We start from the raw sequence: 57671 nt of genomic DNA, 5'->3' as shown, positions 1-57671 counted from the left end.
AAGCAGCAATGCCGTGCACATACGTATGTGATTAGTGTTTATTTTGCTTTGCCAGATTGGGAGCCGGAGCAGGTTATCGTTTGCCCGGATGGGTATCACACACCTGTATATGTATACCGCTGTGGACATCGAAGTTATCTTGCGTAAGCGAGAGATTGGATATATATCAGCACAACACCAATACAGCTCTACATCATATATGCTTACTTCATAAGCCTATGTCATAAGCCTGCATCGAAGAAGCACTCGCTCTGCCCCAAATAGTAGCTCTACAAATGATGAGTGACAAAGTGCAGGCGATGATCCGCGATTAGTTCTAGCCCAAGCAATCGCTCTGCTCCAAGTAGTAGCATAGGCGCCATATTTACTGCACCGCATTCTTCACTGCACTACAGTTTCACAGTTTGCACGACACTACGATGTGCAAGCTCATCAGCAAGCTAAAGTCGGCTACAGGGTAGCTGGCTTATTTTTCCGTTGACACTGCATATTTATTCATGCTAAATTCATTGCAATATTTTAATTCGCATCGGAATTATATGAATTGGAATATCCTGTGTTTTTGCCATCATTATCCTATCTGAGGAGGCGTTCCATTGAAAAAGATGACCCGTTTCACACTCGCAGCACTTGTTGCTGCACCTGCTGTATTAGGAGGAGGGTTGCTGCCAACTACGTCTACATTTGCGGCTGTCGCCCAGACACCTGTAAAGGCAACGACGACGAAGGCACCAGTATCTACAACGGTTCCAGCGAAGACACCAACGGCAACTCCAACAAAGTCACCAGCTTTAACTCCAGCAAAGGCTAACAGCATCACTGCACATCAGGAAACGGCAGCCGATTATGCGCAATTTTTGCAAGCGAAATACAATATTCAGCTTCCAGCGCAGGTGAAACGGGGCGACTTTTTACGTGCACTTGCTGCTATTGTAAAGTCTCCAACTGCATCAACCGAAGCAGCACAGACACCGACATTTACCGATCTCAAATCGGGCGATGCAGCCTATGATGCGGCAGTGACATTATCACAGCAAGGCATTCTGTCGGACAAAACGATTCATGCCAATGATGCACTCACCGTATATGCAGCTGTATTTGTCGCGGTGAAGGCAGCAGGCTTTAAGGAACTGGCGTATACATATCCGCAGTCGAAGGTCGATGCGGCACTGGCGAAAGCAGGGATTGCGGCTAATCGTGTACAGGGACAGGCAGCACAGGAACTGGCGGCAGCAATTGATACCGGGTTAGTACCGGAGCAACTGTACCCTGTACTACGTAAAAGCGGAACGATCGATCGCAATACCGCCAACATACTGCTCGGTCAAACGCTGACCAGTCTCGGCAAATACAAAAATGAGATCGGACGCACCAGTGATAGCGACATTTACGAGAAGCTATATAGCGCTTACCGTACTGCCGATCTGATCGAAGCCCCGGAGCTGCGTACAATTGTCGATGAGGCACTGCGCAGCAATCTAGTTACCGGCTACAACTTGAAAGATAGCCGCTATAACTCTAATTTTATCGATAGCCTGACGCTCACGTATGGACATGATGATATTAAGCATGCGGTGCAATTAATCGGCTTGCTGCGCAGTGAAGGGATCGATGCAGACGTACAATTCCAGCCGAAAACGTCAGCATTTATTTACTTGAAGGAATGGGGCACACCGAAGGAAACACCGGATTATAAAGTGACTCAGATTGAAAATGGTAACTATATCGCTTATGCAAAAGAGTACGATATTCAGTTTGAGTTTAATAACACCAAAGATAAACAACGGTTTAACAACATCATTTCCACCTATGCGAAAAAGAACAGCGATACTCAAACACCGCTGATCTATAACTCCTGGTGGCAGCCACTCTACTATTCGCCAACCGAGCTGTCCGGCTATCCTGTTATCTCTAACACAAAGATCACACTCGGTAACTATTATGCACAGTCCTTCTCCTTGAAGGACAAAGCCCAGGCGATCCGCGACGGTTTCCGCAAGCTGGCACCGGATGCGACGATTAGCGGCTACGATTTCTGGGTGGATCAGCCGTTCTTTAATTATTTGAATGGCGAGTCGGAGTAAGGTTGAATAGAGTTCAAGTAAGTCCATTTAAGTAAGCAATATAGGCAATCATCATAAACAACTCGCATTTTTAGCAAATAAGAATGCGAGTTGTTTAATTTTTCTACGTATTCCCTAGATATTATTGGATGGAATAGATGGTAATTATTTGATTTTGATACTTTTTTATAGTAGTATGTAAAACTGTTGACAACTTAACTAAATGAGCGGCCTCTCAAATTTCAACCATTAAGGAAGAGGAATATGAAAAAATTAAATATTTCTATAGTAATTATTTTAGCTTTTTCGATATTAGTATCATTGCCCGTCTCTGCTTCTGAAATTGAAAATGGTTCATTGAATATTGAAGAGATTCAAAAGATGAAAAGCTTTGGATTCAGTGAAGAAGAATTAAGTACTTATACAGTTGAAGATTATAATTCTTTTAATCATGCCGTTGGTGATGATGTATATGGAGAAGTTATTAATGAGACTACTACTTACTATAAAATAACAAAAGACAATACTATTGTAGTGGATGAAAAAGAAGCAGTTGAAGGGGCTGAGCAGGCCAAGCTAAATGACGCTTTAGACAGTTTTCGTGTGCAAGCTTTTCAACCAGATAGTACTGATTCAGGTTGGTTAAAAATGACACTTTCTGTTTCCAAAGTTCTTGATTCTAATGGTAAATGGCATGGTATTTATAAGCTGAAAAACTCTTGGAAATGGCTTAGTTTTCCTACTTTTAAATTACACGATGTAGTGGGCATAACTTTTAATCCTAATTTGACTTATATTCAAAATAGTGAATTTGCACAGTATCGTTATCGGGATGGAAGTGTTGGTCATACATGGGCTTCCAAAAATTATGACAAGGCTCCGCATAAGTCAGCCAGCGCAGGAATAGCTTTTGAAATAGATATGCAACTTTATGGAGCAGATGGCGGATCTACAGATCAACACGAAGGTTACATGATGATCAATGTTAAGCCTAACAGTACTAGCGCAACTTCTACAAATGCATTTGGGCATTACGCTCATGTAGCTATCAATGCATCTTACAGTGTTAGCATCACGAGTGCTTCTATAAGTATATCTGGAGTAGCAAAAAAGTATTATGCAAAAGATACATCAATATCTTGGAATCTATAATAAAAAGAGGCCGTTCAATTGAACGGTCTCTTTTTAAAAGGTTTGTTTTAACAATGTCTTTTTGTGTGTATTTAAAAACTCAATTGTCACCTGCGGAACTGGATTCCATATTCTATTGTCTTGCACAACTACATATCTGTCACGATTGTAATCGTAAGTTTTGCTCTCCCCATCAATAATTAATTTATAATAGCTTGCATTTTGAAGAATATCATTGTTGCGAATAATCAAGCCAAAAGAACCTACTTCTCTTCCTCCGAAAATGATCCCATCCCTAGGAACACCAGGACTAGTATGTGAATTTCCATTTCCTTCATACACATATATTGTATCCGTTTCATCAGAAAATAAGTAATATTTCGAATCACTAACACGTATGATATTAGGGTTTTGTATGCTCTGTTTTTCAATGAAAGTATTTAAATTTTCTGGTTGTACAGGTTTAGTAGGAGTGTCAAAGTCATTGAATAAAAGAATTACTCCTAGAATAATTACGCCCGCAATTGTTGTGGTTTTCAAAATCATATAAAGCCTCCTTGCTATTCTCATTCCAACATTTTAACCTAAATTATCCATAATGAACAGATATATGCTAAATTTTTGCATAGTTTAAATCATATAATCAGAATAGGCAATTTATAAAACGCTTACAGGAAAAGCTTTACATTCCTAAATGAGAGTAGTAAGATAAAAATCAAAGTTTTAAAGTTGTATACAAGTACACAATAAACGCATCATGTCGTACACATTGATCTGCTAACGCGGTCGTTATCCTTTTATAAATACAAAACCAGGACGCCGCACACATACGATTCCATCTTGCAGCATAAAGGAGGCGTTACAGCGCAACTAGCGATAAGCTGAATGCAGTGCACCAGGGTAGCCTGATGCAGCTTCCAGATACAACCGATCATTGAAAACGTTATATTCCGATTGCCGGATTGTGCTAAAATCGAACTATATGGCAAGCAGTATGGCTGTACGATATGACAGCTCGCAAGGGGGAGAGAAGTGGACGCTTTTCTAGTGTTATCTTACCTATGCGAACCTATTCTATCCAAGCATGTCCAACATTTGCCTGTTCATCAGCGATTATGCACAAAAGGGGACGTTAACGATGCAATATCCATCTGCCTGGCTACAGGGGGCTTCTCGCGGAGAAGCGATTGCCTGTGAGCTAAGACTGCAAATTATAAATGAAACGATCAAGCCCGGCGAGATCATTTCCGAGAATCGGATCGCTGCTGATTTTGGCAGCAGCCGTTCACCTGTACGCGATGCACTCAAAGCATTAGCTAGCGAAGGCTTGATCCGGCTGGAACGGATGGGCGCGGTCGTGTTAGGGCTGAATTTGGAAGATGTGAAAGAGCTATACGATGTACGCTATTTGATCGAAAGCTTTGTCCAGCACCGACTGGCAGACGGCGAGCATGAAGCACTGCTGATTCAACTTGATCGAACGATCGACAAAATGAAGCTGGCTGTTAAGCATGGTGATTATGTCGATTTTGCTTATCAGGATTTTATGTTCCACGAAATGATCGTCATGCACGCCCAACATAAGCGCATGATCCACCTCTGGAACAGCATCCGCCAGATCGTGATGACCGTTATCCTGATCACCACTGAAAAAGGCTTCCAAACCGGAGAAGAACGAATGAACTGGGTCGCCGATAAACACTACAAAATCCTAAATGGTCTCCGTTCCCAGAATGCCGAAACGATCCGCCGCGCGGTCGACGACTATTTCACCGACTCCGCTCAAACGTTGAGTCGCACCCTGCCTTAATTAGAAGGCAGGGCAGGATATGTATCGTTCACCTTAACTTGTCGACAAGTATACAATAAACTGGATGATGCGGAGCAAGCTATAACATAGCTCACGGCAAAAAGACCTGCATCTCCTAGCCCGTTACGATTGCAGTGATTGAAGCAGTCATCAAAGCAAAACACAAAACCATTATTGTAAGCGCTCTATTCATTTGCGGAAAATATTTCAAATTTGCATAAAAAGTCTTTGGAAATTTTCATAGGGAGGTTATTTCCTTGAATCAACTGTTTGGACTTAGTCATAATGCCACACTGCTCGTGTGGACGCTCATCGCGATCGTGTTCCTTATCGTACTGATCGCCAAATTCAAATGGAACCCGTTTGTTACGCTGCTGCTGTCCGCGTTAATGCTCGGTTTGCTAGCGGGTATGAATCCGCAGGACCTGATCAAATCGGTGACTGGCGGACTGGGCGGAACGCTAGGTACGATCGCGATCGTTATCGGTCTCGGTACGATGCTCGGTAAAATGATGGCAGAATCCGGCGGTGCCGAGCGCATTGCAACGACGCTGATTGATCGTTTTGGTGAAAAACGGGTGCACTGGGCGATGATGCTTGTCGGGTTTATCGTCGGGATTCCCGTCTTTTTTGAAGTCGGTTTGATTTTGCTTATTCCGATCATCTTCCTCGTGGCACGTAAAACAGGCTTATCCTTGCTCAAAATCGGGATTCCCATTCTGGCAGGTCTATCGACTGTACATGGTCTGGTGCCACCGCATCCGGCGCCGATGATTGCGATTGATGCGTACAATGCCAATCTGGGACGTACGATTTTGTACTCGCTGATCGTTGGCTTACCAACAGCGATTATCGCCGGCCCGATCTTCGGTAAATTTATCGGTAGCCGCATTGAAGTACAGCCGCCAAAAGAACTTGCCGAGCAATTTGCCTCCAGCGGAGAGCGCCAGTTACCAGGCTTCGGCATTACACTGTTTACGATTTTATTGCCCGTTATTTTGATGCTGACAGGCTCAATTGCTTCTATCGTTGATCCGCAAGCTGTACACGGGTTTACCCATGTGGCTGAATTTATCGGTCATGAAATTATTGCATTGCTGATTTCGGCGGTATTTGCCTTCTTCTCACTCGGCTTTGCACGTGGCTTCAGCAAGGAAGATATTTCGAAGTTTACGAGTGATTGTCTGGCGCCAACGGCTGGTATTATTTTGATCATTGGTGGTGGCGGTGCATTCAAGCAGGTGCTAATCGACAGCGGTGTCGGTAAAGCGATTGCGGACATTGCCAGCCACAGTCATATTAATATCATTTTATTCGCATGGCTCGTAGCAGCGCTGATCCGTGTAGCGACAGGCTCGGCTACGGTGGCCATGACGACTGCTGCTGGTATCGTCGCTCCGGTGCTCGCGGTGAGTACAGGGGTGAATGTAGAGCTGGTCGTACTGGCAACAGGTGCCGGATCGCTGATCCTATCCCATGTGAATGACGCTGGCTTCTGGATGATCAAAGAATTTTTCGGGATGACGGTAGGGCAGACGCTCAAGTCCTGGACGGCTATGGAAACGATTTTGTCGGTTGTCGGCTTGATCTTTATTATGATTTTGAGCGTGTTTGTATAAAAGCGAATAAGCAGAGCGGGAAGGTGCTTCTTTCCCGTTCTGCTTTACTTTGTTTAGCCCGTTAGTTGTGTATAAAGTAAATGTTGTTCGGATGCATCAACCACTACAGGAAGGAATAAGGGGACGGACTCTCGTCTCGCACAGGAATGTACGGAGTAAAAGTGAAATGTAGATTCCCGTGTTAGGAGAGCACTAACACTAGAAGTCATCCTTTCCCCTTATTTCCTTCCATGTTGTGCGGATTACCTTCATACCAGTTGGTGAATCTACGCTAGTACCTTGATGGCTTCAAATATTCGTTTTTATGGTGTACTCATACTACGTCGCTTGAGCGCGCGCGATGTTTCGATAGAGAATTAGCTTTATTTCGATAGAGAATTAGCTTTATACAGTAACGATACTCGTGCAAAAACGATGTTTATTTTACGAAAGAAGGGTTATGAAGATGAATCATACAGCGAATGAGAATGGATCATTACCAAACGTAGAGCCACAGCACCGCGCTATGCGCATGATCGGAGTCGATATCGGTACGACGAGCACGAAGGCTGTCTTATTTCAGGAAAATGGCACGGTCATGACGACATCGAATATAGGTTATCCGCTGTATACGCCAACACCGTCGACTGCGGAGCAGGACCCGGATGAAATTTGGCGTGCGGTAACCGACACGATTGCCGGTGTGATGAAGGATAGTGGTACGTCGCCGGAGCAAGTTCTATTCGTATCATTTAGCTCGGCGATGCATAGCTTGATCGCGGTGGATGAGCAGGGCAAGCCGCTCACACGCTGTATCACATGGGCGGACAATCGCAGTGCGGCGTATGCGCGTAAGCTTAAAGGTGAGCTGAATGGACAGGAAATCTATATGCGCACAGGTACGCCGATTCATCCGATGTCCCCTTTAACAAAGCTGATGTGGCTAAGCGCTGAGCAGCCGGATCTGGTAGCGCGGACGCATAAGTTTATCTCGATTAAAGAATATGTATTTGCCCGTCTATTTGGCGAGTATGTGGTCGATCATTCGATTGCTTCCTGTACCGGATTGTTCAATCTGCGAGAGCTGAACTGGGATGCCGAGGCGCTAACCATTGCCGGCATATCGGCAGCCCAATTGTCCCGTCCTGTACCGACCACCTACCAGCTGGCAGGGATGAATGCCGAAGCGGCGCGATTGATGGGACTATCCCCCAACACTCCGTTTATCATCGGCGCAAGCGATGGCGTATTATCCAATCTGGGCGTAGGCGCGATTGAGCCTGGTGTCGTAGCGGTCACGATTGGCACGAGCGGAGCGATTCGCACGGTCGTTAACGAACCGGTCACCGATCCGAAAGGACGCATCTTCTGTTATGCGCTCACCGAGGATAAATGGGTGATCGGTGGGCCTGTAAATAATGGAGGGATGTTATTCCGCTGGGTACGCGATGAATTTGCCGCATCGGAGGTAGAAACAGCGAAACGGCTTGGCATCGATTCCTATGATGTGCTGACCCGAATCGCTGAGCAGGTGCCTGCGGGCTCGGAAGGGCTACTGTTCCATCCTTACCTGACCGGTGAGCGTGCACCGCTATGGAACCCGGATGCACGGGGTTCGTTTATCGGACTGACGATGAAGCATCGTAAGGAGCATATGATCCGCTCGGTGCTGGAAGGAGTTATTTTCAACTTGTATACGGTTATGCTGGCGATGAAGGAGCAGATCGGCCATCCTGCCAAAATTCATGCGACAGGCGGCTTTGCTCGTTCATCGTTATGGCGGCAAATGATGGCGGATATTTTCGATCAGGAAGTGATCGTGCCAGAAAGTATCGAAAGCTCCTGCCTGGGTGCAGTTGTGCTCGGTTTATATAGTATGGGTCGTATCGAGTCACTGGATATTGTATCCAGTATGATCGGTTCTACACATGCCCATGAGCCGAAGCCGGAGCACACGCATGTGTATCATCAGCTACTGCCGATCTATGTATCGATCTTCCGTAGTCTGGAGCAGCAATATACAGCGCTCGCCCAGTTCCAAAATCGGGAGCACTTTTCATAAAATTTTTATAGAAGTATGACTGTAACTGTGCGCTTTGCCGTTGATAAAGATGGTATACTGAGTCCACAGTCATCCATTTAGGCTGGCAAGTACGTATTGCTGCGCCTGCTCAATGTTTTAAGCTTGAGGCGCCGTGCAAAACACGGAGTTGTGAGATCAACTATGATGTTTAATCTGGATATGAAGACGATTTTCATATCGCTTGTCTTTGGTCATATTTTTACGGTTATTCTGATTAGTGCGTACCGCAAGCATACGGTGCAAAATCGCTCGTTTAATGCCTTTTTTTTAGCTAAACTTATTCAGGCGATCGCCTGGGCATTGCTCATTGTGCGTGGAGCGATTCCAGAGCTATTATCGATTGTGCTGGCGAATACGCTACTCTTTGTGGGAGCGGTATTAGAAACAGGTGCGTTGCTCATTTTGCAAAAGGTTTTTTGTGAAAAGCTCAAACGGCTGTATATTATCGGTACACTGCTGTGCATTACAGGCTTTACGACGATCTATGCACTCGGTGTATCAGAGGCAACCAGAATTGTCTATGCCTCGGTCGGTACGTCGCTATTCCTGTTTTATCCGGTCTATTACATGGTTACCGATCGTAACGCCTCTACGCTCAAGCGATTAATGGGCATCTTATACGGCATTGTAGCGCTCAGTCTGCTTTTACGTGCTGGAGCAGCGTTACAGCTAGGCAATCAGGTGGGCTTGTTCACACAGGGTATGTATCAGAGCTTTTCGTTTATCGCCTTGTATATGATTATGATTTTGGGCAATACCGGCTATGTGCTGCTGTCTAAGGAGCAAGCGGATGCAGAACTGCTTCATATCGCTAGCTATGATGAAATGACCGGCGTGTTGAATCGGCGTACATTTATGGTGGAAAGCCGCAATATGATTCACCAGCTGGCGATGCGGCAAAGTCAGGTGTCGTTTATTTTGTTCGATGTGGATTCGTATAAAATGATCAATGACACCTATGGACATTTTACCGGGGATCGTGTGCTTCAAGATATGGCGGATCGGCTGAAACAACGGCTGACCGAGCTAACAGGTGAACATTATATTTTTGGGCGTTATGGTGGAGATGAATTTGCGATACTGTTGCCGGATACGGATGAAGTGAAGGCAGGAAGGTTGGCAGAGCAGCTTCGATTAACGGTCGCACATCATGAATCGCATGTTTTACCGGTGCCGTATACGATTAGTCTTGGTGTCGTTTCGGTGCCTGCACAGCGAAATATCCAGCTCAATACGCTGTATGAACTTAGCGATCATGCGCTGTATAATGCCAAACGAGCAGGGAAAAATCAGGTGGCTATTTACAATCAGGAGCAAGCTGAAGCGATGCTCAAATAACTATGTGTTCAGGTTAGCCAGCTTTGATCTTGCAATATATTCCCTTCGTTATCGGCGCTGCTGCTGAGACGAAGGGTTATTTTTATACAACAAAATGTATTGTGGCTATTTCCAGTGAGCAGACATATGCGATAAGCTAGAACAAACAACGAGTTTGAATAGCGATGATATGCTGGATATATTTTATCGTCAGTCGGCTCGATCTTCATTTGGCTAAGGAGAGAAGACAACTATGGACTATAAATTTGCAGCACGGATGACGGCGATGAAGCCATCGATCATCCGTGAAATTTTAAAATCAAGTGCTGGCGGTTCTGTGATCCCATTGGCAGCAGGCAATCCGGCGGCAGAGACATTTCCACTGGAAGCGATTCGCTCGTTTACCGAGTCGATTCTGCTTGAAAATCCGGTTGCTGCGCTCCAGTATGGTGTAACGGAAGGATATGAGCCACTACGTGAGCGCCTGATGGCGCATTTGCAACAGCGTTTTAATGTGGATACGACGGATAACGCGTTGATGGTCGTCTCCGGTGCACAGCAGGGAATTGAGCTGGCCTGTAAAGTGTTTTGCAGTGAAGGGGATACGATCATTTGCGAAAGTCCGAGCTTTATCGGTTCACTGAACACATTCCGCTCTGCTGGTATTCGTCTGGCTGGCGTGCCGATGGAGGCGGACGGTATCGATCTGGAGCAGCTTGAGGCTGCGCTCAAGCGTGAACCGAATGTAAAGCTCATCTACCTCATTCCAAGCTTTCAAAATCCGACTGGCATCACCACATCGCTGGAGAAGCGTAAGGGCATCTATGCACTGGCACGCCAGTATGATGTGATGATTCTGGAAGATAACCCATACGGGGAGCTGCGTTTTCAGGGTAAAGATGTGCCTGCACTGAAATCGATCGATACCGATCAGCGTGTAATCTATGTCGGCTCCTTCTCTAAAGTGCTGTCTGCCGGATTGCGTGTAGGTTATGTACTGGCACCGGATGCTGTGATTCAGAAGATGGCTGTAGCCAAACAGGGTGAGGACGTACATACGGCTACACTGCCGCAAATGATCGCCCACCGTTTTATGACCGAATACGATTATGACAGCCATATCGCGCTAGTACGTAATGTGTATCGTCGCAAAAGCGAGTTGATGCTTCAAGCGTTGGAGCAACATATGGATGCTACGGTCACTTTTACCCGTCCGGATGGGGGACTGTTCCTCTGGTGCGAACTGCCAGCGTCTGTACCGATGCTCGATTACTGCAAACAAGCCGCAGCGAGCGGAGTCGCTGTTGTACCGGGTAACGCGTTCCTCGTAGATGAGTCTGAGCCATGTCAGGCACTGCGCCTGAACTTCTCCACTCCATCAGATGAGCAGATCGTGCGCGGAGTAGAGATGCTAGCACAGGTATTTGCGCAACAAAAAGCGCGTAGGTAACCGATCATCGATCGCTGATCACGAATGACTACTATCGATCATCAAATCATCAACACCAAAACCGCCATCGATATACAGAACAATACGGAAGCATCTGAACAAGCAGGCGAGCAACACACATATCCTGTTTGTTCATACAAGCTTACGAATTGTACTGTATACGATGGCGGTTTTTGATCGTTCATGTGGTGATTATAAACGTTAGCGCAGTGCTAATTGATCCTGATTCGTCTAAAAATCAGGATAAAAATGTAGCTGAGTTGTTTGCATATAAAGTAGTAGATGGCTCAAAACCATCTATACGTAGACAGCTGTATTATTTATTTTTGTTAGGCAGGGAGTTGTAATAGTACATATTATCCGAAATATCCTGCATCGATGCGCTAGCACTTTGCAGACGATCGATCACATCGGTAAACGAGCTGACCAGCAGCGCCTGTTCTTTGGACGACGAAGTAATCTGTTCGATTTCACGTTCCATTTTGCGAATCGAATCCTGTACATCACGCAGTGCACTTTCAATATCGCCGGTTGCCTGTTTGGCATTGACGGACAGTTTACGCACTTCGGTAGCCACGACGCCAAAACCAGCACCCAGTTCACCGACACGCGCTGCTTCAATCGCTGCATTCAGACCAAGCAAGTTCGTTTGTTCGGAAATTTCTTTGATTAATGTAGCAACTTCATTAATTTTGGAAGACTTTTCAACGGTAATGCGGCTGTTATCCAAAATTTGTTCACTTGTTGCTTGCAGCTGCTGGGCATGAGAAGCGATATGCTGTACCATGTCGACCAGATTTTGCGAGATGGAGTGGCTATCGGAAACGAGTTGATTCAAGTTTTGCTCATTGGTTTGCTCATAATAAATACCGAATACAGCGACCAATTCACCATTTTCATGAACAGGCACAACGATTCCTACAAGTGGCGTACCAAACATTTCGGCAGGGAGGTCAATACTGGATGGGTTGCGTTTGTCAGCGACCATAGCAAAGTTTTCAAAGCCCGGTGCGACAGGGTCACCTGTTTTAAAACCAAGATCAAAATTACCGATCTGTTGATAAAAAATAATATGCGACTTATCATACAGCGAAATTGTTACGGATTCACGCAAAGCTTTCGTAAAAAAAGGAATCGTTTGAATCAATGCTTCAATCATACTCATATCGTTATCCACCCTTATGTTGAAATTACAGTACCTTGTATATGTATCGGGCAGTGCAGAATAAAAGTGTAGCAGCATCATAATAGTGAATATTTTGGAAAAAAGTTATTTTTATGAATATTATGCAATAAAAGTGTTTTTATATGGGATATATATACATAATTAGCAGTGAAAGTAGTGAAAACAGAACATGATTCCACTACTGAATCATTTGAATCAGATGAAAAAATATTTAATTTTTTTTCAAATTGATTAAGGAGAGGGAGTATTTGGGGTAGTTAGACGTTCCAATTCCTCCAGATAGGCAAATGCATGCTGATCTGTCGTTCCACACATATCCAGCGAAGCGGGCAATTCGCCACAGACAGCAGGTCGTTCCGGCTGACCGAATAGGCTACAGCGACGTTCGGCAGTCAGGTGAGGACAGGGCATTCCAGCAGGCTTACCGTGCGGTAAACCAGGTAGTGGAGAAGAGATTGAAATAACGATACAGCAGGCAGCGCAACCAGCGCGACATTCCATAGATGAATCCTCCTTACGAGTCAACCGTTTACCCCTGCCATAGCCTGAATACGTTAGTCGCTATGTATGGCGGAAAATGATTACCAGTATAGCGATTACAATGGCTGGACGAGTAGGTATCGGGTCGACGTTTAGCATACCGTTAATCGATCGGTGTGTCCAGCTACAGATTGCCCCTGTCGTCGCTAGCGCATATGCCAGAAGCAGGAAGTCAGTTGTAAAGCAACCTGTCCATTTTCCAGACGAACGATCAGATCAAGCTACAAGTCGGCTGCATACATCATGAGGTCTAATTGTAAAACTAAAAAAGTAGCCAGTCGTACATTCCTGCTCAGGAAAAATACCGACTGGCTACCGCTATACGATTGATCGATCGATTATGACCATACCTCGTCTGCGATCTCGATCACATGACGGAGCTTATCCCATTGCTGTTCTTCGGTTAGCAGATTGCCTTCTTCTGTAGAAGCAAAGCCGCATTGCGGACTGAGACATAGCTGATCCAGACTGACAACACGTGCTGCTTCATCGATCCGGCGTTTAATCTCATCTTTGCTTTCCAGTTCACCTGTTTTGGATGTGACCAGGCCGAGTACGATTTGCAGATCTTTACGCTTCACATGCTTCAATACGTCCAGCGAACCGGAGCGCTCATCATCAAATTCCATAAACAATCCGTTCAAGTTCAGTTGATCCAAAATCGCATCGGCTGCACCATCATAGCCGCCGGATGCCGTCCAGGTGGAACGGAAATTACCACGGCAAATGTGCATTGTAATAATCATATCGTCCGGACGATCCGCGATCGACAGATTGAGCAGTTTCACCGCATCGGCAACCATACGATCCGGGTCTTTACCGTCAGCACGCAGCTTTTGCTTCGCTTCGTCGGAGAAGAACGATGCCCATGACGTATCATCGAGCTGCAAATAACGGCAGCCTGCATCGTAAAATGCACGCAATGCTTTTTGATAGGCCAGACCGAGATCATGCAACAATGCGTCGCTGTCGCCATAAAGATCGTTAGCGATTTTACCGCGGAATTGCAGCATATTCGGGCTTGGAATCGTCATTTTCGGTGTACGATCCGCGCTCACGATGCTGTGCAGGAATTTGTAATCGTCCAGATGCGGATGACTCGTAAAATCGATCCGGTCGGTAACCTGAATGCCACGTGGCTTCGTTGTCACACCGTGGAACTGGATGCCCTGCTCGGCTTCGAACGCTTCTACACCGTCCAGACCTTCAAGGAAGTCGAAATGCCACCAGGCACGGCGAAATTCACCATCAGTGATCGATTGCAAGCCAATTTCTTCTTGCTTCGCGACGATGCGGCGAATTTCTTCATTTTCCAGCTCGCGCAGTTGCTCGGCTGTCATCACACCAGCTGTATGTTGCAAACGGGCTTTTTTGATCTTTTCAGTACGAAGCAGACTGCCTACATGATCGGCACGAAAAGGTGCAGTGGTACGCAGCAAAGAGGATGAAGATGGCATAAACGATAACCTACTTTCTTTATAGGAGTAAACTGTTATGTTGCATCGTAGCAAAGATTACTTTCTTTGTAAATCAGATCATGCCTGCTGTTCAAACAATCTAGCGATCTCAACGATGACTTTGGTCGCTTGGACCATCGTATCGACCGATGCATATTCATACTTGCCGTGGAAGTTCTCGCCACCTGTGAAAATGTTCGGTGTCGGCAATCCCATATACGACAGCTGCGCACCGTCTGTGCCCCCACGTACAGGTGTAATATGCGGCTCGATATCCAGGTTCTTCATCGCCTGACCTGCAATATCGACGATATGCATCACCGGCTCGATCTTTTCACGCATATTGTAATACTGATCACGCAGTTCCAGCTCGATCTGATCCTCGCCGTAGGTTTGGCGGAATTCGTTCACGATGCTCGTCATCGTATTTTTGCGATGCTCGAATGCTTCACGGTTGAAGTCGCGAATAATGTAGGACAGTTCTGCACGCTCCACATCGCCGCGGAATGAGCCTAGATGATAAAACCCTTCATATCCGTCTGTAAATTCAGGCGCTTCATCGACAGGTAGACGACGATGTAATTCCATCGCAATTTTGGAGGCATTGATCATTTTGCCTTTGGCTGTACCAGGATGCACATTCGTACCTTTGCATACGATACGAGCAGCGGCAGCGTTAAATGTCTCATATTCCAGCTCGCCCAGTGGTCCGCCATCTACCGTATACGCATACTGCGCACCATAAGCGGCTACATCGAACAGATGTGGTCCACGACCGATCTCTTCATCCGGTGTAAAGGCAACGCGAATTTTGCCATGTTTGATTTCAGGATGATCGAGCAAATAGTGCATCGCGGTCATAATTTCCGCAATGCCTGCTTTATTGTCAGCGCCGAGCAATGTCGTACCATCGGTTGTGATTAGCGTATGGCCGTGGTAGCGCTCCAGTTCCGGGAAGTCCGCTGGCGACAGGATAATACGCTGCGCTTCATTTAGCACGATATCCCCACCGGTATAGTCCACGATCTGTGGCTTTACACCTTTGCCTGTAAAATCGGTTGCTGTATCCACATGCGCCATAAAGCCGATCACAGGCACATCCTTATCGGTGTTTGCAGGCAGTGTAGCCATCAGGTAGCCATTGTCATTTAGCGTGATTTCTTGCAGACCGAGTGCGTGCAGTTCCTGCTCTAGTTGGCGCAGCAAATCCCATTGCCCAGGAGTAGAAGGGCATGTGTCGCTTTCCTCATTGGACTGGGTGTCGATCTGTACGTAGGAAGTCAAGCGTTCAATCAGTTCTTGTTTCATCGGGTCAGACTCCTTTCTCTATACGGGGAGCGTATCGTAGCCGCTCCAGCTCATGCTGTTATTGTAGCATAAAAAATAACGCTGCTAAAAATGAACTCATGCTGCGTAAAGGCCAGATCAATCGCACAAAAAAAGCCCGGGTGACGCGCAATAGCGCATCATCCGGGACGGTGAGACGAAACGGTGGAAGAGCTGGAACCGGGCTGATTTCGCTGATCACGAGCAATCCACCGCAGTAAATGACGACGGAACGCATGCATCACGATCAGATGGACTTTGGCCTGCGTGTATTTGTATAGGAACCAGGGCAAGGACGGCATATAGTCATGAATCGCGATGACGCATTCCTGTGTGCCGGGAATTTGCTGGAACTCCAGTCTGCCTTCATGTGTTTCTTTAATACGTGCGAATGCACCGCCGGTAATATGGTAGACTGCACTTTCGTCATCGCTGCGTTCAGGGGAAAACGTCAGTTCCAGCAACGGTTTCTCGATAAAGCGCAGAAACACCTGATACCGATCCTCGCCGATACGCTTAGTGCGTACAAGCGCTGGCATAAAGCGCCCCAGCCACTCCATATAATAATCACCAGCCCAGCGTGCATTTTTCCCTTCTGGCAGTAAAACGCGCTGGATCGAGCGTACATCCGATACTTTCGGATCGGTCGAATCGGAAGCACGACTGCTCTGGTTGGAGGAGCTTTTTTTCTGCGCTTCCTGTTCGAGTGCGGTACGTGCCGCCGCTTCAAACGGAATTTTGCCATCGCTAATGCCTTTGACGATCCGATCTTCATGAGCGACCATCGGATGTTCCAAACTTTCCACCAGCGGATAGACCATTTCGCGTGGCATACGGGTCACAAGCGTTACCCATAAGCGTGACAGATGGATCGTCAGCAGTGGTAGATCGATGAATACGCGTCGTTTGCCCATCACTTCGGCGGTCTTTTCCATCATCTGCTTATACGTCATAATATCCGGTCCGCCCACATCGATGGCGCGTCCATACAATTGCGGCGAGCCGATGCTATGTTGCAGCGCATGCAGTACGTCAGAGAGTGCAATCGGATGCGTCAAGGTGCGTGTCCATTCTGGCAATGTCATCACAGGCAGACGCTGCACGAGACGCGCCAAAATCGGGAACGAAGAGCCTTCAGGTCCAACGATCAATCCGGCGCGAATGGTCGTGACCGGAATGCCGCAGGAGCCAAGCACCTGCTCTACCTCTAAACGGCTGCGCAGATGGCGAGATAGCTGTTCGCGTGGAACATTTTCCGGAATGATACCGCTCAAGTATACAATCTGTTTAATCCCATGCTTACAGGCAGCACGGGTAAAATGATCCGCCAAAATAATATCCATATCTTCGAACTTCGCCTGAGTGAGCTTAGCGGTCGGCATCATCGAATGAACGAGATAAATCGCATAATCGGCGCCTTCCATCGCCTTTTCCGCAGCTGACATCGAAAATAAATCACAGGCGCGCCATTCTACATGCTCATTGTTATGCTCGGAACGATCATGACGCGACAGGGCGATAATGTCATAATCACGTACAAGCTGGCGCAGTAGGTTTTTACCAATATAGCCGGTCGCGCCGGTTAGGACGATGCGCGGACGGCGTGTTGTAAATTCAGAACGCTCGCTGGCTTCGTCAGACGTAGACGTTTGCTCCGGCGTGCTAGTGTGAGCTATAACATCATTCGCTGATGTTGCCGCATCATGCTGGGCTGGCAGGCTCTCTGACTGGGAAGTTGTATGTTCAATATTCGCATTGCTGGATGTTTCGTTCATCGTTTCACCTCATCCAATCTTTCCATATTCGTTTTGTTCGTTGCCTATTCTGTTCCATATCGTGACGACAACTACGATAGAAGTACATAGAATTCCATAGAACTAAGCAGAAGCACATCAATGACGGAAAATTACGAAATAAAGCTCATTCATGTTCAAGTTTGTAGATGGACATGTCCAAGTTTGTAGACGGAGCAAAAGGTAATTGGGTAAAACTTCTCTGTTGAGCTGGGTAATGACTACGGTATCAGGCTACGTACAATAGGAAGTGTATGTTTTTCCAATACCCTGTTTGCGGCTGTTTCAACCTTTTCTGGATCGCTAATCAAATAGAATGAACAGCTTTGTTGTCCTATTGGGGAGAGTTCTATACGAATGGGATCAATACGAATCGCTGGCAACTACATTGTTACCGGATTGTGATATGACGGTAACTTACATGCTAAGACATAGCAGTATACTTATAACTAATTACGATGATGTGCAGGTCTTCCAGTGAAGAACGTATAGCTGTTAAAGAATGAATAATAGGTGGACAAGGTACAATGGCTGACTAAGGTGAAATTTTTACTCAGGCATGACTGTTGTTGAGGTATACCTGCTTACATGCTTAATAGAAGAGTTGATGTGATGTAAGGTATAACGGACAGTCGAACTGGAGTGTGGCTGGAGTAGGAAACAAAGGAAATACAGGAGGAATCAATATGAACACATGGACAGAACACATACGTAAAGTGGCGATTGCAACGACACTGACAGGCGTCGCATTAGCAGGCACGATAGGTGTGAGCACCGCTTTTACTACACAGGCGGCAGCTTCAGCGAGCAGTGATGCCGCTTATCAGCATCAGCTTGCGGTGGAGACATTGAACGGCTTTTACAAACCAGCATTACAAGGGAAGTTTCCCGGTGACGTGAACAGCTTTACAATCGGTAAAACGAAGCGCAGCGAGGTGCTGAACCGCTTCGGCCCAGCAGAGATGCCACGATCAAGCGCGAGCGGCTATGATAACTACACAGCAAATATGGGCCATCCTGGGTATGCGTTTCACTATAATAAAAATAATGTGCTAGACGAGATGCGCTATTTCGGTACCAATGTGGAGCGGCAGACGAATATCGGTGGTATCACGATGAAACTGCTACGGGAAAAATGGTATGCTCCATCTTCGGTAGCGACGATTGGCAAAGGTAAATCGAAGCAAACTAAAGTGACTTACATGCGCGGCAAATATAAACTGGAATTCATCTTCAACAGCAGCACCGATCTGGATCATATTAATTTGCTCAAAGCGTAAGCTAGTACCTGAATCGCGTTAAATTATGAAATTTGATGCTATACTACACATATGAATGCATACCATGATGAAGATATATTTTTCATAAAGCGAAGTAGAGTAGACTTTGAATTTCGTCTAGTCCAGATACAAAGGCGTTTACGAAAACTCGTATTCCTTGCCGGAGTGGTGTCTGCTTCAGCAGAAACAGTTTGCTTACACGACCTAGCTCAGAGAACAAGAACATGCCGAAGGCGTCTATCGCCCTCGGCATTTTTTAATGGGTATCATTGAATATCAATGGATATCCGCTGAATTTCATTTTGGATCAGTCGGTGCTTTATTTAATGCCCAATCGCATTCGGTAACCGAACAACACATTGATCATGCCACCGCGGAAGAAGTCATCCGCCATCGCTTTAAGCACACCAATCTCTGATTCCAGATGCGCCGCAGGGGCGCCTAGCTTGAGTGCTGCCTGAATGCCGCCCTGACTGAGCAAAAGACCAGTATAGCGCTCGGCACTGCATGGCTCGGTATGCTGGAACACAATTTCACGCACAAAGCGAAAATGTCCACTATTTTGTAGCGTCTGCAAATGCGTCGATTTGTCTCGTTTAACCGCCCTCTGTTCCGGATCGCCATACTGCTCCAATAATCGCTCGGACAGGTCGATCAGATGCTCATACTCACGCTCTAACTGCCAGTTTAATACAGGCGGCCAGTCGCAATCATAGGCGGCAAAGATTCCACCTGCTCTCAGCACGCGCTGTACCTCTTGCAGCGTACTCACCGGCTCCATCCAGTGAAACGATTGCGAGCAAGTCACCACATCTACTGTAGCAGAGTCGGCAGGCAGCTCATTAGAATAGCCATGCTGGAATGAGATGCCGGATACGGGTTGCTGCTCCAGCTTGATCCGGGCGCGCCCCAGCATATCATAGTTGGCATCGATGCCGATAATGTCGGCTGCCTTGCCTGACCAGATCATCGTGGACAGTCCGGTGCCACAGCCAACATCCAGTACTAGCTTCGGGCGCTTTTGCAAATAATTCACTAGCAAGTCTGCCACAAGTAATGGGGGCTGCGGTCGATTCTGATCATACAGCTCATCAAATCCATTAAAACGGGTAATGTTAGACACCGAATTGTTTTCAGGAATATTCATATGGACATTCTCCCTTCGATGGATACGATAACACAGTTCTACTCTGGTATGCTGTTGTGCTTGAACTCTGTACTTTCAATCTGTACTTTCAATCTGTACTTTCCAGCTGTTCTTTAATTTGTTCTTCCGATCTGTTCTGTGCAAAAGTATAGCATATTTCTATTCGCACATCGTCAGCGCAACGTTGGAATTGTAGATTATGTAAGGTGGGGCTAGGATAAAGCAGGAATGGGGCGTGTAAGCAAACTATTGTTGCCCTAGCAACTACAGTTTACTTACATACGCTGGTGAACGTTATTCTGTTAAGAAAAAAATATAAAAATCCAGATTTTTCATTTCAGACAAAATAAGATAGGTTAACTCCTCTAAAAGAGCAATTTAGTGAATAGTATCCGTGTATAAAGCGGTTACAGTTGCTCTCCATTATGCCTAACGCACAAATTGTAATACGATCTATTCTATTTTGCTGTTTTCGCAAAAGGGTTAAAAGTGATATGATTTAATGAAATCATAATTAATTAGGATTATCCGTAAGGAGACATGGCGATGAGTATCGAGATTAAGATCGAAAAGACAACCACACCGAAAGAGAAGCCTGCTACACAAGGACTTGTATTCGGCAGCAAATTTACGGATCATATGTTCATTTTGGATTATGAGCAGGGCAAAGGCTGGCACGATGCACGTATCGTTCCTTACCAGAACATTAGCCTCGATCCAGCAGCAAAAGTATTCCACTACGGTCAGACGATTTTCGAAGGTCTGAAAGCATATCTTGCCGCAGACGGACGTATTCTCATGTTCCGTCCAACGAAAAATATTGAGCGTCTGAATCTGTCCAATGAGCGTCTGAGTATTCCTGAGCTTGATCCAGAGGTAGCGCTGGAAGCGCTGCGTCAGCTGATTTTGCTCGACAAGGACTGGATTCCAGAAGGAGAAGGCACGTCTCTGTATGTACGCCCATTCGTGATTGCGACTGAGCCTGCGCTGGGTGTTGCTCCATCGCTGAAATACAAATTTATGATCATCCTATCGCCGGTTGCTGCGTACTATGCAGAAGGCATCAACCCGGTCAAAATCTATGTGGAATCCAAGTATGTCCGTGCGGTTCCAGGTGGTGTAGGAATGGCGAAAACCGCGGGTAACTACGCAGCCGGTCTGAAAGCACAGGAAGGCGCAACCGAGCTAGGCTATTCTCAAGTGCTCTGGCTGGATGGCGTGCACCGCAAATATATCGAAGAAGTCGGCAGCATGAACGTCTTCTTCAAAATCGACGGTACGGTCGTAACGCCTGCGCTGAACGGCAGTATCCTGAACGGGATTACACGTGATTCGATCATTCAACTGCTCAAGCACTGGGATATTCCAGTAGAAGAGCGCCTGCTGTCGATCGACGAGCTGGAAGAAGCGCACAAAGCGGGTACACTGGAAGAAGCATTTGGTACAGGTACCGCAGCCGTTATTTCCCCAATGGGCGAGCTGAACTGGCAGGGTGAGAAAATGCTGATCAACGAAGGCAAAACTGGCGAATTGTCGGCGAAGCTGTATGAGACATTGACCGGCATTCAGAAGGGCGTAGAGGAAGATCCGTTTGGTTGGACGCTGGAAGTGAAGTAAAGCTCATTTTTTGAGCATGGATATCGCATAGATTAAAAAGTTAAATAGCTAACATGAGAACCTATCGCATGGATAAATGGATTGCAGTCAACTTCTAGTTTCAAGAGGAGGGCATTCCGTTTAGGCGATGGGTTCTTTTGTATAGTATTGAAACCAAATGTGTAGAACTCGGATTGCGGAGTAAAGGAGGAATTACAGCATTTTGAGGAACGTGATCCAGCGCAAAAGATTTATATTTAGGATGAACGAACGATGAGATACTGTTGATGTGTATAGTATAGTTTATCTAATCTAATGAAAGGAGAGTCTTGCTGCACACGAAAAACTTGAATCTGTACATAACAGCAGCAGGCATACATTGTATATGCGAGGACAAAAAGAAGCCATCCGAAAGCAATTCTATGCTCAGTTGGAAATATTGATTGCGGAGTACGACTACACTCCATTCAAAACACATTCAACTACAGATTACACTTTTATGAAAAAGGCTCAGCCTGATGTGGATTGGTACTTGCATAGTCATCTTAGTCATGCTCAGCCGCCTTACACTGTTTTTACCGTAGCGGCATGTCGTTATATAGCGGCAACGAAGCGTTTGAATGCGTTTCTGGATAAACACCAGATTACATCGGTATCTCATCCTGCGGTTGGTTTTGGTGAATGGGTGGATAAGCATGCCCAGATCGAGAAAGTGGCAAACCTTTCAGCCGACAAGAAACTAGTGAACGTTACAGCGGACAATATCGAAGAAGCTGCCAGACAAGCGTGCGAGCGAATTATGGCGGCGGAAAGCGCGTGTTTGCTACCGCGTGTGGAACAGAGCAAAGTAGTGGAAGAATATCTAACTAAACGACCGCATCAGTGGCCGACTAGTGATCTATTTAACTGCTGTGCAATCATTGTAAGTTATGGATTGCTTACGGATGATCCGGTATTGATCAAAAGAGGGATTGAGCGTACATTTGAGATTTTGAATAAACCGAATTATAGTCAGCGGAATCGAGAGTTTTTTGAAGCGGTACGAGATGCGGTACATAAGGAGTTTGGTTAAGTGAAAGAGCCGGTATATTTGCGATAGAGTAGAGATGAGCACGGCTGTATACCTTTATACATGCTGGACCTATTCGCTACAGAAGAAAAGAAAAAGAGTCAGTCGCTATGTAAACTGTACCCTACAGGATGTCTTTTTTCAAAGTGTCCATCTTGTTAGGGTACAGTTTAATGGGCGGCTAACTCTTTTCTATATGCAAAACGATAACTATATAGTGCAGGGTAGTGCATGCACAGTCGTAACTATACAGCGATAAACTATGCTCTTGCTTTATAGGCGGCTATCCAATTTCCATTATGTCCGAATAGGATTAGCGATGAAGCAGCGGCATCAAGGTTAACTTATTTGTTAGGTGTGTTCGGTGTATACTCTTTGTTTTGCAGAATTTGATCAACGATGTACGTCAAGTCGTCATCGCCGACTTTATCGTCTGCCGTCTGGTCAGCATCATGCAGGTCTTTGTTTGTATCGGCAGCGTTCATACCGAAGTAGAATGCATCCAGCGATAGATCCAGTAGCGTGTACTGACCAGATCTATCTACGTCCAAAAAACGAGGTTTCTCGATCAGGATCGTGTCTTCCAATACGTTGGCTGTTTCCAGATCATATTCTTTGTTTGTATCGGCAACACGTGCTTTCAGAGCGTCAATCTTGGCGCTACCCGGAGCAATCGCTTTGAATTTCAGTTTGACGATTGTCGTATCGCTGTTGATGGCGAATGATTTACCCTGGCTCGCAATGATGAAACGAAGTGCGCCTGGTGTGTCTTTGGTTTCGTTGTACACTTTATAGCCGGTTACGGATTCATAGCCAACGTATTCAACGAGTGTTGGGTCGTAGCTAAGAGAGAAGTCTTCTGCATAGATGTCTGTTACATTTTTCAGTGCGATATCAGCAGTGAATGTTTCACCGACTTTGATCGTTTCTGGTTTGATGATGACATCCAGGGAAGAACGTGGAGCTTCAAATGTTACGCTTGCTATGTTAGAAGCTACGCTTGTTGCAGATTCATTTACGGCTTGGACAATGTAGTAGTAAGTATTTCCTGCTTTAACGGAGGTATCTGTAAACGTTACATCTTTAATGTTTTTTGCAATTTCTGTAAATGGCCCATTTGCATATACCGAACGGGATACTGTATAGCTGGTTGCTGTGTTGGAAGCGTCCCAAGTTAAAATCGTTGTATTATTTTTTCCAGTTGCTGCTAGATTATTCGGTACTGGTGGAGCAGTAATATCATTAATGCGAACATAATCGATGCTTGCAGTTGAATTTCTTACGATATTGTCCATATCAAACGATTTACCATTGGCTACCTGTGTAGAGATTGTATTGACACCACTATTTACCCGTACACCATCTTTATAGATTTCAAAGCTTTTATCTGCTTTATAGATGACTCGCCATTCATGATCACCTTTAGTTTCAACATTAATTTGTTGCCATGAATTACCGTCCCTGATGGAGATCCCTTTTTTAATCCAAGTCTCTATATTTGCTGGCACATAGCCGATTTTGACTAATCCTAGATCCAATTGAGCGGCACTATTGGAAGCAGTGGCACTGATATTGTAACGTGCGATAAATTCGTAATCTTTTGTGTTATCATATGTCCATTTCGTCCATTTTGCGGTGCTAGCTCCTGAGTAAGCTTCCGTTGACTTTGTATCGTTATTGGTATCACTCCAAATGCTGTTAGAAACATCGCCTCTGTCAAATGGATTTTTATCCATTTCATTGCTGATAATCGATTTCGCCGATGCCGTATGAAAAGCAAGCGTCAGACTAACGAGCAGCATACTGAACAAGCCTAAAATAAACTTCATCTTCATGCTAAATAAAACCCCTTTTATTTATATTTGAGCCATGTTGGACATGGATACTCATAAGGATAGAAGATTACCTAAACAATTTGTGTTAATTCATAGCGGACATTGTAAATCAGTTGTTAGTACAATTCGATATCGTATTTTAATGAGCCGATGATTCGATAAACATCTATCTACAATTGAAAAATACAGCTATTCTGCTCAAATTATATGTACTTTGTTCTTGCTAAGTCGCTTCCCTTTTCTTTTATCGGATGCAAGATTCCATATGTTAATACTAGATGATGTTTTATATTTCATTTTTATGATCGTTTGGGTTTTTATTGATCGATTTGAAGGAAAAGGAATAACTAGTAGGAACAAAGGAGATGCATAGAGCTAACGTACCAAACCGCTCAGTTTCCCTACGCTGTAAGCTTTATCTTCCAATCTCAACGGTTCATGTCCATCTCCCTACGATCATCCTCAACAAAGCACCACATGCACTATCTGTATAAACATTTGGTATAAATATCATCCATCAATTGCGAGGGGTCTTCGATCTGTGCTATAAAGGATGTAGCTTCAAAGCTGGAGCTAACTGTGTCCGTACATTCGGTTATGGCCTAGCGGTCATACGGTTGAATAGAGCACACCGCTCCGAGCAGGATGCGGTGATATCATAATGAAAAAGGAGCTGTCATCTACATATGTCGACTGAGATGAACACGCATGAAATTATTAACCTGATCAAAACGAGCAAAAAGAAAACCCCGGTGAAAGTACACTTGAAAGGCGACCTGGCAGGTCTGACATTCCCTGAGAACGTAAAAACTTTCATTAACGGCAACACAGGCGTGATCTTTGGCGACTGGGCAGACATTCAAGGCGTACTGGCTGAAAACAGTGCCAAAATTGAAGACCATGTGGTCGAAAGCGACCGTCGCAACTCGGCGATTCCGCTGCTGGATATGAAAAACATCAATGCACGCATCGAGCCAGGCGCATTTATCCGTGACATGGTATCGATCGGCGACAACGCGGTCATTATGATGGGCGCGGTGATCAACATCGGTGTCGTCATCGGTGAAGGTACGATGATCGATATGGGCGCTGTACTGGGCGGTCGTGTACAGGTCGGTAAAATGTGTCATATCGGCGCAGGCTCCGTACTGGCAGGCGTCATCGAGCCACCAAGTGCACAGCCGGTTGTCGTTGAAGACGATGTATTGATCGGTGCGAATGTTGTTGTACTGGAAGGCGTGCGTATCGGTGAAGGCGCGGTAGTTGCCGCAGGCGCAGTCGTAACACAGGATGTGCCTCCATTTTCCGTTGTTGCAGGTACACCTGCACGCGTAATCAAACAAGTGGACGACAAAACAAAGTCCAAAACCGAAATCCTGCAAGATCTGCGTACACTGTAAGCAAAAGCATAATGTTCCTAATAAAGAAGGCTGTCACAGTAAAACGGTGACAGCCTTCTTATGATCTAAATGAAGCGTTCTGGTAGGATGCTTGGCTTGATAGATCGTTGGATACATGGCATGAGAGCGTTACATGAGAGGAAAGTGAACGGGGAATTGATCCTTGATTTGCTATATGGTAGCTTTAGGCTGCTTACATCGTCGTACTCATCGCGCTATCTTAACTACAGCGTAATTTATATCTTGGAGACGCTCATCCTTTAATTTCACTATATCCGAGTCGATTAGCTTAGTCTTTGTTCCTTAGATGGTTACGCTCATATTCCCAGCTAAAATGATGTAGCAGCTCATCTAGCGAATCTTGCCGATCATGAATCATTACGGAGTCGAGAATGGATTCAATGCGCGCCACCACATGCTCCCATGCGTAGTCATCCAATACGATGATCCGATCATGAATAACCGACTGGAACGAGCTACGTCTTTGCCGAGCTTCAGCTAGTCCAGCTGGAGTAGCGATGATGACAAAGTACAGATCAGCCCTTTGTTCATCCTGCAAGCCAATCGCCATTTCCAGATGATAATAGACGTTATCGTTGTTAGGTACCCATTGCTCAATATGATCGATATCGGGTGAGTGATAATGTTGAACCTGGAGTTTTAGCGGTGTCGATTTCTTTTTCTTCATCTTAAAGCCTCCGTGTCATAGAATAAGTCTGTATCTGTATCTGTATCTGTATCTGTATCTGTATCTGTATCTGTATCTGTATCTGTATCTGTATCTGTATCTGTATTCGCTGACGCATCCGTGACAGTTTGTTCATATGATTTACCTGCGGTTATTGTTGTTTATTTTACCAGACTTAAAGGAGTACATGTGATGACTAACCTTAATCTGATCGATATTCGTCGTGATCTACACCGCATTCCAGAAGCGGGATTTCAGGAGTTTAAAACACAGCGTTATTTGCTGGACTATATTGCGAGTTTGCCGCAGGAGCACATCGAAGTTCGGACGTGGAAAACAGGTATTCTCGTTTATGTGCATGGCACCGCACCGAAACGTCGTTTTGGTTACCGTGCCGATATGGATGGGCTGCCGATTGTGGAAGAAACCGGTTATGATTTTAAAAGTCAGCATCCCGGCTATATGCATGCCTGTGGACATGATCTGCATATGACGATTGGTCTTGGTGTGCTGACAGCGATCGTGCAGCAGCGGATGGAGGACGATCTGGTCGTTATTTTCCAACCGGCAGAGGAAGGGCCTGGTGGTGCGCAGCCGATGCTAGCAAGTGAGGAGCTGGCCGATTGGATGCCAGAGCAGATGATCGGATTACATGTTGCACCAGAGTATCCGGTGGGCACGATTGCAGTCAGACAAGGGATTCTGTTTGCCAACACATCCGAGCTGTTTATCGATCTGATCGGTACAGGCGGACATGCTGCCTATCCGCATCGTGCCAATGATATGGTCGTGGCTGGCTGTCAGCTAGTCGGGCAATTGCAAAGCATTGTCGCACGTAATGTGAATCCGCTCGATTCGGCGGTCATTACGATCGGCAAAATCGAAGGCGGCACAAAGCAAAATATTATCGCCGAGCGTGCCCGTCTGGAAGGCACAATTCGCACATTGTCCGCAGAGACGATGGTGTTGATCAAGTCCCGTATTGAAGCGCTTGTGAAGGGGATCGAGGCTGGATTTGACTGCCGTGCTGAGATCGACTGGGGTGCTAACTATATGCAGGTGTATAATGAAGAGAAGCTGACGGCTGAGTTTATGGACTGGTTAGCGCAGCGCGACGATGTAACGTTATTTGAATGCACCGAAGCGATGACGGGTGAAGATTTTGGTTATTTTCTGGAACACATTCCAGGCTTTATGTTCTGGCTCGGTGTGGATACGCCGTATGGATTGCATCATGCGAAGCTGGAGCCAAATGAAGGTGCAATTGATGTGGCGGTGCGGACGGTGACCGATTATTTACGCTGGCAAAGCGGAGTTTAATCCATCATTGTCTGTCCTTGCACGAAGCATATAGGGATTCGCAGAACGTATATGGATTTATAAAATATGTATGGATTCACAGAACGTATAGGGATTCACAGAACATGTATAGATTTATCAAACGTATATAGATTCATAAAAGAGGGTATAAGGTTGGCTGTGTCGTAGTGAAGCTACGCTACTGTGGCAGGATACCAGCTGTAAATGATGCTAACTTTAATAGAAATAATTATCGAATAAATAACGCCATAGCCGATGAACGTTGTACGAATAGCGCAATCTTGTATAAGCGTTGAGAGCATTTTGTACTGTTGAGAGTATTTTGCAATGCTTTGTAATTTATAATAGGGTAACTATATGATCCCTTTGATCGAAAAGGTGCTTGTGCATGCTTCTGACCATGCAACAAGTTCCTTTTCAGATCAAAGGTTTTTTCTGTTCAGGCAAAATAGGGTCAATGGGCGCTACAGCGAGTCGAAAAGGAACGCAGACTCATATTCATGAAACGAGCTGCATGTTCATGTAACAGCGTGCTTTTTTACGTTAATCTGGCAACGAAATGAATAGGCAAAGGATAGGAAAAAAGCTTTGACTTGCTGCAAGGCGGGGCTTAAAATACTCATTTGGCGGGTAAGGATGGAAATGGGGCGATTTTGCTGCATTTCTTGCCGAATTCGCTGATTTTTGGCGTGTAGTGTTATTTTTTCGCGCTTTACAATCGGTTCATTCTCTCGTGATATAACGCAGGCATACTAAATCCATTACTGCATATATGCTGTATGACAGTCATTCGTACATGCTGTGATTATATACGAAATGAAAACTAGCTGAAAGTCATCTGAAAACGATCGTCGTATAGATGAAATAGCGGTCATACTCGGTCATATTAAAGGTATGATCCATAACTGTAATGTTAGCGATTTCCGAACACGGGGTTCCATGAGAACATGATTTTTGCGAAGCAAAATATTTTACTTCTATATACAAGCAACGCGATACTATGCAAAAAATGATGTCTAACAAACAACAACGAGTTCCAAACAACACTCCCATCGGGAAGGTAACTATAAAAGGAGTATGGGCGAATGAAAAAACGTATTTACGATATGATATTGCTAACTGTGGGCGCCTTCTTATTCGCGCTGGCAGTGAATCTATTTATTATTCCGAACAATCTCGGTGAAGGTGGAGTGACCGGGGTTACGATTATTTTGTATTATGTATTCCAGTGGTCACCGGGTCTCGTCAATCTGGTCATTAACTCGTTCCTGATTCTGGTCGGGTACAAATTTCTGGATAAAACGAGTATCGTATACACAATTATCGCGGTAGCCCTGAACTCGCTATTTTTGCATCTGACGGAAAGCTGGCGAATCGATTCCCACGAAATTGTCGTAAATGCGATATTCGCTGGTGTACTTGTAGGTGTTGGTCTCGGTCTGATCATCCGCGCAGGTGGTACAACCGCAGGTACAGCCATTTTGGCACGTATTACGCATAAATATTTGGACTGGAACATCAGCTATGGACTGCTATTCTTCGACCTGATCGTAGCATTCTCCTCCCTGTTCATTATCGGCCCGGAGCGCCTGATGCTGACCATTATCGCACTTTACATCGGTACGAAAGTGATGGACTTTATTATCGAAGGCCTGAATCCGAAAAAAGCAGTGACGATTATCTCCTCCCATCAGGATGCGATCGCTGAAAAAGTTATCACCGTTATGGATCGCGGTGTTACGGTACTGTCCGGTCATGGCTATTACACCAAAACACCAAAAGAAGTGCTGTATATCGTTATCAGCAAACAGGAAGTATCGGTGCTGAAAAAGATCGTGCGCAAAGAAGATCCAAATGCATTTATTACGATCCACGATGTACGCGACGTATTTGGCGAAGGGTTTTTGGAGCTGTCGAAGTAACGTAGCTGTATGGTATGCAATATGCGCATGTATGAACTGACAAAAGCCGGGTCGCTCTAATGAAGCGATCCGGCTTTTTCTATACGTTTAAAACAAGGTGTAACTATATCTTTAAGAAATCAAGACTTACTCTTAATTAGCTCCAACGCTGTATCCGCTTTTTCCAGATCATGCTTCACCTGTTCTTCAATATTGTAAGCATGGTACATTTCATTTTCGATCATATACGTAGCGATTTTCTCATGCAGATCAATCGCCTTTTGCAATTGGGCTTTCAACGCACGGCGCACTCCGGGTGTAGCCGTCTCAGTTAGTGCCACCGCATAGTTACGCACGCCTGCTTTGGCAGACATGAGCAGATCGGTAGCGATTGCCAGATCATCTAGCGGAGCTGTTGCATTAACGAGCATTTCCTTTGTCATGTTGTTTGCAGCCATCGTGAATCCCTCCTTATTGTTGTTTTTCCAAAATAGAGCGCAAATCTTCGATCGCTTTGGTCGATTCCTGAATATCCTCATCGATAATTTTTCGCAGATCGTCATCTTTGACTAGTTCGCGCATTGCCATTGCTTTGGTCACACATGATGTTTTGAAAATAAGTAGTTCGTGAACTTCCAGCATTTCGTGAGTCGCTAACGCTTTTGCCATGATGTTCGCTCCTTTGTAACGAGTATTTAATAGCTTTCGTTGTGTATATAACCGCAAAACTTGTTGCTGCAACAGATAGTGAGTTACCGGAGACGAACGGACAGCGTTGCATAAATAAAGGGATAAATCCTCCATATGCTGGTCTCGTCATAAACGGTTTCCGCTGACATGTCATTGACAAGGAGCATAAAAAATAGCCTTTCTGGCAACCGTGAATAGGGCAGCACAGAAAGGCTAAAAATTTTTTGTTAACGATGCTTGGTAGCGATGTATCTGACAGATCGCAGTTGAACGTATGCCGGACGATATCCATCTTGAGAACCTAGTAATCATATGATGTATGAAAAAAGGTGCAACTGCATACAGCATGAAAAAAGTCCAGTCGATTTCATCCAGCTAATCGGTGATCAGGGTATACCTGTAACGTTGTATGCTCGCCATCATTTTGCTATGGAGTTGCCAGTAGAGTAGCACATAATGCTGTCCATTTGATCGGCTAACCTACTTCATTCATCGTGCTGGAAGCGGAAGGAGAAAGTTCAGACTGTTGGTTAGCGTAGAATTGAGACCGCTGGCGTATACATGAGATCACTGGCATATCGTTAAGATCGTCAGCATATACATGAGATCACTGGCATATCGTTAAGATCGTCAGCATATACATGAGATCACTGGCATATCGTTAAGATCGTCAGCATATACATGAGATCACTGGCATATCGTTAAGATCGTCAGCATATACATGAGATCACTGGCATATCGTTAAGATCGTCAGCATATACATGAGATCACTGGCATATCGTTAAGATCGTCAGCGTATACATGAGATCACTGGCATATCGTTAAGATCGTTAGCGTATACATGAGATCACTGGCATATCGTTAAGATCGTCAGCATATACATGAGATCACTGGCATATCATTAAGATCGTTAGCATATTGTGTTTTACTCTCCGATCTTGAAATGCTCGATCTCTTTCTGTAAATCTTCTGCCAGCTTGGACAGCGATTGGGCGGACGAACTGATTTCTTCCATCGAAGCGAGCTGTTCCTCAGCTGATGCGGCAATATCGTGCATATTACCGGCATTTGTGCCAGCGATATCGCTCACTTCGGCTACGGATTGTGCCACATCGTCCGCATTGTTGCTCACATCGCTAATCAGTGTATTCATTTCTTGCAGACTGGATGAGATATGGTGAGCGTTCGACTTGAGCTGCTGGAACTGATCTGCCGATTGCTGCACGCCGCTCAGACCTTCGCCTACCGATTGGTGAATCCGATCAAACGTCGAGATCGATTCGTTAATTTCGCTAATAATATCTTGCAGCAAACCTTCGATATGGCCAGCGGATTGATGCGATTGCTCTGCCAGCTTTTTCACTTCGCCAGCGACAACGCTAAAGCCTTTGCCAGCTTCCCCGGCACGGGCGGCTTCGATGGCAGCGTTCAAGGATAGCAGATTCGTCTGCTCGGCGATCGTATTGATCGTTTTCAAAATATCGCTAATTTGCGACGATTTATGAGACAGTCCATTCACCACGCCATACGCTTCGTTGACGGCATGATCGATCTGTTCGATCTGGGAGACGGTATGACGGACGAGCTGATCGCCGCTGTCTGCCATCTGTGTCGACGTTTGAGACAGATCGAGCAAAGAACCGGAATGTTGCTGCACCTGATTCAGGAAACCAGCTACTTCGTTCAATTGTTGTGCACTCTGGCTAATGTGTACATTTTGACGATCACTACCGCCGGAAAACTGCTCAATCGCCTCGGTAATCTGTTCGGTAGCGCGGCTGGTCTGCTCAGAGCTGGCAGTCAGTTGTTCCGAACTGGCTACAACGTCGCTGACGGTATCTTGAATGGAACCGACAAGCGAACCGAGCGAACGATTCATATCGTTAAACGCAACCGACAGTTTGCCCAGCTCATCGCCACTGCGATCCTGTACCGAGCGGGTGAGATCGCCCTGACTGATCGCATGGGCTACCTCGACGATACGATTCATCCGTTTGCTAATGGAACGCGTGATCAGCCAGACGATTATACCGCCAACAACTAGCGCGATGACGAGTACGATCAACGTTCGATACAGTACCGGACTTACTTTTTCTTCAATTTCGCTCTGATTAAAATTACCGACCAGTTTCCAGCCGGTAATCGGGCTGGTCACATAGCTGAGTTGTTTATTTTCACCGTCAAATACGTAGCTAAACTGCCCCTGTTCTTTATTTTCTGCAATGATGCGTTTGGCAATATCATTCGTTTGCCCGGCAGCGATCGTAGGGTGAGAGATGTAAGTGCCATCCGGTGCGATAATGAAGGCATAGCCTTTTTCGCCGATTTTGACGGTGGACGCAATTTGTAGCAACGAGCCGATGCTCAGATCAAGGCCAACCACGCCGCTGTTATCACCGGTCTGTTTGGCGATCGTTACGGTCATTTGTTGAGTAGACGAAGATACATAAGGGGACGTAATGACAGCTTTGCCTGGACTGGCTTCAGCTAGCTTATACCACGGACGTTCTCTTGGATCGTATCCAGGTGGGTTAGGCTTATCCGATGAAGTGTAAAATGCACCTTGATTCGTACCGACATAGATGCCCTCTATATTCGAACTTGCTCCATCATATGTGCGCAGACGCTCAAGCAACTCCGCTTGATCGCTGTAACTCTGCTGGTCGATCGCTTTGGCAAAATAATCAATCGCATCTATATTACGCTGCATATCGTTATCTACTACGGAGCTAAGCGTGTTGGAACTCAGTGTAGCGCTTCCGATCAGCTCATTGCTCAGTGCACGCTTGGCGATCACATAGGATACGAAGCTGGATGCAACAAGTGCCGCAACGAGAACAGCGCAGAAGGACAGCATGAGCTTGCGTCCGAGAGAAGGGTTAAACAAGATGTGCTTCAAATTTTTCATTATACGCCTCCAATTTTTCGCTGTAACTTGTGGTTGTATACAAGTATTATCGGCAAATATGACTGTCAATTTAGAGAGCAATGTTGAAAGTTAATTAGATGAAGCGTTATCAATTTGAATATTTTCAGAAAATAAAGAAAAAGAGTCATAGTATGAATGAATAGTAGCGATTTTTATCAGGATAGGAAGTATATAAACGGAAGTGCATAAAAGAAAGTACATAAAAGAAAGTACATAAAGCAAGTATATAAAAAGAAAAGCTATGTCTTATGAAAATAATCATAAGCCATAGCCTTTATCGCGGTTTAACGGGCAAGCTGTTTTACAAATTGCTCCAGTCGATCCAGTGACTTCTCCAATACTGGCATCGCATAAGCATACGAGAGACGAATATAGCCCTCACCATAGATTGAAAAGGCATCGCCTGGCACGACCGCGACACGCGCTTCTTCCAGTAAGCGCATCGCAAATTCCATCGATGGTATGCCTAAATGAGCAATGGACGGGAACAGGTAAAAGGCACCTTCCGGCTTCTCTAGCTCCAACCCCATCGTCAGCAAGCGATCATATACATAATCGCGCCGCTTCAAATACGCTTCACGCATCGGCAGCGCATCATCAATGCCGTTCGTTAATGCTTCCACAGCGGCAAACTGGCTGATCGAGCTGGCACAGGACACGTTATATTGATGCACTTTAAGCATATGAGCGGTGAGCCATGCAGGAGCAAACGTAAAGCCGATGCGCCAGCCGGTCATCGAATGTGATTTGGACAATCCATTGATCACAATCGTCTTTTCTCGCATGCCTGGCAGCAGCGAGATCGAGCGATGCGGCTCATCATAAATGAGTTCACTGTAAATCTCATCCGAGATCACGAATAGCTCGCGCTCACGCAGCAGATCTGCCAGTCCGTTCAGCTCCTGCTCGCCCAGCACACGCCCGGTCGGGTTAGACGGATAGCCGATCGCGACCGCCTTCGTGCGCGGCGACAGATGCGGTTCGAGCAGTTCTGCGGTCAGCTTAAAGCCAGTGCTGCGTGTGTCCACATAGACCGGAACGCCGCCAGCCAGCCGAATGAGTGGTTCATAGCCCGGATAGATCGGTCCCGGTAAAATAACCTCGTCGCCCGGTGACAAAATCGTCCGTAGCGCCACGTCCAGTGCCTGACTCGCACCAACGGTAACGATCACTTCGGTATCCATATCGTAGGTTTGTCCATAGCGTGTACGTACAAATTCGGCAGCGGCTCGGCGCAATGCTGGAATGCCTGCATTAGGGGTGTAAACGGTTTTGCCCGCCTGCATTGCCTGCTCTGCGGCTTCAATAATATGAGGGGGTGTAGGGAAGTCGGGCTGACCGAGTGTTAACGCCAGTGCATCCGGGTAGCGTGCGGCAGCAGTGGCGATTTTGCGAATGCCACTGATCTGAATATCGTGTAAGGGAGAGTGAATCAAGTGTTCCATGAACAAGGCTCCTTTGTGATGAAAGATCAGACTTTGAATGGGAGTGAGGCAAAGTATAGGTTGTGTAGTATTGTACCGTATTGCTTTCTCCAGCAGGCAGTACAATCGAGACAGGTGGAGCAGTCGATTGATCCGTATAGCAACCATGCCAGATGTACTGTGATATCTACGTTATCATACGGATCGTTTCGCGTCTTTATATTGCATGTATGGCAATTTGCATCTTGCCACTTGCGGAAATGCTGAATATTTTACGAAAAATGCTGAAAAACAGGGTGTTTTCTAAAGATTTCAAACGTTATAATAGCAAATGTACCTTTTATGGCTATCGGTGCTAGTTCATGTACGTGTAACGATGCGAATCGGTCGTGCATGGGCGGATGGACTAGCTCTGACATATGTAGAATGCGAACCGAACAGAGAAGGGATAAGGTCTGGCCCCGCGTATTGTATTGCAGCTTATGGTAAAGCTCTTGTCGAAGCTCTTATTGAACATTATATTAGCAAATAGTAACAGTAGAGTGGAACGGAGAAGGGTTGTCTGCACAGATCACTGTTCACATGGACTTCGTGTTTGTAAGAACATGAATACGAGAAGTTAGCAAGGGAATGGAAACGGTGCACCGAAAAGCGGCAAGCTGGCCGTATTCAACGTTTCGGATGCCAAAAGGAGGCTGTTATGAGCGATAACAACATGATCCGTTTTGACGGAGTAAGCAAGCGTTATGACGATGGCACACAGGTGCTGGAGCATATTGATTTTGAAATTGAGCGCGGAAAGTTCTATACGCTGCTCGGTCCGTCAGGCTGCGGAAAAACGACTATTTTGCGCATGATCGCTGGTTTTACGGAGCCAAGCGGCGGCGATATTCATTTTAACGGCAAGGTGATCAACAAGGTGCCTGCCAACAAGCGTCAGGTGAATACGGTATTTCAAGATTACGCGCTGTTCCCTCATCTGAATGTATTTGAAAATGTAGCGTTCGGGCTGCGTGTGAAAAAGATGAAAAAAGACGCCATTGAGACGAAAGTGCAGGAAGCGCTGAAATTCGTCAATCTGGAAGGCTATGGCAAGCGGGCGATCTCGGAAATGTCCGGTGGTCAGCGTCAGCGTGTCGCGATTGCGCGTGCGCTCGTCAATGAACCGGAAGTGCTGCTGCTGGATGAGCCTCTGTCCGCACTCGATCTGAAGCTGCGTACAGAAATGCAGTACGAGCTGCGCGAAATTCAGCAGCGTCTGGGCATTACATTTATTTTCGTCACGCATGATCAAGAGGAAGCACTGGCGATGTCAGATTATATTTTCGTTATGAACAAGGGCAAGATCGAGCAGAGTGGTACGCCAAATGATATTTATGATGAGCCGATCAACCGCTTTGTGGCGGACTTTATCGGGGAATCGAATATCGTGCCTGCGCGTATGATCGAAGATTATCTGGTTGAGTTTAACGGCAAGCAGTTCCAGTGCGTCGATGCCGGACTGCGTCCGAATGAAAATGTGGAGATCGTGATTCGTCCAGAGGATCTGGAACTGACGACAGAAGAAAAAGGCAAGCTGCAAGTGCGTGTCGATACACAGCTATTCCGCGGTGTGCATTATGAGATTAGCTGTTATGACGATTCCGGCCAGGAATGGCTCGTACATTCCACCCGTAAAGCAGAGCCAGGCAACCGCATCGGACTGGATTTTGATCCAGAAGCGATCCATGTGATGAGATTCGGTGAGAGCGAGGAAGATTTCGACCGCCGTCTGGAGGGCTACGGGGAGGGCGGCGACCATGCAAGCTAATACGCGCGCGATTTATATGCTGCCCTACTACGTCTGGATTGTACTATTCGTCGTAGCGCCTGTTGTGCTGGTCGGATATTATTCGTTTTTTGATGTGGATGGACATTTTACATTGCAAAATTACCGTACCTTTTTCACGCCCGTCTATTTGCAAATGACGCTCAGTTCGTTCTGGTACGCGTTTTTGGTGACGCTGTTCTCGCTGTTAATCGCCTATCCAGCGGCGTACTGGCTCACACGGACGAAGCATCGGCAGCTGTGGATTTTGCTCATTATTTTGCCGACATGGATTAATTTATTGCTGAAAACGTATGCGTTTATCGGTATTTTTGGTACGTATGGGCCAGTCAATGCCTTTTTGGAAACGATTGGTGTCGGGCAGCAGCAATTGCTGTTTAATTCGTTTAGCTTTGTGTTTGTGTCGGTGTATATTTTTGTGCCATTTATGATTTTACCGATCTATAATGCGCTGGAAGAAATGAATCCATCGCTGGTTTCGGCGGCGCGCGATCTGGGTGCTTCCGGCTGGACGACGTTCCAGCGCGTCATTTTCCCACTGACGATCTCTGGTGTGAAATCAGGCTGTATGGCGGTATTCATTCCGTCCCTATCGCTGTTTATGATTACGCGTCTGATTGCCGGCAACAAGGTGATCACGCTCGGTACAGCGATTGAGCAGCACTTTCTCGTGACGCAGGACTGGGGTATGGGCTCGACGGTGGCGGTTGTGCTAATCATTGCAATGGCACTGTTGATGCTGCTGAGCGGCGGCTTCGGACAGGAGGTGCGGCATGGGAAATAATAAAAGTCGCTGGGGGAATGTGTATCTGGTGCTCGTGTTCGCGGTGCTGTATGCGCCGATTTTGTATTTGATGTATTACTCGTTTAACAGTGCGGATAATATGCACCAGTTTGAAGGGTTTACGTGGAAATGGTATGGCGAAGTATTTCAGGATACGCGACTTATCATTATTTTGATTAATACGCTCGTGATTGCGCTGTTATCGTCTGCGATTGCGACAATGATCGGCATTATCGGTGCACTGGCGATTGACCGTATTCGTCGTCGCCGCTTAAAAGATGCGGTGCTATCGCTGAACAACGTATTGATCGTTAGCCCGGATGTGATTATCGGTGCATCGTTTCTGATTTTGTTCACGATTGTGGGCATTAAGCTGGGCTTTGCCTCCGTATTGATCTCGCATATTGCGTTCAGTATTCCGATTACGGTACTGATGATTTTACCGCGTTTGCAGGAGATGAGTCCAACGCTGATCGATGCGGCGCGCGATCTGGGGGCGAGTCGTCGTGATGTGCTGAGCAAAGTCATTTTACCGTTTATTAAGCCGGGCATTTTCGCTGGATTTTTTATGGCGTTCACGTATTCGCTCGATGACTTTGCAGTGACGTTCTTCGTGACCGGTAACGGGTATTCGACGCTGTCGGTGGAAATTTACTCTCGTGCCAGACAGGGTGTATCACTATCGATCAATGCGCTATCGACGCTCATTTTCCTGTTCACGACCGCACTCGTCGTTGGCTATTATATGATTACGCGTCGTTCACAGGGACGCAGTCGTCAGCATGAGCCGGCTGCCGAAATGGGGGTGCCAAGATAAGATGAAAACGATTAGTCGTACATTTATCGTCATTATTGCGGTGGCGCTGCTGTTAATGTTCGTCGCGAATCGTCTGAATGTGAGTCAGGGGTATGCGGGAAGTAAAACGCTGACCATTTACAACTGGGGCGATTATATCGATCCTGAGTTGCTAACCAAGTTTCAGCAGGAAACAGGCATTACGGTCATTTACCAGACATTTGATTCCAATGAAGCGATGCTGACCAAGATCGAGCAGGGTGGAACGACATTCGATGTGGCGATTCCATCCGACTATGCAATTTCCAAAATGCGTGAGGAGAATTTGCTCATTCCGCTCGATCATAGCAAGCTGCCGAATTTGAAAAATATCGATCCTTCGTTTTTGAATTTGTCGTTTGATCCGGACAATAAATATTCGGCGCCTTATTTCTGGGGCACGCTTGGCATTGTGTACAATCCGAAGCTGACGAATTTGAAATTCCATAGCTGGGACGATCTGTGGAACCCATCGCTACGCAACAATGTGCTGCTGACAGATGGTGCGCGTGAAGTGATCGGGATGGCGCTGAGCAGTCTAGGCTATTCGCTCAATGATACGAATGAGCAGCATTTGCAGCAGGCACTGGCCAAGCTTAAACAACTGACCCCGAATGTAAAGGCAATCGTTGGCGATGAGATTAAAATGCTGCTGGCTAACAACGAGGCGGCTGCCGGACTTGTGTTCTCCGGCGATGCGTCCGAAATTATGGGTCAAAATCCTGATCTGAATTATGTCGTGCCCGATCAAGGTTCCAATCTGTGGTTTGACAATATGGTCATTCCGAAGACGGCAGCCAATGTGGACGGTGCGCACAAATTCATCAACTTTATGATGGAACCTGAGGTAGCAGCGCAAAATGCCGAGTATGTCGGCTATGCGACGCCAAACGATGCTGCACTCAAGCTGCTGCCCAAAGATATTTCCGAGGATGAGCGTTTTTATCCACCACAGCAAGTATTGAAGCGGTTGGAAGTGTTCAACAATTTGGGTAAAAAGATGCTTGTTCATTATAATGAGCTATTTTTGCAGTTTAAGATGAATAAATAAAGTAGGATCGTTCGCTTTTTTACCATCGTGTGTAACTGGTTCTAATAGAGATCGTTTATAAGTCAAAATATGCGAGCGAGCATGATTTTCAATTTGATGTTAGCTGCATTTTTGTTACAAAGTGAATAAGTGAAATACAGATGAAGGGACATCAGTGAGAAGCTGATGTTCCTTTTTCTTATACGGACTGCAATATTGTCCACCTTAAATAGTGAAAATACCACATTTCAAAATAGTCGACTGAATGATAACATATGGGCAAGGCATGGCGTAATGAGGAGACAGAGCAAACAGAGGCTGTCCGTTAACTGAGGCATATGCAACGAAGCCGATGGAAGCGAATGGAAGAAGATTAAAGCAAATGGAAGCCGATGGAAGCAAATGATAGAACATACGTATACAGAGTGGCATGATTGCATAAATAGTAGTATGAAAGCGTTTGCTGTCAGTTGGAAGGCTGCGACAATGAATGGCGAAGGATACCGATCTGTACTCAAGCGTTACTCACCAAAAGGAGGCTGCAATATGAAATATCGCAAACTGGGCAAGACAGGTCTGGATGTTCCGGTATTAAGTTTTGGCGCATCATCACTGGGCGGCGTGTTCCGCAATACCGATGATGCAGAAAGTATACGTACCGTGCATACCGCCATTGATGCAGGGATGAACTATATCGATGTGTCGCCGTATTATGGATTAACTCGTGCCGAGACCGTACTCGGTCAAGCGCTGCGCTCGGTGCCACGTGATCGTTATGTACTATCCAGCAAAGCCGGACGTTATGGAGAGTCAGAGTTTGATTTTTCCAGTGAGCGTATTTTGCGCAGTGTCGATGAAAGTCTGGAGCGGCTGGGTACGGATTATTTGGACATGCTCTTTTTACATGATGTGGAGTTCGGTGATCCCCAGCAGATTGTAGAACAATCGGTGCCAGCGCTGGACTTGCTCAAACAACAGGGCAAAATCCGCTATGGTGGTATTAGTGGATTACCGCTATCCATGTTCGAGCTGCTGTTACCGCAAATGGAAGTGGACGTGATTCTATCGTACTGTCATTATGCGTTAAACGATACGTCACTGTTATCGCTACTTCCACTGCTGGAAAGCCAGGGAATCGGTCTGGTCAGTGCTTCGCCGCTGGCGATGGGTCTGCTGAGCACACGTCCGGTCGCAGACTGGCATCCGGCAGGCGATCAGCTAAAACAGGTATGCCATGAAGCGGCTCTATACTGTCAGCAGCAAGGCGTGGAAATCGCCCAATTGGCGATGCAATATGCGACCCAGCATGAGTCGATTCCGACTACACTCGTCAGTACAGCGAATCCAGACAATATACTGCGTAATGTACGCTGGATGGAGGAGCCGATCCAGACCGAATTGCTGGAAGAGGTGCTGCGTATATTAGAGCCGGTACATAATCAGACATGGGCAAGCGGACTAGAGCTGTATAACCGTCTTGCCGCAAATGGGGGCGAAGTGTGATGAATGGAGTCATTTGTCAGGAAGTACGTCAGCTCATATGGACGACAGACTTACCGGAACCGAAGCTGGAGCCGGGTAAGGCGATTGTGGCGATTCGCCGGATTGGCATTTGCGGCACGGATTTGCATGCCTTTCAGGGACAGCAGCCTTTTTTTACGTATCCGCGTATTCTTGGACATGAGCTGTCCGGTGTGATCGAGGCGATTGGTGATGATGCAGCTGGCTTGCAAATCGGCGATCCGGTGAGCATTATTCCGTATATGCATTGTGGACACTGTGCTGCCTGCCGTTCTGGCAAGACGAACTGTTGCCGTAATATGCAGGTGCTCGGTGTGCATGAGGATGGCGGAATGCGCGAGCGAATCGCTGTGCCGGTAACGCATCTCATTCCGGCTCACGATTTGACACTTGATCAAGCCGCATTGTTAGAGCCGCTGGCGATTGGCGCACATGCTGTGCGTCGTTCAGGCTTAACTGCCGGTCAAACGGTGCTAGTCATTGGAGCAGGTCCCATCGGTCTTGGTGTAATGGCACTGGCAAGGCATCAGGGTGCACATGTGATTGCGGTCGATATGAACGAAGAACGATTGGAATTTTGCCGCTCTTGGGCAGGGGTGAGCGATACGATCCATGCGAAGGAAGATGTGCAGACACGTCTGGTGGAGCTGCTGGACGGAGAGCTGCCAGCCTTTGTATTCGATGCGACGGGAAGCGGCGGTTCGATGACGAACGCTTTTCAGCTGGTCGGGCATGGCGGTACGCTTGTGTTCGTCGGTCTGTTCAAAGGCGATATTACGTTTAATGATCCGCATTTTCATAGTCGTGAGATGACGCTGATGGCGAGTCGTAATGCGACACTGGAAGATTTTGAAACGGTACGGAATGCGCTCCGAGCGGGTTTTGCTGATCTGGAGCGTTATGTGACGCATCGATGCACGTTGGAAGAGTTGCCCGAGCAACTGGAAGGATGGACGAAGCCGGAAGCTGGCGTAATCAAAGCGCTGGTGAGTGTATAGACGATATCGATAAATAGAACAAGCCGATCATATGCTGTAATCAGGCAGCAGAGCAGGGGGAAGTACAGATGAAGATTCAGTTTCAAAAGCCAGCCGTGTACTGGGTACAGGCATTGCCTGTCGGAAACGGTCGCCTGGGTGGGATGGTATTTGGTGGGATTGAAAAGGAGCGCATCGCGCTAAATGAAGATACACTCTGGTCGGGCTATGCACGCGACTGGAACAATCCCGATGCGCGGCAGGCATTGCCACAGGTGAGAGAGCTAATTGCGCAACAACGTTATGTGGAAGCGGATGAGGTGACCAAACAGTTGATGGGCCCGTATACACAGTCATATTTGCCGTTTGGCGATTTGCAGATCACGATGGAACATGGGCAGCTGGGCAAGCAATATCATCGTCAGCTGGAGCTGTCGACGGGGATTGCTTCCGTATCTTATGTGATCGGGGATGTTTATTTTGAGCGTCAGGTGTTCGCTTCTGGTCCAGATGGCGTGCTGGTCGTGCGGTTAACGGCAAGTGAGCCGGGACAAATTAGCTTCCGCGCCAGACTGGACAGTCAGCTGCGTCATACTGTAGATGTGGATGGAAATGATCTGTTGTTGCATGGTAAAGCACCTGTACATGTGGAGCCAAGCTACCGCGATGCGGCACAGCCTGTACAATATGATGACACTGCGCCCGTGCTGAATTATAGTGGACGGCTGGCAATTCATGCCGAGGGTGGTGTGATGACGACCGCTGCTACTGGCATTACTGTGCATAATGCGGATGCGGTCACACTGTATGTTAGTGCGGCGACTAGCTTTGATGCGGTGCAAGGCAAACATGATCCTGCACGTGATCTATTGGCGATCACAGCGGAGCATAGTCATCATGCCCAGCACTATGCATATGATGAGCTAAAGCAGCGTCATATGGACGATCATGGCAAATTGTACAATCGCGTCGATCTGAAGCTGGGCGATGGTTCTGTACATGCACATCTGTCTACGAATGAGCAACTATCGACAGATGAGCGCATTGCCACCTATGGAGCAGATGATCCGGGACTGGTGGAACTGCTGTTTCACTATGGTCGGTATTTGCTGCTGGGCAGCTCGCGTCCGGGTACACAGCCTGCCAATTTACAGGGCATATGGAACGAAGATACCCGTGCGCCGTGGAGCAGCAACTATACACTCAATATTAATGCAGAAATGAACTACTGGCCTGCCGAAGTGTGCAATATGGCGGAACTGCATCAACCACTGCTGCAATTTATCGGACGGCTCGCCGATAATGGGCGCGAAACTGCCCGTGTAAACTATGGCGCCCGTGGCTGGGTCGCGCATCATAATGCCGATCTGTGGGCGCAATCAGCTCCAGTTGGCGGTTATGGGGATGGCGATCCGGTGTGGGCATTTTGGCCGCTGGGTGGAGTCTGGCTAACTCAGCACGTATGGGAGCACTATACATTTAGCGGAGATCGGGAATATTTGCGCGATACCGCCTATCCACTGATGCGAGATGCGGTGCTCTTTTGTCTGGATTGGCTCGTAGAAGATGGAGAGGGACGACTTGTAACTGCCCCATCCACTTCACCGGAGCATAAGTTCCTGACACCAACAGGTTATGCAGCGACAAGCGCCGCTGCCACGATGGATATTTCGCTGATCGGTGAGCTATTCCAACAATACACACAAGCAGCACAGGTGTTAGGACTGGACGATGAGCTGGTCGCTACCGTACAAACAGCGGCAGAACGCCTGCTCCCACTACAAATCGGCGCCCAGGGACAATTGCAAGAGTGGTCACAGGACTTTCAAGAGGAAGATCAGCACCATCGCCATGTGTCCCATCTGGTCGGCGTGTATCCAGGTCGCTTGCTGACCGCAGAAACAACACCAGAGCTATTCGCTGCGGCACGTCGTTCACTGGAACTGCGCGGCGACGGTGGAACAGGCTGGAGCCTCGGCTGGAAAATCGGACTATGGGCAAGATTCCGCGATGGAGATCGTGCATACGCACTTATCTCCAACCTGCTCACACTCGTTCGTCCAGACGGCCCCCACCAGCACGAACGCGGCGGCGTCTACCCGAACCTGTTCGACGCCCACCCCCCATTCCAGATCGACGGCAACTTCGCCGCCACCGCCGGCATCGCCGAAATGTTAATGCAATCCCATCTCGGCTGGATCGAACTGCTACCTGCGCTCCCAACTCGCTGGTCATCTGGTTCTTTTCGGGGATTGCGCGCACGCGGCGGTATTGAATTAGATTTGATATGGAAGGAACATAAACCGGTACAATTAACCGTACACGCGACCCGGTCAGGCACATGCCGCATCCGTTCCATAACGGCTGCCCAGCTAACGCAAACGCTGATTCAAGGGAAGCAAGAAGAGCAAAGCGAACAGCTCATACCCGATGCAGATGGCTTGTTAACATTCAAAGTAGAAACAGGCAATTCGTATCAACTCGATTTTCAAAATTGATGTAAACCTGCAAATAGCTTAAACGTTAAAAGCGAGAAAGTACGATAAAAACCGATCTATACTGCTGCTCCACCACAGGGAGCGTAATTTCTTGCTCGTATAGCTCAATTGCCAGCTAACCACTTGCCCTGATTTGATTTTGAAGGTGTTTTTATAATTTGGGCATCTGGTTTATAGGAGAAACGTCACCCAGCATCATAACGAATAGTTGAGCGGCAAAAGAGTGGCAAAAGGACGTTGAAGAATGCTATTGATAAAGAAGATTAATGATAAACAAACCTCGCAAGCAGTTGATGTCTATTCCATCGATATGTTCATGAAGTGCTATGTATGAAGTGCTACGTAGCAAGGAAGAGGCGTACAGGATAACAAATCCACAAATTTGGATGCGGTAAAATAACAGTTTAAATGAATAGAACTCTGTATCTTTAGGCGAGAAATATGCACATTATGAATTAGAAAAAATGCATTTTGAAAGTTTAGATACACAGCATTGATGTAGAAGATAGATCCGAAAGATGAGTTCAAAGGATGCATTTAAAAGCTGAATTTAAAAGCTGGATTCACAAGATAGAAAATTGAAATAATCTCGTTCTAGTTCACTCTTTAGATCAGTAATAAAACTAACGATACAATACAACGAAAATAATGCACTCCACAAAGTTCTTTCAGACATGATGCAACAAGCACAGAACGGAGGGAAGGAAATAAGGGGTAAGGACGACTTTGGAGGGGCGGGAATCTACAATCAACTCCTAATCCGTAGATTCCCGCGGCTCCACCGGAGTCCGTCCCCTTATTCCTTACCGCAGTGCTTGATGCCCCCACACAGCAACTTACTCGCGTGCTCCAACACAAGCATTTTCACAACGATTAATGGCGACTACCAATATCAATCATCGACGAACTAAATACGAACTAACCATGAATAAACACAAATAATCAAAAACAACCCCTGCAAAAATAACGCTCCTCTCCCCCTTATCTAAAGCCCGATACCCAATAAATCAACCCGAACATTCCCAGTAGCATCTATAAAAAAACCACAAGAAACAATGTACAACCACCCCATCCACCGCCTACCCAAACAAACATCCCACTGCACAAAAAACCTGCCAATACACACCACCCTCACACAACCAACATGCCTCATTCACCCACAACACCCCCGCTGCAAAATTAAGCTCCCTTTACCAATACCTTGAAATTACGAACCCCAATTCTTGATTTTTTGCATTGCCCTCCGTAAGCGTTTACACGATAATGTGAATATTCAGTATGAGTTTAGCGAAATGCCAACACTCATTCACTCAACTTCCAAAGGGGCGAACGGAAATGAAAAAAACAGGTAAAGTACTCGCACTGCTACTCGCGGGTGCACTGACAGTAGGACTTACCGCATGTGGGAAAAGTGATTCCAGCAGCGGCGCAAGCGGAGGCGGCAGTAACGGGGAGAAAGTCACGATCACCTTCCAGAACATTTCACCTGACCCAACGACACCAGCATACAAAATCATTCGTCAGCTGGTTGCTGAATATCAGAAAGAACATCCAAACGTGGAGATCGCACTCGACACACTGAACACGGATCAGCAAAAGCTGAAGCTGAAAACACAGGCAGCTTCGCGTGAAATTCCAGACATTACAATGGTTAACCCGGCTGCACAAATGAAGCCATATGTGGATGCAGGTTTGCTGGCACCACTGGATGACGTATTGGACAAAGATGGCCTTCGCGATACATATCAAAAAGGTCTGCTCGATTATTACAGCAAAGACAACAAAGTCTACGCACTTCCAGATGGCAATAATATCGAAGTAGGCTTCTACAACAAAGCATTATTTGCCAAAGCAGGCATCGATGCACCACCGACTACGTTTGACGAACTGCTCGCCGATGTAGGCAAACTGAAAGCGGCAGGCATCACGCCAATCGCGATCGGTGAAAAAGATTCCTGGACCGGTTCCTTCCTGTTCATGAACATCCTGTTGCGTACCAACGGCGGCCCTGGCTTCCTGCAAGATGTAGCTGACGGCAAAAAGACATTTAACGATCCAGCCTTCATCGAAGCGGTAGAAGCATTCCAGAAACTCGTTCAAGCTGGCGCATTCCCGGATGGCGCAACGGCGATCGATGCAACAGCAAGCGGTAACATGTTCCGTACCGGACAGGCGGCCATGTTCTTTATCGGCACCTGGGAAACAGGCTCTAACGATGCCTCTACGGTAGGTAAAGACGTAGGCGTATTCAAATTCCCGACGGTAAATGGTAAAGGGAATCTGGACGAGTACATGCTGGCACCAGGTAGCGCGTATGCCGTATCGGCAAACAGTGAGCATCTGGCAGAAACGAAAGATTTCCTGCATTTCTTCACATCCAACTATCCAAAAGCATCATTTGATATGAAAAACGCGGTCGGTCTGGGTCAAAAAGTAGACGGCGATTTCAAAACAGCGGGTTACTCTCCACTGGCAATCGAAATTCTGGATATGTTCAAAAACATTAAAGGCGGCGACCTGTCGTTTGACAATACGATGAATCCAGCTGTATCACAGGTTCACTTGAGCAGCATTCAAAACCTGTTCGTACAGCAAGTCGATCCAAAACAAGTAGCAGCAGAGCATCAGGCGGCCTTTGAATCGAACAAATAAGCTGCGACTCCTGATCCTGCAATAGACAGGTAAGATGTTTCACAGGTACATGCAGTCGCACGCAGCAAAGTGCACTACCTATTGAGCTTGTGTGCGCTGTATACACTTGACGCTACACCGTATGCATCACCTTTGCCCGGTATCCGACATGCTGGATATCGGGGCAAGGAATGCGCTCATTTGACAACTGATAACGTTTGATCACACAGATAAAAGTGAAATAAAGGAAGGAGGGGAAGCCAATGAATGTACTCAAGGTTCCGGCGCGCACGATTGCGGTCTTTGTCTTGCCTTGTGTATTGCTCTATATTTGTACGGTGTTTATTCCAATTCTAGTATCGTTTTACACAGCGACACTGGATTGGAACGGGATCGGTGATGCCAAGTTTGTCGGATTGGCAAACTTCCATACGTTATTGTTTGAAGATAACAATTTCTGGCCTTCGGTCCGGCGTACATTGATGTATGCGGTCTTCTCCATCGTGGAGATTCCATTCTGTTTATTGTTTGCGATTTTGCTTAATCGTTATGTGCGCAAAGGCAGTCGACTCGTAACGATCTATTTTATTCCGGTGATCCTGTCTAACGTTATTCTCGGTCAATTGTGGAAAACGATCTACAACCCGACTTCGATGGGCGGTATGCTGAACGGTGTGCTCGTACAACTCGGTCTGGAAAGCTGGACACATAGCTGGCTGACCGAACCTGCGTATGCGATGTACGCTTTGTATTTCGTATCGTTATGGCAGTTTTTTGGTTATCATTTGCTCATTCAATTTACCGGGGTACAAAATATTCCGGATGAAATTTATGAAGCAGCACGGATCGATGGTGCGGAAGGCTTCAAGGCCGATCGTTATATCACCTTCCCCATGATCGTGCCGATCTTCAAAATTTCGGTCGTGCTTGCCTTTATCGGCTCCCTACAAGCGTTCGAGCTAGTTATGGTCATGACGGGCGGCGGCCCGGCGCACGCGACCGATACGATTGCGACCCATATGTACAATATGTCGTTCCTATCTCAGAAATACGGATACGGTAGTGCGGTAGCGACATTCCTTGTCGTATTCTGTCTCATTATTACTGTAGTTATCAACGGCATTTTCAACCGTGTCGAACGCAAAGTGACCTGAAGGAGGAGCCTATACGATGTCCAAAATCAAAAAATGGTTTGTATATCTGCTCTTCGCCATTCTGGTCGTAACGCAGATCTATCCGCTATTCTGGCTGCTCATGTATTCCCTCAAAACGAACGAGGAAATTTTAAGCGGCAGCTTTTTCTCGCTACCGATCGTTCCGCAATGGCATAACTATGCTGAAGCGTACACATCCGGTAGCTATCTCAAATATCTCGGTAACAGCGTGCTCGTCACAACCGTGACACTGCTGGCCGTCATCATCCTCAGCTCGATGACCGCCTACGCGATTGCCCGTTTCCGCTGGAAATACGGCCCGTATGTGATGCTGCTATTCCTGCTCGGTATGATGATTCCGATGCAGGCAACACTGCTGCCGCTGATGATTATTTTCAAAAATCTCGACCTGCTCGACACACGCTGGTCGATCATCATCCCGTATACAGCCTTTGCGCTACCGATCGCCGTCTTCATCCTGAGTAACTTCATGCGCTCGATCCCAACCGATATCGAGGAATCCGCATTTATGGACGGCGCCAGCGTATATCGAATTTTCCGAAGCATCATCTTACCGATCTCACTTCCACCGGTGATGACCGTCTGTATCCTGACTTTCATCAACATCTGGAACGAATACATCGTAGCAGCAACATTTATCTCATCTGAAAACCTAAAAACACTACCATTCGGCGTCTACACCTTTGTCAGCCAATATTCCGTCAACTACGGCAACATCGGCGCCTTCCTCGTCATGGGAGCCTTGCCTGTACTGATCATCTACTTCATCCTGTCCGAACGTATTACGAAAGGCATGGTAGCTGGTGCAGTAAAAGGTTGATGAATGGATATGGCAAAACGAAGGTGATTGTAGAGTCACAATTCGCTCTGTACAGTCATCAAGCATTTTTTAAATGATCATCATGGGTGGTAGATCAATCCTGAAGCAAGCCTGCTTGAGCCGTTATCTACCCGTGAAGCTTGGCTACCACTCTACCATTAAGTATTTATAAAGTACCTAAAAAGAGTACGTAAGCTTTACCAAACAACCAGCAAGCATGATCTGATAGAGACGAAAAACAAAAGATACTTGCGAACTATTTCAAAGTATCTCAATATTCTTCAAAATAGTGTATATTATGGTAAATATTTAAAATAATTTTAAGCTATCTCAAGATCTTTTAATATCTTGTGAGATCTAAAACTGCTGCTCAACCCGCGTGAATACTTATGTTGCAAGTGGCACGGAACGGAGGGAAGGAAATAAGGGGAAAGGACGACTTTGGAGGGGCGGGAATCTACATTTACTCCTCATCCAGTAGATTCCCGCGGCTCCACCGGAGTCCGTCCCCTTATTCCTTCCCGGAGTGCTGTCACTCCAAGCACAAAGTAAGCACGCACCTAAAATAATCCCTCATTTCCCTTCCCGTCTGGTATGATCGTGAAGTGAGAGGCTGGCGACAGCGAGCAAGTGTGGCAAAAATAGCCGCTTGCTGCTGTCGCTGTTTGGCTTTTTGGAAGACAGGAGTATGCCTGCAAAGGAGGAATTGAATTGCCGCGCAGATTCCGTTCGATACACCATCGGCTGTTTGTGCTGTTTCTCGTCTGTATGACTGCGATTTTGCTCATTGTAACTGTGCTTTTTTACAATCGGACGACGACTCAATTTCACGACAAGCTGGGCGAGATCGCCCGCAAAAACGTTTCCCAGACCGCTGGCCTGCTGGATCTGCTATTGGCGAGCTATGATAGTCTGTCCAAATCGATCAGTACGAACGCAGATATTTTGCGGCTTGTTGCTGAGAAGCGCCAGCTTCCGCCACAGGTCGAATATGCGAATCAGCATGCGATTACGAATATGATGGGCACGATTTATTTTTCCCGCGATGATCTGGTCGGCATTCATATCATTGGCGAAAACGGCAAAATTTATGACTACGGTAATTACACCACGGTAGCTGAACCCAACTATGCCTCGTCCGATTGGTACAAGCAGATTAGCGCATCCACAGGTAAAATGATCTGGCTCGGTGTATTCTCGCATTCCCTGATCGACAAAATGGAAGACTCGCCCGTATTTGCGTTTGGACGGCCGATCTTTGATCTGAACGAGCAACACCAGATTGGGATTGTACTATTTGAAGCGAAAGCGGATACAGTCGTCGATGCCGTAGGCAATCTGAAGCTGGGACCGAACAGTCAGGTGAGCATCGTCAATGGTGCTGGTCATCCGATTGCGATTTCGCTCGAACCGAATCCAAGCCCAGCCAAGCTACCTGAACATTTGAAGCTACCGGATGTACCGGGTGAGGTTGCTGTGCAGCAGGAAGGCAGTACGCTCGTTGCCGCTTCCAAGCTGGATAAGATCGATTGGACGATCGTGAGTACAACGCCATCGCAAGACTTAAACGTAGAATTGACGCAGACAAAGCGTTATTTGCTAATTGTAGTCACCATTCTCATTCTCGTATCGGCACTGGTCGCATTGATCGTATCCCGCACGATATCGTCACCGCTGGCACGGCTTGTGAGGCAGATGAAACAGGTTGAAAATGGTAACTTCCGCGGCATGGTGAATGTTACTTCGTATGAAGAAATCAATGGACTGGTCGCCTCATTTAACCATATGGTAGGACGAGTAGAAGAGCTGATCGAGCGAGTGAAGCTGTCCTCTGTCAGTGAAAAAAATGCCGAGCTGCATGCCTTGCAATCACAGGTAAATCCACATTTTCTGTATAACACACTCGATATGATCTACTGGATGCTGGATGAAAAGGGCAATGATCGTCTCGGTGAGGTCGTGCTATCGTTATCCCAGATGTTTCGCTACAGCAGTCACTGGGAAGGCAAGGCAGAGGTGACATTACGCGAGGAAGTGGAGCAGATCAGGCATTATTTAACGATTATTCAGATGCGGCTGGAAGATCGACTAACCGTCGAGATTCGGATTGATGAGCGCTGGATGGATCTGATCGTACCGAAGATGCTACTCCAGCCTGTGATCGAAAATGCAGTCAAGCACGGGCTGGAAGCGCATCGCGGACAGGGGTTACTCGTTGTAGAGGCTGTACCGGATAACGAGTATCTGAACATTCGCGTCAGTGATAACGGAGCCGGTATGACCGCCGAAACGCTGTACAATCTGCATCGCTCATTACTCGTACCGGAAAACGAGCCACAGGATGAGGCAGCCGTTGCCGCGCGTGGTCGTCAGGGAATCGGCATGCAAAACGTACATCAGCGGCTCAAATATATGTTTGGCGATGAATACGGTATTGGCATTGAAAGCAAACCCGGAGAAGGTACACGAGTCACATTGCGCTTACCACTACCGGAAGCAACGACAGCACAATATGAAATTCAGCATAAAGAGGGGGATCATAAAGATGCATATTTTGATTACCGATGACGAGAATTTTATTCGCGAAGGCATCAAGCGTACGATAGGAAATGCGTTTCCAGACTACAATGTGCATCTGGCAGCTTCTGCTGAGGAAGCGGTCGAGCTGATGAGTCAGCACCGGATGGACATTGTGCTGACCGATATTTTGATGCCTGGTATTAACGGGCTGGAACTGATGAAGATTTCAAGGCGCAAGCAGCCACAGGCGAAATGGGTCGTGATCTCAGCTCATTCTGAATTCACGTATGCGCAGCAGGCGGTGCATCTCGGCGCACGCGATTATTTGCTCAAGCCGATCGGCAAGCCGAAGCTGGTGGAGCTGATCGAAACGCTCAGCGAGGAAATTCGGCAGCAGCAGGCACATGTGCAGGAGGAAGAGACGCTGCGCGAAGGACTGCAATATTTGCGCTCAGCGGCATTTCAGCGTCTGGCCGCTGGACTTAGTGTAGGCAAGCTCAGTTTGGAACCGCTGCTGGAGCAGTATCCGGAGTATTATTTATTGTCGGTGAATCTAGGAGATGAGCAGCGCAGTGGGCCATTGGAACATTTTATCGTGGAAAATGTATTGACCGAGCTAATTCGTGCGTATGGTCATGGCTTTGTCGTCAGTCTGGATCGCAGCAGTCTACTTGCTATCGTGGCGCTCAAGTCAGCGGGCACGATGGACGAGCTACAGGAGCGTGTTCACGAGCAACTGGCGCGCTGCTTAAAGGCGCAGCCATTTACGAGTTTGCATTCCGGGCCGCATCATGGCTTTGAGTATATTGCCGACCATGCCAATCGACTGCGACGCGGACAACGCCCGATTATGCTGACCGAGCAAACGGAAGGCAGCAGCGGCGATACGGCAATTCGGATGGCGCTGCAATACATTGATGCACATTTTCAAGAAGAGCTGTCGCTGGAAAAAGTGGCCTCGGTGGTGTTTTTGAATCCAGTTTATTTTAGCCAGCTATTCAAGCAGAAAACAGGGCAGGGGTACAAGGAATATGTGATCTCGCTGCGTATGAATCAGGCGTGCGAGCTGCTGCTGAATCCGGGTCTGCGACTGGTCGATATTGCTGAACAAATCGGCTATGCGAGTGTGCGGCATTTTACCCAGGTGTTTCGTAAAAAGTATATGCTGACACCTACGGAATATCGGCAGCAAAAGCATGTGTTGGAGCATTGAGAATATTCAGTTTATAAAGTGCACGCAAGTAGGATAAGGTAGTAGCGCCGCGAGCAATGGAGCGTGCTTGAGCTGTAGTAAACTCATGCTGCTACGTGCTGCTACGGTGTGGACGCAAACTGTTTTGCTGAGACGGACATCACTTTGGGAGGAAATAAGAGGATGGACTCTGGTCTCGCACAGCCATTTACAGAATGAGGAGCGAAGCTAGTTACATCCATACGATTTTGCGTACACGCCTTCGTTTAATTGGCATAATCTGCACTGATGTAACAAACAGATATAACAAAAAACTCATCCCTGGCGAAGCGCCACTGGATGAGTTTTTTGTTGTCTGCTAGCCAGAGGGTGCGACAATTTATGCGAATGCGAATGCGAATGCGAATGCGAATGCGAATGCGAATGCGAATGCGAATGCGAATGCGAATGCGAATGCGAATGCGAATGCGAATGCGAATGCGAAAAGTTAGACGGCCGCTTCGTCATGCTACCGATCAATAAGCAAGCCCGATCCGGCAGCACACATAACGCTCGTCCTGCAATTGGCTATATACCACATAAGCAGTATCACCCGTTGAAATACTCGTTCCACCGTCTGGCAGCGTATTACGTTCGATGCGGTATCCCCCTGTATAATCACCATCCGGTAAATATGTCGGGCATACAATCGTCCATTGCAGTGCCGATTCATTTAGCCATTCGTACACTTTGCGATGCTCTTCAGCAGCACGGGTACTGCGTTGACGCGACTCGGACGTTTCATAACGATACTTGTCTGCCGCAGTACGACTTTGCAAAATACCTGCCGTACCGATCGTGATGAGCCGCTGAATCGATTGCTGCTGTATTAATGGAATTAGCGTCTTCATTGTGACCGTCAGTGCATCGGATTTATCCGTGCCGATCGCACTGATCACAGCATCGGCATCCTGCAATGCGGCAAATAGCTGTTTGCTGTCGCGTGTATCTCCAGTCAATACGTGCAGACGTGCTTGCGGACTACGTGTCCAACTAGCCGCAGTAGGAATAATGGTCTCCACCTGATCGGCAAACGAAGACGACAGCCGTTCCATTTCATCACGCAGCGGCTTGCCCTGGTGATCCAGCGAAGGAATAGCGGTCGTATAGAGCTGTTCTTGCAATCGTTCCGGAGAGCGCACAAGTGCCGTCACATCGTGTCCTGCACGCAGTAAATACTGTAAAACCAACCGTCCGGTTCGTCCGGTCGCGCCGAGTAGTGTAATATTCATTGTCCATTCCTCCCAGCATCATACGTATCGTTATATTGGAATTATAGGCTATATGCGCTGATTCAGTTTATAATATTCCTAGCAGTACGGTTGCATAATTATTAATAGTCAATAGTCAATAGTTAATAGTTAATAGTTAATAGTTAATAGTTAATAGTTAATAGTTAATAGTTAATAGTTCACAGCGAACAGTCAGGCAATAAGCAAACAGCAGGCAATATTCCTCATTGCCTGCCGTCACACTACGCGCAATGATGCGCGCTATCATTACTCCGCTTCCTGCCAGTGCTGCTCACAGAAAGCAGCCAGCTCAACCTCTTCTTCATCTTCCAGATCAAATTCGAGCAGGCGATCGGTCCCTTTTTCAACCAGATCATAAGTAACCAGCTTGCCTTGCTCGTTCTCGACACGATAGACAGCACGAATGTAAACGCCATTCGGCGTGTACAGATCGTCCTCTGCATCCACGTCCAGATCCAATCTGAATTCATACCGTTTGCCAGCCAAAATACCAAATGGATCGCGAATCCATTCCACTTCATAACCTGTAATATCCATAAATGTATCCTCCTAGCGCCAGTCGTTGCTGCGCTTATTCGTATCTATATCATCGGCAACACTACATTATCCGTAAAACGAAGACTGTACCCAAGTCCATCCTGTATGGCAGTTGGAGATCCAGTGCACAGCATAAGCGATACCGATCATTCACGCCTGCTCTATTATAGCATGGTTGTAAATAGTGAATGAAGCTGAATGCCTAAACGGATCGATATTCATTTACAAACAGATTTGCGTGAGACGGTGTAAGGCTTCCTCTACCGACACAGCGATCTCTACCCCTTCTGCCAAATCACGCAGGTTCACCTGTTCTGCACGCACTTCATCTTCACCGATCAATATGACAAACCGAATACCACGTGTATACAGACTATTCAGCAGTTTACCGAGCTTACGACCGCTCGTATCGGTAATAGTAGTAATCCCAGCGTTGCGCAGTAATCCGCTAGTACGCACAGCTTCAACCAGTGTATCGCCGATCGGTATCACCGCCACATCAATCTGGACAGGGTTGCGTAACACGGCTTGTGCTTGCGGCTGCTGACGATATAACTCCATCACCGATTCTAATCCAAACGACAATCCAACCGCAGGTAGTTCCAATTCCGAGCGATCGGACAGTTTGCCAATCATACCGTCATATCGTCCGCCGCTGCCCAGACTGGATGTATATTGCCCGGTAGCATCGAAAATTTCGTATACGGTGCCGGTATAAAAGGATAAGCCACGCGATAGAAACAGGTCGAATACACAGACGTTATCCATTTCCAAAGAGGTGAGCAACTGCTGCAATGTTTGAGCTTCCTCGTATCCTGGCTGATCGTCCAAAGCATAAGTAGCGGCAAGGGCAGTAAGCGTCAATTGCTGGGGGGCGCGATCGATCAGCTCCATTAAGCGTGTCGTTGCGGATGTGTTTAAGCCTTTACTGCTTAATTCGGCAGCAACATCGGCGCGGGAAATTTTCGCTAGTTTGTCCAGCGTTAGCATAACAGAGGAGAGCAGAGATTCCGGTATTCCAAGCGCCATCAGCACTTCTGCCAGCAGACTGCGATTGTTCCAGCGGATGATCACGGGGATATCCAGTTTGGCAAACGATTGTATAGCCAATTGAAATAACTCCAGCTCCGCTTCCGGCCCGGCAACACCGACCACATCGGCGTCACATTGCCAAAATTCACGCAACCGTCCGCGCTTCGTAGGGCCATTGCGAAACACTTTGCCCATTTCAAAACGGCGGTAAGGCAGACGCAGACCTGGATGTAAAGTTAGCAAGCGTGCCAGCGGCATCGTCAGGTCATAACGCAAACCAAGCGCTCGGCCACGCTGGTCGCTCAAACGATAGATTTCTTTAGTGATTTCTTCGCCACCGCCATATTTGGAAGTGAGCCATTCCAATTCGCTCAGTGCGGACGTTTCCGCCTCTTCATAGCCAAAACAGTAAAATTGTTGCTCCAGCAGATTGCGAATTTGTCGGCGTAACCGTTGTTCGCCACTGATGTAATCGGACGTGCCTTTGACATTTTGCATTGATGCAGTTTGCATAGAAAATCGCTCCTTCGGGATCGTTAGGATGTGCCGGATGGGCTGTACCAAACAAAAAAACGCGCAAGACCTCTTGGTCCTGCGCGCTTCATATCCCGCAGGGAGGCAAACGCGAAAAGCGCTAGCCGCCCTGTTGATGTACTCAAACAGAGTGGCTACCGCCTATGAAAATGATACAGCTTTCCGGTTACATGACGAGTGGAGCTGGCAGATGTCAGTTCAAGTATGGTGATCGTGCGATTGATGCTGTTCATTGCTTCTCCTCCTCGAAATGGTCTCGGTACACGTCAGCATACCTGTGAAATTATTAGTGATTATATGCCCCTATTTTCCAAATTGCAACCCCTCGGTTTGAAAGGGGTGTACGAAAATATTGGAAGGCGATCAAGCAGTGAAGGGGAAAGAAGGCTGGCGAAGTGGGCGAATGATGCGTCTAAGGATGCGTTTGTAGACAAGACATATCCGATACCTATCGCTTTAGCCGAAGCTGCTTTTAGCATATAATACGAGCATATCGTTTGTTGTAGCTGATCATGTACAGTAGCTAACCATCAATGCCGATTTTCTTAACAAACGGATCGGCTCATCCATCTTAAACCGATCCATATCCAGTAGACAAACATCAACTAGACATCAAGTGAATAAGCAGCTAGCCGCTAAAAATCAATTGAACAGTCGCTAGGTACATGCACGCTTCTACTAGAACATCACCGGAGGGATATTATGTCGTTTTCAATCGTTGTATTTCAAGGCCCAAGTGCTTCAGGCAAAAGTACACTGCAAGCGCGGCTCGGACTGCCACGCATCGTTACCTGGACGTCTCGCGCACCGCGTGCAGGTGAGCAGGATGGACGAGAATACCATTTTGCCACACGTGAGCAGATCGAACTGATGCATCGTCAGGGACGGATGCTGGAGATTAACGAATATCGTGGCAATTTGTACGGAACGAGCATTCGTTCGCTGGAGGAAGCAGGTCAGGATGGACAGCCACGTTCCAGTGTGATGGAGCCAAAAGGCGCACGACTGGTCAAACAATTGCTAGGGGAGCGCGCATTGCTGATCGGTGTGAGCGCCAGTCGCGAGCAGCTGGAACGTCGACTATTTGAACGCAAGGTGAGCATCGAAGAGCAGCAATTTCGTATGGCTTCGTTTGACGAGGAGATGGCGGCACTGGCGCAATGTGATATTGTGATTCGTAACGATGAGAGCCAATTTCGTGTGGCGGAGTCGATTATTGAGTATATTCGTAGGGGGTTGGAATAAAATTGAAATAACGAATATACGCATATGCGTTATTTTGAGTGATGAAATTCAGGTTGAAGCCAAAAAAGATATAGATCAAAGCCCCAAAAGCCATTCCTATGCTGAACAATTGCAGTTGTATTCCGCTTACTGTTCTGCATGATGGATGGCTTTTGTGTGCATTTTGTGTGCGTTGATCCTTGTGTTT

Annotated in this window: 43 protein-coding genes (1 of these 43 only partly in view); 27 read left to right on the top strand and 16 right to left on the bottom strand. The window is 46.8% G+C overall.

All coding sequences use genetic code 11. The features are described 5' to 3' along the window. From AAHF22_RS07725 to AAHF22_RS07715, 3 genes are all read left to right on the top strand, one after another. A protein-coding gene (locus tag AAHF22_RS07725) for a class I SAM-dependent methyltransferase (protein ID WP_347324415.1) crosses the window boundary here: on the top strand, window positions 1-147 show its final stretch. The gene continues 663 nt to the left of window position 1, outside the view; the window shows 147 of its 810 coding nt (coding positions 664-810); the start codon falls outside the window, past its left edge; its stop codon occupies window positions 145-147. A 458-nt stretch (window positions 148-605) separates the two neighbouring features. Next, window positions 606-2084: a hypothetical protein gene (locus AAHF22_RS07720; protein ID WP_347324647.1), complete on the top strand. Its 1479-nt coding sequence runs from the start codon at window positions 606-608 to the stop codon at window positions 2082-2084. A 243-nt stretch (window positions 2085-2327) separates the two neighbouring features. Further along, window positions 2328-3215: a hypothetical protein gene (locus AAHF22_RS07715; RefSeq protein ID WP_347324414.1), complete on the top strand. Its 888-nt coding sequence runs from the start codon at window positions 2328-2330 to the stop codon at window positions 3213-3215. Window positions 3216-3248: 33 nt separating this feature from the next. Here the strand turns inward: AAHF22_RS07715 and AAHF22_RS07710 are convergent, their stop codons facing one another. Then, window positions 3249-3740: a hypothetical protein gene (locus AAHF22_RS07710; protein ID WP_347324413.1), complete on the bottom strand. Its 492-nt coding sequence runs from the start codon at window positions 3738-3740 to the stop codon at window positions 3249-3251. 592 nt (window positions 3741-4332) lie between these two features. Here AAHF22_RS07710 and AAHF22_RS07705 point away from each other — a divergent pair. The 5 genes from AAHF22_RS07705 (at window position 4333) to AAHF22_RS07685 (ending at window position 11452) form a co-directional block, all read left to right on the top strand. After that, window positions 4333-5004: a GntR family transcriptional regulator gene (locus tag AAHF22_RS07705; RefSeq protein WP_347324412.1), complete on the top strand. Its 672-nt coding sequence runs from the start codon at window positions 4333-4335 to the stop codon at window positions 5002-5004. Between the two features lie 257 nt (window positions 5005-5261). Then, window positions 5262-6623: a GntT/GntP/DsdX family permease gene (locus AAHF22_RS07700; protein WP_347324411.1), complete on the top strand. Its 1362-nt coding sequence runs from the start codon at window positions 5262-5264 to the stop codon at window positions 6621-6623. A gap of 505 nt (window positions 6624-7128) precedes the next feature. Next, entirely contained in the window at window positions 7129-8664 is a 1536-nt protein-coding gene (gene gntK / locus AAHF22_RS07695) for a gluconokinase (protein WP_347324646.1), read from the top strand. A gap of 162 nt (window positions 8665-8826) precedes the next feature. Continuing rightward, on the top strand, window positions 8827-10023 hold the full coding sequence (locus AAHF22_RS07690; RefSeq protein ID WP_347324410.1) for a GGDEF domain-containing protein: 1197 nt from the start codon (window positions 8827-8829) through the stop codon (window positions 10021-10023). Between the two features lie 232 nt (window positions 10024-10255). Further along, entirely contained in the window at window positions 10256-11452 is a 1197-nt protein-coding gene (locus tag AAHF22_RS07685; RefSeq protein WP_347324409.1) for an aminotransferase-like domain-containing protein, read from the top strand. A 316-nt stretch (window positions 11453-11768) separates the two neighbouring features. Here the strand turns inward: AAHF22_RS07685 and AAHF22_RS07680 are convergent, their stop codons facing one another. The 5 genes from AAHF22_RS07680 to AAHF22_RS07660 form a co-directional block, all read right to left on the bottom strand. Beyond that, window positions 11769-12617, bottom strand: a complete 849-nt coding sequence (locus AAHF22_RS07680) for a methyl-accepting chemotaxis protein (RefSeq protein ID WP_347324408.1) — start codon at window positions 12615-12617, stop codon at window positions 11769-11771. Window positions 12618-12869: 252 nt separating this feature from the next. After that, window positions 12870-13139 (bottom strand): YkgJ family cysteine cluster protein, encoded by a 270-nt coding sequence (locus AAHF22_RS07675; protein WP_347324407.1) that lies wholly within the window; start codon window positions 13137-13139, stop codon window positions 12870-12872. A gap of 377 nt (window positions 13140-13516) precedes the next feature. Beyond that, complete coding sequence (locus AAHF22_RS07670) at window positions 13517-14635, bottom strand: 5-methyltetrahydropteroyltriglutamate--homocysteine S-methyltransferase (RefSeq protein ID WP_347324406.1); 1119 nt, start codon at window positions 14633-14635, stop codon at window positions 13517-13519. A 78-nt stretch (window positions 14636-14713) separates the two neighbouring features. Beyond that, entirely contained in the window at window positions 14714-15943 is a 1230-nt protein-coding gene (gene pepT, locus AAHF22_RS07665) for a peptidase T (protein WP_347324405.1), read from the bottom strand. A gap of 158 nt (window positions 15944-16101) precedes the next feature. Further along, the gene (locus tag AAHF22_RS07660; RefSeq protein WP_347324404.1) at window positions 16102-17736 is read right to left on the bottom strand and encodes an NAD(P)H-binding protein; all 1635 of its coding nucleotides are present in this window, start codon (window positions 17734-17736) and stop codon (window positions 16102-16104) included. A 704-nt stretch (window positions 17737-18440) separates the two neighbouring features. Here AAHF22_RS07660 and AAHF22_RS07655 point away from each other — a divergent pair. After that, complete coding sequence (locus AAHF22_RS07655) at window positions 18441-19034, top strand: YjgB family protein (RefSeq protein ID WP_347324403.1); 594 nt, start codon at window positions 18441-18443, stop codon at window positions 19032-19034. A 319-nt stretch (window positions 19035-19353) separates the two neighbouring features. Here AAHF22_RS07655 and AAHF22_RS07650 read toward each other — a convergent pair whose 3' ends face one another. Further along, window positions 19354-20181 (bottom strand): class I SAM-dependent methyltransferase, encoded by an 828-nt coding sequence (locus AAHF22_RS07650; protein ID WP_347324402.1) that lies wholly within the window; start codon window positions 20179-20181, stop codon window positions 19354-19356. Window positions 20182-20727: 546 nt separating this feature from the next. On the opposite strand from AAHF22_RS07650, the gene AAHF22_RS07645 reads away from it, so the two are divergent. Further along, complete coding sequence (locus AAHF22_RS07645; RefSeq protein WP_347324401.1) at window positions 20728-21798, top strand: branched-chain amino acid aminotransferase; 1071 nt, start codon at window positions 20728-20730, stop codon at window positions 21796-21798. Between the two features lie 364 nt (window positions 21799-22162). Next, window positions 22163-22849 (top strand): hypothetical protein, encoded by a 687-nt coding sequence (locus AAHF22_RS07640; RefSeq protein WP_347324400.1) that lies wholly within the window; start codon window positions 22163-22165, stop codon window positions 22847-22849. Between the two features lie 341 nt (window positions 22850-23190). Here AAHF22_RS07640 and AAHF22_RS07635 read toward each other — a convergent pair whose 3' ends face one another. After that, window positions 23191-24681: a cohesin domain-containing protein gene (locus AAHF22_RS07635; protein WP_347324399.1), complete on the bottom strand. Its 1491-nt coding sequence runs from the start codon at window positions 24679-24681 to the stop codon at window positions 23191-23193. Between the two features lie 686 nt (window positions 24682-25367). On the opposite strand from AAHF22_RS07635, the gene dapD reads away from it, so the two are divergent. Then, window positions 25368-26081, top strand: a complete 714-nt coding sequence (gene dapD, locus AAHF22_RS07630) for a 2,3,4,5-tetrahydropyridine-2,6-dicarboxylate N-acetyltransferase (protein ID WP_347324398.1) — start codon at window positions 25368-25370, stop codon at window positions 26079-26081. A gap of 289 nt (window positions 26082-26370) precedes the next feature. Here dapD and AAHF22_RS07625 read toward each other — a convergent pair whose 3' ends face one another. Next, entirely contained in the window at window positions 26371-26769 is a 399-nt protein-coding gene (locus AAHF22_RS07625) for an Imm8 family immunity protein (protein WP_347324397.1), read from the bottom strand. Window positions 26770-26961: 192 nt separating this feature from the next. Between AAHF22_RS07625 and AAHF22_RS07620 the strand changes: the two genes are divergently transcribed. Together AAHF22_RS07620 and AAHF22_RS07615 are read left to right on the top strand one after the other, a co-directional pair. Continuing rightward, a complete protein-coding gene (locus tag AAHF22_RS07620; RefSeq protein WP_347324396.1) occupies window positions 26962-28089 on the top strand; it encodes an N-acetyldiaminopimelate deacetylase in 1128 nt (375 codons plus the stop codon). 1085 nt (window positions 28090-29174) lie between these two features. Beyond that, a complete protein-coding gene (locus tag AAHF22_RS07615) occupies window positions 29175-30011 on the top strand; it encodes a YitT family protein (protein WP_347324395.1) in 837 nt (278 codons plus the stop codon). A 119-nt stretch (window positions 30012-30130) separates the two neighbouring features. Here AAHF22_RS07615 and AAHF22_RS07610 read toward each other — a convergent pair whose 3' ends face one another. From AAHF22_RS07610 to AAHF22_RS07595, 4 genes are all read right to left on the bottom strand, one after another. Then, window positions 30131-30448: a spore coat protein gene (locus AAHF22_RS07610; RefSeq protein ID WP_347324394.1), complete on the bottom strand. Its 318-nt coding sequence runs from the start codon at window positions 30446-30448 to the stop codon at window positions 30131-30133. Between the two features lie 13 nt (window positions 30449-30461). Further along, the gene (locus AAHF22_RS07605) at window positions 30462-30659 is read right to left on the bottom strand and encodes a spore coat protein (protein WP_347324393.1); all 198 of its coding nucleotides are present in this window, start codon (window positions 30657-30659) and stop codon (window positions 30462-30464) included. Between the two features lie 946 nt (window positions 30660-31605). Beyond that, window positions 31606-33588 carry a methyl-accepting chemotaxis protein gene (locus tag AAHF22_RS07600; protein WP_347324392.1) on the bottom strand — a complete coding sequence of 661 codons (1983 nt, stop codon included), beginning with the start codon at window positions 33586-33588 and terminating at the stop codon, window positions 31606-31608. 305 nt (window positions 33589-33893) lie between these two features. Further along, the gene (locus tag AAHF22_RS07595) at window positions 33894-35054 is read right to left on the bottom strand and encodes an aminotransferase A (RefSeq protein ID WP_347324391.1); all 1161 of its coding nucleotides are present in this window, start codon (window positions 35052-35054) and stop codon (window positions 33894-33896) included. Between the two features lie 679 nt (window positions 35055-35733). On the opposite strand from AAHF22_RS07595, the gene AAHF22_RS07590 reads away from it, so the two are divergent. The 12 genes from AAHF22_RS07590 (at window position 35734) to AAHF22_RS07535 (ending at window position 52865) form a co-directional block, all read left to right on the top strand. After that, on the top strand, window positions 35734-36843 hold the full coding sequence (locus AAHF22_RS07590; protein WP_347324390.1) for an ABC transporter ATP-binding protein: 1110 nt from the start codon (window positions 35734-35736) through the stop codon (window positions 36841-36843). Continuing rightward, window positions 36833-37645 carry an ABC transporter permease gene (locus AAHF22_RS07585; protein WP_347324389.1) on the top strand — a complete coding sequence of 271 codons (813 nt, stop codon included), beginning with the start codon at window positions 36833-36835 and terminating at the stop codon, window positions 37643-37645. The genes AAHF22_RS07590 and AAHF22_RS07585 overlap by 11 nt, the downstream gene beginning before the upstream one ends. Then, window positions 37635-38462 (top strand): ABC transporter permease, encoded by an 828-nt coding sequence (locus AAHF22_RS07580; protein ID WP_347324388.1) that lies wholly within the window; start codon window positions 37635-37637, stop codon window positions 38460-38462. The genes AAHF22_RS07585 and AAHF22_RS07580 overlap by 11 nt, the downstream gene beginning before the upstream one ends. Window position 38463: 1 nt before the next feature. Then, window positions 38464-39531, top strand: a complete 1068-nt coding sequence (locus tag AAHF22_RS07575; protein WP_347324387.1) for an ABC transporter substrate-binding protein — start codon at window positions 38464-38466, stop codon at window positions 39529-39531. A gap of 525 nt (window positions 39532-40056) precedes the next feature. After that, window positions 40057-41013 (top strand): aldo/keto reductase, encoded by a 957-nt coding sequence (locus tag AAHF22_RS07570; protein WP_347324386.1) that lies wholly within the window; start codon window positions 40057-40059, stop codon window positions 41011-41013. Beyond that, window positions 41013-42029, top strand: a complete 1017-nt coding sequence (locus AAHF22_RS07565) for a zinc-binding alcohol dehydrogenase family protein (RefSeq protein WP_347324385.1) — start codon at window positions 41013-41015, stop codon at window positions 42027-42029. The genes AAHF22_RS07570 and AAHF22_RS07565 overlap by 1 nt, the downstream gene beginning before the upstream one ends. A 68-nt stretch (window positions 42030-42097) precedes the next feature. Further along, window positions 42098-44506, top strand: a complete 2409-nt coding sequence (locus AAHF22_RS07560) for a glycoside hydrolase family 95 protein (protein WP_347324384.1) — start codon at window positions 42098-42100, stop codon at window positions 44504-44506. A 1335-nt stretch (window positions 44507-45841) separates the two neighbouring features. Beyond that, window positions 45842-47158 (top strand): sugar ABC transporter substrate-binding protein, encoded by a 1317-nt coding sequence (locus tag AAHF22_RS07555; RefSeq protein ID WP_347324383.1) that lies wholly within the window; start codon window positions 45842-45844, stop codon window positions 47156-47158. A 242-nt stretch (window positions 47159-47400) separates the two neighbouring features. Beyond that, window positions 47401-48291: a carbohydrate ABC transporter permease gene (locus AAHF22_RS07550; RefSeq protein WP_347324382.1), complete on the top strand. Its 891-nt coding sequence runs from the start codon at window positions 47401-47403 to the stop codon at window positions 48289-48291. A gap of 16 nt (window positions 48292-48307) precedes the next feature. Beyond that, entirely contained in the window at window positions 48308-49132 is an 825-nt protein-coding gene (locus tag AAHF22_RS07545) for a carbohydrate ABC transporter permease (protein WP_188775872.1), read from the top strand. Between the two features lie 711 nt (window positions 49133-49843). Further along, window positions 49844-51700, top strand: coding sequence for a cache domain-containing sensor histidine kinase (locus AAHF22_RS07540; RefSeq protein ID WP_347324381.1), 1857 nt, complete (start codon window positions 49844-49846; stop codon window positions 51698-51700). Then, a complete protein-coding gene (locus AAHF22_RS07535) occupies window positions 51678-52865 on the top strand; it encodes a response regulator (RefSeq protein ID WP_347324380.1) in 1188 nt (395 codons plus the stop codon). The genes AAHF22_RS07540 and AAHF22_RS07535 overlap by 23 nt, the downstream gene beginning before the upstream one ends. 494 nt (window positions 52866-53359) lie before the next feature. On the opposite strand, the gene AAHF22_RS07530 is transcribed toward AAHF22_RS07535, so the two are convergent. The 3 genes from AAHF22_RS07530 to hisS form a co-directional block, all read right to left on the bottom strand. Then, a complete protein-coding gene (locus tag AAHF22_RS07530; RefSeq protein WP_347324379.1) occupies window positions 53360-54115 on the bottom strand; it encodes an NAD(P)H-binding protein in 756 nt (251 codons plus the stop codon). 267 nt (window positions 54116-54382) lie between these two features. Further along, complete coding sequence (locus tag AAHF22_RS07525; RefSeq protein WP_347324378.1) at window positions 54383-54673, bottom strand: DUF6509 family protein; 291 nt, start codon at window positions 54671-54673, stop codon at window positions 54383-54385. A 222-nt stretch (window positions 54674-54895) separates the two neighbouring features. Next, on the bottom strand, window positions 54896-56218 hold the full coding sequence (hisS, locus tag AAHF22_RS07520; RefSeq protein ID WP_347324377.1) for a histidine--tRNA ligase: 1323 nt from the start codon (window positions 56216-56218) through the stop codon (window positions 54896-54898). A 723-nt stretch (window positions 56219-56941) separates the two neighbouring features. Between hisS and AAHF22_RS07515 the strand changes: the two genes are divergently transcribed. After that, on the top strand, window positions 56942-57484 hold the full coding sequence (locus tag AAHF22_RS07515; RefSeq protein WP_347324376.1) for a guanylate kinase: 543 nt from the start codon (window positions 56942-56944) through the stop codon (window positions 57482-57484). Window positions 57485-57671 lie beyond the last annotated feature (187 nt).

This window comes from Paenibacillus wenxiniae (assembly GCF_039822605.1).
Taxonomy (GTDB): domain Bacteria; phylum Bacillota; class Bacilli; order Paenibacillales; family Paenibacillaceae; genus Saccharibacillus; species Saccharibacillus wenxiniae.
The sequence above is the reverse complement of the archived record's forward strand: the minus strand, read 5'-3'. Positions and strand labels throughout refer to the sequence as shown.

Excerpts from the sequence above, each read along its gene's own strand:
- AAHF22_RS07600 (WP_347324392.1), bottom strand. The coding sequence starts at position 33,588 with ATGAAAAATTTGAAGCACATCTTGTTTAACCCTTCTCTCGGACGCAAG.
- gntK (WP_347324646.1), top strand. The coding sequence starts at position 7,129 with ATGCGCATGATCGGAGTCGATATCGGTACGACGAGCACGAAGGCTGTC.
- AAHF22_RS07550 (WP_347324382.1), top strand. The coding sequence starts at position 47,401 with ATGAATGTACTCAAGGTTCCGGCGCGCACGATTGCGGTCTTTGTCTTG.
- AAHF22_RS07650 (WP_347324402.1), bottom strand. The coding sequence starts at position 20,181 with ATGAATATTCCTGAAAACAATTCGGTGTCTAACATTACCCGTTTTAAT.
- AAHF22_RS07670 (WP_347324406.1), bottom strand. The coding sequence starts at position 14,635 with ATGCCATCTTCATCCTCTTTGCTGCGTACCACTGCACCTTTTCGTGCC.
- AAHF22_RS07635 (WP_347324399.1), bottom strand. The coding sequence starts at position 24,681 with ATGAAGATGAAGTTTATTTTAGGCTTGTTCAGTATGCTGCTCGTTAGT.
- AAHF22_RS07515 (WP_347324376.1), top strand. The coding sequence starts at position 56,942 with ATGTCGTTTTCAATCGTTGTATTTCAAGGCCCAAGTGCTTCAGGCAAA.
- AAHF22_RS07555 (WP_347324383.1), top strand. The coding sequence starts at position 45,842 with ATGAAAAAAACAGGTAAAGTACTCGCACTGCTACTCGCGGGTGCACTG.
- AAHF22_RS07565 (WP_347324385.1), top strand. The coding sequence starts at position 41,013 with ATGAATGGAGTCATTTGTCAGGAAGTACGTCAGCTCATATGGACGACA.
- AAHF22_RS07590 (WP_347324390.1), top strand. The coding sequence starts at position 35,734 with ATGAGCGATAACAACATGATCCGTTTTGACGGAGTAAGCAAGCGTTAT.
- AAHF22_RS07645 (WP_347324401.1), top strand. The coding sequence starts at position 20,728 with ATGAGTATCGAGATTAAGATCGAAAAGACAACCACACCGAAAGAGAAG.
- AAHF22_RS07640 (WP_347324400.1), top strand. The coding sequence starts at position 22,163 with ATGCGAGGACAAAAAGAAGCCATCCGAAAGCAATTCTATGCTCAGTTG.
- dapD (WP_347324398.1), top strand. The coding sequence starts at position 25,368 with ATGTCGACTGAGATGAACACGCATGAAATTATTAACCTGATCAAAACG.
- AAHF22_RS07705 (WP_347324412.1), top strand. The coding sequence starts at position 4,333 with ATGCAATATCCATCTGCCTGGCTACAGGGGGCTTCTCGCGGAGAAGCG.
- AAHF22_RS07595 (WP_347324391.1), bottom strand. The coding sequence starts at position 35,054 with ATGGAACACTTGATTCACTCTCCCTTACACGATATTCAGATCAGTGGC.
- AAHF22_RS07575 (WP_347324387.1), top strand. The coding sequence starts at position 38,464 with ATGAAAACGATTAGTCGTACATTTATCGTCATTATTGCGGTGGCGCTG.
- AAHF22_RS07625 (WP_347324397.1), bottom strand. The coding sequence starts at position 26,769 with ATGAAGAAAAAGAAATCGACACCGCTAAAACTCCAGGTTCAACATTAT.
- AAHF22_RS07615 (WP_347324395.1), top strand. The coding sequence starts at position 29,175 with ATGAAAAAACGTATTTACGATATGATATTGCTAACTGTGGGCGCCTTC.
- AAHF22_RS07720 (WP_347324647.1), top strand. The coding sequence starts at position 606 with ATGACCCGTTTCACACTCGCAGCACTTGTTGCTGCACCTGCTGTATTA.
- AAHF22_RS07680 (WP_347324408.1), bottom strand. The coding sequence starts at position 12,617 with ATGAGTATGATTGAAGCATTGATTCAAACGATTCCTTTTTTTACGAAA.
- AAHF22_RS07535 (WP_347324380.1), top strand. The coding sequence starts at position 51,678 with ATGCATATTTTGATTACCGATGACGAGAATTTTATTCGCGAAGGCATC.
- AAHF22_RS07715 (WP_347324414.1), top strand. The coding sequence starts at position 2,328 with ATGAAAAAATTAAATATTTCTATAGTAATTATTTTAGCTTTTTCGATA.
- AAHF22_RS07525 (WP_347324378.1), bottom strand. The coding sequence starts at position 54,673 with ATGGATATTACAGGTTATGAAGTGGAATGGATTCGCGATCCATTTGGT.
- AAHF22_RS07690 (WP_347324410.1), top strand. The coding sequence starts at position 8,827 with ATGATGTTTAATCTGGATATGAAGACGATTTTCATATCGCTTGTCTTT.
- AAHF22_RS07580 (WP_347324388.1), top strand. The coding sequence starts at position 37,635 with ATGGGAAATAATAAAAGTCGCTGGGGGAATGTGTATCTGGTGCTCGTG.
- AAHF22_RS07675 (WP_347324407.1), bottom strand. The coding sequence starts at position 13,139 with ATGGAATGTCGCGCTGGTTGCGCTGCCTGCTGTATCGTTATTTCAATC.
- AAHF22_RS07530 (WP_347324379.1), bottom strand. The coding sequence starts at position 54,115 with ATGAATATTACACTACTCGGCGCGACCGGACGAACCGGACGGTTGGTT.
- AAHF22_RS07685 (WP_347324409.1), top strand. The coding sequence starts at position 10,256 with ATGGACTATAAATTTGCAGCACGGATGACGGCGATGAAGCCATCGATC.
- AAHF22_RS07585 (WP_347324389.1), top strand. The coding sequence starts at position 36,833 with ATGCAAGCTAATACGCGCGCGATTTATATGCTGCCCTACTACGTCTGG.
- AAHF22_RS07560 (WP_347324384.1), top strand. The coding sequence starts at position 42,098 with ATGAAGATTCAGTTTCAAAAGCCAGCCGTGTACTGGGTACAGGCATTG.
- AAHF22_RS07570 (WP_347324386.1), top strand. The coding sequence starts at position 40,057 with ATGAAATATCGCAAACTGGGCAAGACAGGTCTGGATGTTCCGGTATTA.
- AAHF22_RS07655 (WP_347324403.1), top strand. The coding sequence starts at position 18,441 with ATGAACACATGGACAGAACACATACGTAAAGTGGCGATTGCAACGACA.
- hisS (WP_347324377.1), bottom strand. The coding sequence starts at position 56,218 with ATGCAAACTGCATCAATGCAAAATGTCAAAGGCACGTCCGATTACATC.
- AAHF22_RS07660 (WP_347324404.1), bottom strand. The coding sequence starts at position 17,736 with ATGAACGAAACATCCAGCAATGCGAATATTGAACATACAACTTCCCAG.
- AAHF22_RS07545 (WP_188775872.1), top strand. The coding sequence starts at position 48,308 with ATGTCCAAAATCAAAAAATGGTTTGTATATCTGCTCTTCGCCATTCTG.
- pepT (WP_347324405.1), bottom strand. The coding sequence starts at position 15,943 with ATGAAACAAGAACTGATTGAACGCTTGACTTCCTACGTACAGATCGAC.
- AAHF22_RS07610 (WP_347324394.1), bottom strand. The coding sequence starts at position 30,448 with ATGGCTGCAAACAACATGACAAAGGAAATGCTCGTTAATGCAACAGCT.
- AAHF22_RS07620 (WP_347324396.1), top strand. The coding sequence starts at position 26,962 with ATGACTAACCTTAATCTGATCGATATTCGTCGTGATCTACACCGCATT.
- AAHF22_RS07605 (WP_347324393.1), bottom strand. The coding sequence starts at position 30,659 with ATGGCAAAAGCGTTAGCGACTCACGAAATGCTGGAAGTTCACGAACTA.
- AAHF22_RS07710 (WP_347324413.1), bottom strand. The coding sequence starts at position 3,740 with ATGATTTTGAAAACCACAACAATTGCGGGCGTAATTATTCTAGGAGTA.